We start from the raw sequence: 51,678 nt of genomic DNA on the forward strand, positions 1-51,678 counted from the left end.
GATAAGAAAAATTTTCGACTTTGAGAATTGTCCAGCTCCAGCGCCTAGCCCCTCGATGGTCTACAGCCAATCCGTCCAAAAGGTTAAAAAGCAACCTTTCGGCCGGCTCGTCTTATGCTTGTCGGGGCTGATCAAGGCGCTTACGCTTTTCGTTGATTACCCCAATTTCGGCCTAGCAGCCACAGGTTTCTCCTCAGAAGCATCCTTCTGAATGAGGAACGAAGTCAGTAGGGCTAAAATACTTCCAATAAATCCGTAAACGAACAAATGATGAATGCCCTGCATAAAGTCCGCTCCGCTTGTTAGTAAGGCTCCCATGATTGTTACACCAATCGCAGTACCCATATTCCGGCAGAACATAAAGAAGGAAGTAGAAATTCCTCGTTCATTCGCTCCTACTAATTGTTGAACACCAATCATGCCGACAGTTGTCAGCAAGCCAAAGGCCATTCCTTGTACAATCATAACAAAAAAGACAAACCAGAAGCCGTGACTTGGATTGAGCAAGGTTAACAATAGACCAGAACCGAATAATAACGCATTCCCAATAATCAGCAGGATGCGATAACCGTACTTTAGGATCCATTTACCTGCAGGGACAGCTGCTGCCATCCAGCCAATGGCTGTACCAAGCAAGGCAACCCCACTCATGAAGAGTGAAAGCCCAGCGATATTTTGTAAAAACAAGGGAACAAAACTAGAGGCACCAAATAAAGCAGTGGTTCCAATAAAGGCATTGATGTTCATTCGTGAAATCATCTTATTTTTAAACATCGATAACGGTACAAGCGGGGATGCCTGTTTTTTCTCGTAAAAATAAAAAACAACTAAAAAGACAAGTCCAATCAAAAAGTATAACACTCGATTTTCCTTCACAATTGTATCTAATAGAAGAGAGGTTACACCAACAGCAAACAAAATCGCACCCATGTAATCGACCTTTGCAGGCTTTGGCTGATAATTTTCTTTATAAGGCAGAAGGGTAATAAACGCTATTATACATACGGGAAGGTTGACAAAGAAAATCCATCTCCAAGTCATAAACTCCACGAAAAAAGAGCCAAGTAACGGTGCAAGAACAGCGGATAATCCCCACATGGCCGTAAATAAGGCCTGAATTCTGCCTCGTTTTTCAACGGAAAACAAGTCGCCGGCAATAATAGCAGGGAAGGGCATCATAAATCCTGCACCGATGCCCTGAACGGCTCGGAATAGGACTAATTGAATCATATTAGCGGACATACCGCAAAGGAAGGAACCTACTAGAAATAAAAGAATCCCTGTTCCAAAAACTTTTTTTCTGCCGAATAAATCGGATAATCTGCCAGCCACTGGCGAAAGTATTGTACTGGTAATCATATAGGATGCAAATGACCAGGCATACAGGTCAAATCGCCCTAATTCTTTTGCGATGATGGGCATCGTTGTATTCATAATAGTAGAATCAATCGATGCGACCAGCATGGCAAGAACAATACTAACCATAACAGTTGTTCTGCTCTTCATTCATATATCTCCTTTTTTAAAGGTCAATTAAAAGTACTTTCTTTGAGAACTTCCGGTACGGGTTTCTGTTTTTGAGTTAAAAAGAAGAATACACCCACTAACACGAGCAGACCGCCGACTATTTGCCAGCCTGCTAGATTTTCATGCAATAAGAAGAAAGCTAATAGGGTAGCACCGACGGGTTCTCCTAAAATACTCATGGAAATCGTTGTCGCATTTATATAGTTTAATAGCCAGTTGTTAATGACATGGCTTAGTGTTGGAACGGTTGCGAGCAAGAGAAAGATGCCCCATTCCTTTGCGGGATAACCAGTTACCGCCACACCTGCTGAAACATTATAAATGGTAAGTACAATCGCGGCAGATAAAAAGACGCAGAAACTATAAAGCCAATGAGACACCTTTTTAACTGTCGACTGACCAATCAAAAGGTAACCAACAACGGAAATGACACTTAAGAAGGAGAGGATATCTCCCATGATGGCACTTTTACTTAACCCAAAGTCCCCCCAGCCGATCATCATGGCGCCAATAATCGCAATCCCCATGGTCATTAAAGCTGACAGTGTTGTGCGTTCCTTATATAAAAAGAAACCGCCTACCAAAGAAACAATTGGCTGCAGCGCTAGAATAATCGTGGAGCTTGCCACTGTTGTCAGCTTTAACGAACCAAACCAGAGAACAAAGTGAAAGGCTAAAAAGACCCCTGAAAAAAATAAAAGGTACCAATCCCTTTTGACGATATTTTTAAATTCATGACGCTTTTTCCAAACAATCGGAAGCATCAGGATACTGGCAAGCCACATCCGATACATACTAAGAATAGAGGCTGGTGCGTCTGACCACTTCACAAAAATAGCCGAAAACGAAATCGCAATGATGGAAATCGTCAGCGGCAGGGCAAAAGATCTAGAACCGTCCTGTTTCATGTGTTCCTCCTATGATGAATAGCTACTGTATAAACTCCTTCTATTATACTCGTGTTTTTTCTACCTCTCAATGCTTTGGCAAAAATTTACCAAGCCGCGCGATTTAATGATCTGTACGCCTTATCTGCCGCAATTTTTCAAATGTACTCTTTATATATAGGAAGAACAATAGATAAACACATAATGTGAATAAGTATACGGGGTAGGAATAGGAGAATTTCCAACTATAATAGGTAAACATATGAAATTTTAGACTAATCAATTCCACAAGCATCGCAATGAATGACCAGCCTATAATATACCAAAATATACCTTTGCTGCGGATTGACCACTTATCAAAGAAGTAGATGAAAAAATATCCAAACGGCGGATAAATGAACCAGCCAATCAAATCAAATAACTCATAGGAGCCATAGTCATTGATATCATACGTATTATAGCTCGATCCGGCTAAAATATGGTCAGTGACTTGAACATATCCCATTCCGAAAAAAAGGAGGAGCAAGGTAATGGTGTGTGGAAATCTTTTAGGGAGTTTGATAATCAAGGAATAGGTCAGGATAAGGGATATGAGAATAAACCATTCGTTTTCGTCAAACTTATCGGGTAAAAGCATTAGTGAGTCAACTCCTTCAAGACTAATTTTCGAAAAAGAGAATGAAGGCAGCAGGTGATCAGATAAATACAGAGCCATTGAGCAAAATCATAAAGCCAGTTCCAGTTTCTATAGGTAAGAACATCTAAATTGGTTAATCCACGTTCCAAACACACAATGGCCATAACAGCAGCAAGGACTATTAAAACCTTTCCTAACTTAGCTTTGATTTTACGAATATGATCGATACTGCAGGCAATGATTAACGGATATAAAACAATAAACGAAAGGTAAAAGGTAAAGCGGGCAGAAGTCGCTTTAGCTAAGACAATACCATTTAAATTCAACATCACAAAATCCATGATATTACTATCCAAATACATAACGACAAGGAATATCATCGTTAATTCTAAAGTGTTGAGTACCTTTGGCCTTACCGTACAATAAATAACGGCAAATAAGCTTATAGTGGCATAAATGGCAAAAGCCATAACGTCCCCCTTCATCAACATTTTTATTTATTATGTCCCACAACTTTGAAAAAATTTCATTAAAAAAGAGACGGCTTTCCTTTACAGGATAGCTGCCTCTAGTTTTATTACGTTAATCCGTTTTTAGTATGGTAATATCTACTCTGCGGTTTGCCTGCCTGTGCTCTAATGTATCATTCGGATAAATGGGATTTTGTTCTCCAAACCCAGTAAATTGCAGTTTATTGGAGGGTATCCCTTTTTCCTCAAAAAAATAAAGAACAGAGAGCGCTCGGGCAGAGGATAATTCCCAATTTGATTTGAATCTTCCTCCAGTAATCGGGACATTATCTGTGTGACCCTCAATACTTATCGGATTTTTCACCTGCTTTATTAAGTCCAGGAGGTCGTTAAGGATCATAAGGGAATTTCCTTTTAAATCCGCACTTCCTGATTCAAATAAAATGATATCTTTTAACGAAAGCTTGATCCCCTTTGGTTCATCTTTGATGGATATGACCTTATTTAACCCCCGCCTATCAATGTAATCCTCGATTTGCCCCATCAGGTTCTGTAATTTTTCTTTTTCCTGTTGTTTCTCTTCCTCCCCCTTGCTATTTTGAAGCTGTTTAGTCACTCCGGCGTTTTCTTTCATGATGAGGCTGCTGCCTTGTCCTTTTAGGGCTGAATTCATTGAAATCATAATCTGCTGGAGCTTGTCATTGTTGATGCTCCCTGAAGCAAAAAGCACAATAAATAGGGCTAATAGTAAGGTTAACAGGTCTGAATAAGGAATTAACCAACTCTCGTCAATATGTTCGTCCTCATGGTTATGCAATCTCCGCTTCTTCACTGAACGTTTCCTCCTGCTTTAAACGTGCCTTTGAAGGTAAATAAACAGACAGTTTTCGTTCAATTAATTTCGGTGTTAATCCATCTTGAATGGCTAACAATCCATCAATCATCATGACTTTTATATCCTGTTCTTTTTTGGAAATTCGCTTTAATTTATTGGAAATAGGATGCCATAGGACGTATCCCGAAAAAATACCTAAAAGAGTAGCAATAAAGGCAGCTGCAATCGAGTGGCCTAAGACATCCATGTCATTTAGATTTCCTAATGCAGCTATTAAGCCGACCACCGCGCCGAGCACCCCTAACGTTGGTGCATACATGCCGGCTTGGCTGAAGATGAGACTGCCAGCCTTATGCCGTTCGGCCACTGCATCTAATTCATCAAGCAGAATTTCCTCCATTTGGTTCCGATCACTGCCATCAATAATCATTTCAAGTCCATTTTTTAAAAAAGGGTCTTCGACTGTCTCTGCCATCTCTTCTAAGGCCAATACACCTTCCCTTCTTGCAACCATCGACCATTCTACCATCATGTCGATCACTTCCGATGGTGTGGGAAGCTTTGGTTCTACAAAGGCTATTTTGAATAATTGCGGGAGTTTCTTTATTTCACTTAATGGAAAAGCAACGAGCAAGGAGGCAAGGGTACCGCCAAAAATAATTAAAAAAGCAGCTGGATTCCCAAGGGATTGAACAGATACCCCTTTTAATACCATTCCAATGCCAATAGAAATAATTGCTAAGATGAGACCGATAATGGTAGTCAATGAAATTCTCCTTTCTTTTTACATTCGGAAAAACTATAATCTCAATGTATTGAAGTTTTACAAAATTCGACAATATTGGTGGTGTCCACGTTTGAAAGTTAGTCAAGGATTCAATATCCCAAAAGAGATCTCCTTCTCCTCAAAAGAAACAAAACCTAGTGAATTAGCTGCTTTTCAAAACATCTTATCGGGTAAACAAATAAGTCTTGCGAAAGAACATTTCAACACCCTCTTAGAGGGGATTACTAAGCAAGGCGAACGGTTAGTCCGGTCACGCTCATTAAATGATTTGCATGAATACAAACGACTAATTAAATCCTTCTTACAGGAAGTCGTGAAGCATGGCCTTTCATTAGAAGAAACGGCATCTTTTTCGCATTCGTCTAGTAGGGAAAGAAAATTAAAGGTGATTAAAGAGATTGATAAAAAATTATTAGATCTTTCAGAAGAAATGATTAAACAAGAAGACCCAAATATCCGTTTATTAGATAATATAGGGGAAATAAAAGGACTATTGATTGACCTCTATTTGTAGTTCACTAGTGGAGCAGCGCAGGAGGGCAAAATGAAAAAATTTAAAAAGGTATTTTTTACGTGCATCATTATCATGGCAATCGCTGCAGGTAGTCTATATTACTATCAATACATAAAATCACCTGAAAATAAAGCAAAAGCAGCCACGATTGATCAGCTTGCAGACCAAACGATTGAAACCGACCAAATCAGTACCAATCTTAATTCAGATAACCTTATACAAGTTAAATTTTCCATTGAACTAGATTCAAAGGATACAAAGAAACAAGCGGAAAAAATTATCCCGATAATTGAAAGTGATATCATCAAGATTCTTTCTCAATCAAAAAAGGAAGATTTTAAGAATATTGGAGCGTTTGAGGAAAAAGTAAAATCCCGGTTGAATGAGCGATTCACCGAGGGAAAAATCACAAATGTTTTTACAACGGAATTACTCATTCAGTAAGGAGAGAGACTTAATGCTTCGAGGAATTGATACAGCTGCATCCGGCATGATTGCCTTACAAAGGCGGCAGGATGCATTAACGAATAATCTTGCCAACATAGATACACCGGGATACAAGAAAGTAGATACAGCGTTACGGGCGTTTCCGGAGGTTTTTCTCGAAAGAATGAATGATGCGAAGACAAATCCTGCAGGAAATGCAACGGGATTTTCATGGATCGGTTCGATGCAGCAGGGAGTCTATGCTCAAGAAAACATTTCAAGCTTCCTTCAGGGGGACCTTGTGGCTACTGATAATCCACTCGATGTGGCCATCGATGACCGTGCTCTTCCGCTTGTGAATGGTCAAAAGCCAAGTATCTTTTTTGCTGTCCAAAATGCAGACGGTGAAATTCGCTATACAAGAAACGGACGATTTACAGTAGATGAGACCGGACAGCTTACCACTCAAGAAGGGTATAAGGTGTTAAACAATCAGGGAAAACCGGTTCAGGCTCATCCGCTGCTTGCTTCAAACGAGGTATCTATTAACGCGAAGGGGGAAATCATCCTTAATCCGGATGACCCAGCTTCTAGCTCTACGTTAGATACGATCGGGTTAGTTCAGGTCAATAATCCAAATGCATTGATAAAGGAAGGGAATGGCTTGTTCAGACTAGACGGACAAAATCTGGCCCCTTTAGGCCAGCTGCCTGCAGGTGTCCAGCTTCATCAAAAAATGATCGAAACCTCCAATGTAGATCCAACGATGACGATGACCAATATGATGGAGAACGTAAAGCTTTATGAAGCCAATCAAAAAGTGTTACAGGCTTACGATCGTTCGCTTGAGCTTTTAAATTCTATCGGAAAAGTGTAGGAGAAAAACATGAATAGTTCGCTTTATATTGCCACGACGGGTTTAACCGCTTATCAAAAAAAATTAGATACGATTTCTAATAATATTGCTAATGCCGAAACAGTGGGTTTTAAACGACGGGAGGCCTCCTTCGAAGAAAATTTAGCCATCTCCATTGAAAATCAAAAGGCCGCCCAACGTGAAATAGGCCGATTGACACCTAATGGGATTCGGGCAGGTTTTGGTGTTCATATGGACGGCTCAAAAATGATTTTAGATCAGGGCATTCCGAAAGAAACCAATCATCCGCTCGACTTAATGATTGCTGGGGAGGGCTATTTTCAAGTAGGAAAACAGCAGGGAGGAACGACGGAAACCTTCTATACAAGAAATGGCTCGTTTCAAAAAAGTCCAACGAACAATGGGACCTATCGATTAGTGAATGAAGAGGGTTATTTTTTATTAGATAAAAATAACCGGCCAGTGGAGATTCCAAATGAAACCGAGCTTTCTGTCAATGAGGCGGGCAGGGTTGCTGCTACTACCCAGCAAATTGGATTGGTTAACTTTACGGATCCACAGAAATTAATCAATGAAGGGGACAATTTGTACCGCTTTACAGGGACAGGAAATCAGATTTTTGCCACTACCTCTTCATCTATCAAGCAAGGTTATGTGGAATCTTCAAATGTGGATTTGAGTAAAGAAATGTCGGATATGATTACGACTCAGCGTGGATTTCAATTTAATTCACGGTCGATTTCTTTTGCCGATCAGATGATGGGGATCTCGAACGGGATTATTAGGAGTTAAAGGACTAAAAAGGTACCAATTAAATGATCTTGGTACCTTTTTTGAGGTTTTTTTCGTGTGTCGGTCGCCAATAAGGTCAATAGGCTACCGAGGAGAATGATTTTTTCGTGTGTCGGTCGCCAATAAGGTCAATAGGCTACCGAGGAGAATGATTTTTTCGTGTGTCGGTCGTCAATAAGGTCAATAGGCTACCGAGGGAAATGGTTTTTTTTGTGTGTCGGTCGCCAATAAGGTCTATAGGCAACCCTGTCGAATCATTTTTTCGTTGTACAGTCGTTAACTCCTCGCAACGTTCCTTTTCATTTTCTAAATTACCTTTTTTATTACCTGATTTCACCTATATTTTTGTTATTTATTCCTGTTTTCATGCATAATAATCACATGGACACTTGAGGGAAGATGTGATTGCATGAAATTCAAATATTTTGTCATAGCGCTTTTCTTAATCGCACAAAGCTGTTCCATGAGCCCGAAAATTGGTGCAAGGAATACTGGCGCCGAGACCCAAAAGGAACAGCAAAGGATTCGTCAATACCTGCTTTCCAAACATGTCAATGGGAGCATTGCGGTCGTGAAGAAAGATAAGGTAATTTTTAACGAGGGAATTGGTTTAGCTAATCGAGCGAATGGAAGAGCGAACCTGCCTTCTACCACTTTTCCGATTGGATCCATCACTAAGATGATGGTTGCTACAAGTATTTTGCAGCTTCAGGAAAAAGGAAAGTTGAGCACAGAGGATTCGGTAGCAGCATTTATTCCTAACTTCCCAAATGGCCGCCGTATAAAACTAATCCATTTATTAAACCATACGTCGGGAATAGAAGAGAATCTATTCTTCCATGGAAAATCAAAAGATATGCTGAAAGGAATCAGTGTGAAATATCCCGCTGGTAAAAAGTGGGATTACAATGATATCAATTATTTCGTGTTAGGACTAGTCGTTGAAAAAGCATCAGGAGAACCATTACATACCTATATACAAAGAAATATTTTTGACAAAGCTTCGATGACACATTCCGGTTTTATGACGCAAAACAGGCCGGTGACTTATACTTCGAAGGGGTATCTAAAAACGGGAGATTATGTGCTGCCGGTCAATTTACTGAATCTGGCCAAGCTATTCGGCTGTGGGGATATCTATTCCACAGCGCTGGATCTCTGTTTGTTTGATGAGGCATTACTTAGCGGAAAGCTTCTTACTGAACGGAGTTTAAAGGAAATGCTGACACCTGGATCGCTATCTAAGTATGGAGAGGGTGTCTACATTAACGGCAATATGGTTTATAGCAGGGGCGTAGTTGGCGGCTGGGAAACGCTGCATGTATTTTTTAAGGACCATACCGTCATGGCGATTCTGCTGAATGTTCGGGATAAGAACAATAATATTCATCAGCTTGCAAGCGATATAAAGAATATCATCCAATAATAAACGTCGTGAAGAAACATTCTTCACGACGTTTTATCTGTTATAAAACTACTTTCTCTCTGCTTTTATCCCAAAGAATTTTAAATAGTTTTTGTTCGGTTTTTTCGTCTAAACGAACAAAGCGAATACCGAAATCATACAAACCGTTATCCATTTTTTTTCGTCTTTCGATTTTTCCTGGCAGGGAAAAATACTCTTCTAATTCAAAATGAACTCTAAGATCCTCCACTCCAGTTAAATCTTCATAGGAAATAAGTCTGACTCCGGAAATGCTGATATCACGAATGGTCCCATAGAAGACCTTGCCAGGGAAAGAGGGGGCCGTCAATGTGCATTCATGCTCCCATAAACTAAGACGAAAGGCGGTACGTCTATTATCTCTTGACGGTACGATAGTCTTCTTTTTCCTAGCCGTAAAACGGACAGCGCTAATGATCACAATAAACAGAATGACTGCAACGACTAAATATGTAGTAGCCAAAGTGAACTCTCCTAAATAATTGGTAATAAGACCAATTTAACACTATAATCCATATATGAAAAGACTTTTTGGATTAAACACTTCTTGGTAAAATGTCGATACTAACTAATAGATGGACATGTGAGTCGGAGATGGAGATGGAAATGGAAATGGAAAGGGGAAGTATGGATGAAAATTAATGATGTCAGCCGTCTGCAAGGGTTGCAATCGTATAAAAATAGTATTTCTAAAGTACAAAATCAAGAGATAAAAAAGGCGCAGGTTGATAAAGTCGAGTTCTCCCAGGCTGCACAAGAAAAAATCAGTGTGGACAAAGAAAAAAGAATTCAAGCATTGAAAGAACAAATTCAAAATGGCACCTACAAGGTAGATAGTGAGAAAATAGCTGACAAATTACTGTCCAATTGGAATAAAGGAATCGAAGAATGACAACCTATGAGCCTTTAAAATTCATTTTACAAGAGATGATTTTGGTTTATGAAAAGCTAGTACAGGTGGGCAAGGAAAAACAGGAGACGATTATAAGTGGGGATACCGAAAGGCTGCTTTCCATTTTTTCCAAAGAATCTGCTTTATTGAAGGAGATTGGGCGTCTAGAGGAAAAGAGGCAGGCAGAAACACAATCCTATCAATCCCTTTGTCTAAGCGAGCTGATTGAAAGCAGTTCATCTGCAAAAGAAAAGGAAGAACTGCTATTTTATCAAAATGAACTTAAAGCTAAATTAAAGGAATTAGTAGAGCAGCATAAGTTGAACCAGCAGCTGATTGAAAATTCGTTAGTCTATGTCAATCGTATGCTGGCGTTATTTACACAGCCTGGGGAATCTTCCCACACGTATTCGGCAGCGAAAAATTACCCAAGAGAGTCATCGGCTTCAAGGAGTTTCTTTGATGCCAAAGTATAGAAATTGGATTCAACAGCAAGGAGGACGAATACATGCTTTCTACATTCCATGGGCTTGAGATTGGAAAAAGAGCCATATTTGCGCAACAAACAGCCTTGAGTGTGACCGGACATAATATTGCAAATGCCAACACGGAGGGGTACACAAGGCAAAATGCCATTACACAAGCAACGAATCCACTATCTTACCCTGGTTTGAACGCAGGGAACGGCCCCTTGCAGATCGGAACAGGTGTAGAAACAAAGGAAATTAACCGAATTCGGGACTCCTTTTTAGATGGGCAGTTTCGCAGTCAAAATGAGCAGCAAGGGTTTTGGAATGTAAAGCACGACACTCTTTCCAAAATTGAAGAAACGCTAAATGAGCCAACGGATACTGGCCTGCAAGCAACAATGGATCGTTTTTGGCAATCATGGGAGGATTTAGCGAAAGAGCCTGATAGTTTAGCAGCCCGTGCTGCCGTATTATCCAATGCCAATGCTTTGGCAGGCCGCTTTAATCAAATCTCTGATTCTATCAATAATTTAAGTACGGATTTGCAAAATCAGCTTTCAACGAAAACACAGGAAATGAACAATCTAACGAAGCAGGTTAGTGAACTAAACCTGCAAATTGCCAAAATTACAGCGAGCGGTCAACAGCCCAATGATTTAATGGACCAGCGGGATTTGATGGTTGATAAACTCTCCAAGATGGCTGATATCCAGGTGAAACCAGCGGGCAATGGAATGGTTGATATCCTTGTTGGTCAAGCCTATGTCGTAGAAGGGGATCAAAATTTCTCTGTTTCCTTTGACAGTAAAACGAAACAGATATTATTAAATGGTCAAACGGCCACATTGAAATCAGGAGAAATCGCAGGAATGATGGAATCCTTAACGCGGGATATCTCCTCTTTTCTATCAAAAATCAATGAGTTAGTCACGACGTTTAGCAGAGAAGTTAATCAAATTCACACGGATGCCAGCGCGATGAATCTAGATGACATTCAGAGCCGGAAAACGGATTCTAACGCACCGCTTGACCGTCTTCCATTCTTTGTGGCCAAGGGAAGTTCGGATAACCCAGAAACTGCTGGAGACATAACGGTTAATCCTTTGATTGCTGCTTCATTAAATAAAATAGCTGCTGCCCGGGCTGCTAATGCCAGTGATGCAGGGAACGCCACTGAACTGAACAATTTGAAATTTAAAAATGTTTCTTTTTCCAATCAATCCACAACGCTGAATAATTTTTATCGGACCATCGTTGGAGATGTTGGAATTAAAGCGCAGGAAGCAGAACAAATGGAAAGCAATTCGGAAATTCTTCTGCAGCAGGCCGACAGCCGCAGACAATCGGTGTCAGGGGTTTCGATTGACGAAGAAATGACCAATATGGTGAAGTTTCAACAATCGTATAATGCGGCATCCAGATATATTTCCGTGATGGATGAAGTACTGGATAAGTTAATCAATGGAACAGGAAGAGTCGGTATTTAGGAGGTGAGTTAACATGCGGATTACTCAAAACATGTTAAGTACGCAGGCCGTCAGAAGTATTCAAACGAATTACCGTGCGATGAGCCGTTATCAGGAACAAATTTCTACTGGTAAAGCTATCAATAATGTTTCCGATGATCCGGTAAAGTCGGTACAAATTATGTCGTATCGATCCGTTCTAACGGAAACGGAACAATTCAAACGGAACGCCGAAGATGGTTTGAACTGGCTCGAAACAACAGATAATGCGCTCGATGATTTAACTCAGGTTGTCCAAAAAGCGAGGGAACTGACGGTCCAAGGCAGTAATGGGGTGAACAATCAAGATTCATTACAAACGATTGCGATGGAGTTAAGGTCGTTAAAAGGGAATATTGGTGATATCGCGAATGCCAGATTGGGCGACCGGTATTTGTTTGCCGGAACGGCTACGGATACGGCTCCGTTTGAGAATGGCGGTTTTGTCAATACAAATAATGATTCCCTTTCATGGAATGTCGGTCAGGGGATTTATATGAAGGTAAATGTGAATGGGGCTGACATCTTCCAATTTCAGTCGGGCGGTTTAAATTTATCTGAAACGATTGATAAAATCGCGAGTGAAATGGAAGCAGGAAAGGATCCCCAGCTGTATTTGGATCATTTAGATAAACAATTAAGCAATATTCTCGCCCACCGTTCGATTGTCGGCTCCAATGTGAATCAATTAGAAATGATCTCTAACCGTTTGGATGAAACGGAGCTTTCCACGAAAGGTCTGTTATCAAAGACGGAAGATGCGGATTTAGCCCAGGTGATCACGAATTTTACCACCCAGCAGACGATTCTTAATGCCGCGCTTTCTTCAGGCGCCAAGGTCATCCAGCAAACATTAGTTGATTTTTTACGATAGTACTCCGAATAGGATCTCGGGGTGCTTTTTTTATTTTGAAGGCGTTGGAAAATCAGTAATTTTATGAGAAAAAAGAGCCATTGCCCCTCTCCATTCTACTGAAACGGCCGTTAATAAATAGTAGAAAGACAAGGTAACAAACTACTACATAACCAAACTGGGAGGAATATTAAAAATGATAATCAATCACAACATTTCAGCATTAAATGCCTATAATCGATTATCTGCAAACTCAAATGCTGCATCCAAGAACTTAGAAAAGTTGTCATCCGGTCTACGTATTAACCGTGCGGCTGACGATGCAACTGGCTTAGCCATCTCTGAAAAAATGAGAGCACAAATCCGCGGATTGGATCAAGCATCCCGCAACGCTCAAGACGGTATTTCCTTAATCCAAACTGCTGAAGGTGCGATGAACGAAACACACAGCATCCTGCAGCGTGTTCGTGAACTAGCCAACCAAGCAGCAAACGGAACGTCTACCACTCAAGATAAAGAAAATATTCAAACAGAGGTAAACCAATTAATCGACGAAATCGATCGTGTAGCTGGTGATACGGAATTCAACAGCTTCAAAATTCTAAATGGTGATATCTCTAAAACAGCAAAATTTGCTCAATCCACTGGTGGTGCCGTTGATAATGTAGTAGCTTCTGCAACAGCTGCAGCTGGAACAACTACGGTTACTACTACGGGTCCATTAGCGGCGGCAACAGCCTCTATTTGGCAAACAGGTACATTAATGGATCACAACGGCACTACTCCTGCAGCAGTAAGTGGAACAACTAAATTGACTAACCTTGGCGATGGTACGAGCAACTATGGTCTCCAAGTTGGTGATGAAATTTCTCTTTCTGCTGTTGTTGGCGGAGAAGTGAAAAATTCCGTTTACGTTGTCACTGCAGATAGCACATTAGATGACTTTATGGCATCTGTTAAAAATACATTAGGTGCTGCGGATGTATCAATGGATACAACTGGTGGTGCCGCTACCGCAGACGTTGATGCAATGGGTCTTGACCAGCCTGCATCTGCTGCGAACTCATTGGTCATTACAGGTCAGTCAGGTGCTGCAAATGATATCAGTACCTTAACCATTACTGCCGCATCTTCAGATGGCATTGTTCGTTCTTCTTTTAATCAGGAAATGAACGGTGGAACCAATGGCGGACTGGAACAAATTCAAGTAGCAGGAAACAAGGATGACTTTATCGCTTCCGTTGATATTAATGGGGACGGCGCTGCAGGAGCGGGCGACGGAAAAATTGCTGTACGTTCAAACTCTGTGGTTAAGGTATCCAACCTACAATTATCCTTCAAGGACACAATTAATGCTGGTGATTCCTCTACAATTACGGTTGGATCAGCAAATAACACTGTTTCCATTCATGTAGGTGCAAACTCCGGCCAAACATTAGAAATCGGAATCAACGCGATGGATTCTGTGGCACTAGGTCTTAAAAAGGATGGAGTTAATATCTCCCTTATGAGTGAAGTTGGTGCAGAAAATGCATTGAAAGTATTAGATGGAGCGATTAGTACAGTTTCATCCGAACGTTCTAAATTAGGGGCAATCCAAAACCGTTTAGAGCACACCATCAACAGCCTTGGAACTTCATCGGAAAACTTAACCGCTGCTGAATCTCGTTTACGTGATGTGGATATGGCGAACGAAATGATGCAGTTTACTAAAAATAACATTCTTTCTCAAGCGGCTCAATCCATGCTTGCGCAAGCCAACCAACAGCCTCAGGGTGTATTACAACTTCTTCGTGGTTAATATTTAGTTTTCATAATTTAAAAGAAGTCTCTTGAATTAAGGGACTTCTTTTTAAACTGACAATATTTCTAATACAGTTGTGAAGGAGGTACAAATATGCAAAAAAACAAGAGGATACTCTCTTTCTTCGTTTTAGTTGTTCTATTATTTCAATTGATATCGCCCATTACTTCCGCATTAGCTGCCAGCACGTTACCGGCACCTGCAAATTTGCGGTACTCTCTTGATGGCGTGGATAACGTCATTTTAAGATGGGATGCGGTCACTGGTGCATCCGTTTATCGTGTGTATGAGATCAAAGGGGAAGAAAGGGTTCAAATCAGTCAAACGTCAAACCTCAATCGATATTTTCCTACGGTTTCAGCTGGAACTCATACTTATGCGGTGACAGCGGTGAATAGTGCAGGTGAATCGCCGTTATCCACATCCATAGATGTAGTGATTAAGTATCCTGACATGCAGCCGCCTAGCGGAGTCACCTCTACCATTTTTAATGGTAATGATGTTTCCTTAAAGTGGAATGCAGTAGAATTTGCTAATGGTTACAAAATTTACGAAGTAAAAGATGGCCAGCGGGAATTACTGGCTTCAGTAACGACATTAAGCAAATCATTTACGAATGTCTCGGAGGGGCAGCATACCTATGAGTTGACCTCGTACAATGATAAATATGGAGAGTCTCAAGCAAATTCTTTCATTGTGAATGTGGTCTACCCTGTTATGGCCGCTCCAGATGGTTTAACTTCCTATATATACGATATTAATAATACGACTTTAAGCTGGAAGGAAGTCGCTTTTGCTGATTCATATAATGTCTATCAATTGGTGGATGGCCAAAGAAAATTAATTGCAAATACGACTAATACAAGACAATATATAGCGGGTATGCCTGAAGGACAAAATGTTTATGAGGTTACATCCTATAGTTCACGGTTCGGCGAATCAAAAACAGGAAGCCAAATCAATGTAACCGTTGATTATCCTGACATGCTGCCGCCAGATCAAATTTCTTCTTATTTTTATAATGGAAACGATGTAATGCTAACTTGGACTTCGGCTAAGTATGCTACTAATTATCAAGTTTATAAGATTGTTGATGGTGATAAGGAACTAATCGCCACTACTACAAGCCGTTCCTACTACTTTAGCAATCTTCCAGAAGGTGATTATATCTTCGAAATCGTTTCGGTTAGTGACCGTTTTGGTGAATCTGCACCAAAGGCATATGATGTAACGGTTGATTTTCCAGAAATGCAGGCACCTAAGGCAGTATTAACCATGGATACGGCTAACAGTGCCATGATTAGCTGGTCTGCTATCCCTTATGCAACTGAATACGAGATTTATGAATTAGTAAATGGAGTGCCGACACTAATTGGTAACACAACAAAAACGGGTTACTCTGTTAAGGATCTGCCTCAAGGCAAACACGAATACATGGTTATCGCTAAATCCGACCGTTTCGGAAAATCAGCCTATTCAAACGTTGTTGTGGCTGAAGTAAATCCAGTCCTACCTGCACCAGAGGCGAGTAAACCAGAAGTCAACGGAGATACCACCAAACTCACCTGGCAGCCAGTAGAAGAAGCAGTCAAATACAACGTCTACGAAGTAGTAGATGGTGAACGTGTGTTAGTTGGGACCACAACAGATCCTACGATTACCGTAGATACTCCTAAAGAAGAAGGCACTCACGAGTATATCATCGTTCCGGTCGCTAGCGATGGTACAGAGTCCATTGATTACGCAACCGTTGAAGTGGAAGTCAACCAACCATCCGATGTCACAGCACCTGTTACAGTTGCCGATCCCGATGGACAATGGTCAAAGGACGACGTAACTGTCAAACTTACTGCAACCGACGATTTAAGTGGTGTAAAGAGTACCTATTACTCTATTAATCATTCAGAATTCGTTGAAGGAACAGAACTAACCATTCAGCAAGAAGGCATTAATACCGTTTCCTTCTACAGTGTGGATAACGCCGGGAACATCGAAGAAGTGAAAAGCGTAGACGTTAAAATCGATAAACAAGCACCGGAGTCCGTTATTAATGCAAGTGAGTATTGGTATAAAGATAAGGTTGATTTGGAATTAACAGCGGCGGATGACCTTTCTGGAGTTCAAGCCACCTACTATTCTGTAAATGGCTCAGACTTTAAAGAAGGTACAAGCTTTACGGTAGATCAAGAAGGCGTTAATACCGTTAGCTTCTATAGTATTGACAATGCTGGAAACTTTGAAATTCAGCAGAAAATTGAAGTAGTTGTAGATAAAACGGCCCCAGTCACAGTCAGCGATGTGAAGGATCAATGGTACACCGATTCTGTAAATGTAAAATTAACAGCAAGAGATGATTTAAGTGGCGTAAAAGCAACTTACTATTCTATTGATGGCGCTGATTTTAGCGAAGGCACAAACGCGGCTGTTGGAACAGAAGGCGTTCATCAGCTGGCATTTTACAGTGTCGATAACGCTGGAAATATAGAAGAACAGAAAACAGTAGAAGTAAAGATCGACAAAACCGCCCCTGTAATCAAAGCAGAATTCCCAGCGGAATATGCACTTGGTTCAAGCTTAGATCTTACGTATGAAGCAACAGACAATCTTTCTGGTATCAAAGAAAGCTATGTAGAAGTCAATGGCGTGAAAAACACAACTGGCCAAATTACCTTGGATCAACCTGGCGTGAATACGATAAAAATCACAGCAATCGACAACGCTGGATTAAAGACAGTAGTCGAAAAAACCATTACTGCCTATATTGAAGCAACCATTGAGGTGACTCCAAAGGTCATCAATTGCAACAATGGTGAATTTACAGTAAGAGCCACATTACCAAAGGGCTATAGCTTTAATAAAGTAGACCTCACTACAGTGACTATTAACCACGTCCATGCCCTGAGCGGCAGCAAAGGCTTAGAAAACCAAGCGAAAACCGGCCAATTTAAATTTGAACGGGACGACTTTGTTTGGGATGAAAGCAAAGAGCGATTAGTATTCCGGGCAGTCGTTGATGGTGTGCTTGTCATGGGAAGCACAACAGTTGATGTCATTAATAACCAAAAAAAGTAACGAAAAAAGAGGCTGTTCCAATACGTTTTGGAACAGCCTCTTCCTTTTTAAGAAAGTATACCGAAGAAATTATTTACCCCTTTTACCCAATGATTATTTAAACCGGTTGGATCATTAGAAGCCCCAACTGGTGCATATTTGGCCCCGATTTTAGCAACCGTGTCCAGGCCTTTATCTAAGTAATTCTTTTTTAAATTTCGTGCCATATCAAAAATACTTTCTTCAATCGAGTCATATTGCTTTAAGCCATTTTTCCCCATCATGCCGGCAATATTATTCTTGGCATATGCCGCCCGTGACGAACCATTACCAGATTCATGCATGGCTATTGAGGCCAACAGTTTCGGATTAATATTGTATTCTTTGCCAGCTGATATGAACTGCTCCCCAAGATTACTTAACTTCCCTTTCAGAGCTGAATTTAAATGATCTGAAGAGATCTCCGAAAAATCCAAACTCACCGGTCCTTTTAGTATATGTGAGTAATCTTTGATGTTATTCATCACTGGTGGAGAACTTGCTTGAAAACTTCCATTTGAAAGCTGGAATGATGGTAGATTCGATGATTCCTGCTGCTCAAGTAAGAAAGCTTGTAAAAGAGACTGGAATAAATCACCATTTGAAATTTGCTGATTTGCACTATTCATCCCCGGAAGATTCGTCGATATAGTAAGTAGTGCTAGATTTTTTAGCCAATCTGATGAAACGGGACCAATACTCATATTGTAAGACTCCTGTATTAAGATTTACTTTCTATTATTTTACTACAATTCAAAAATCAGGTAAATCCTATCGGAATACTTTTATTAATTTTTCTATAAAAATACCTATCCTCCATTGGAAGGGAGAATTCGTTGTGATCTCATCGGCATCCTTAAATCGTGTACAAAACAATATACCTCAATTAGACAACAGTAATAAACAAAGTGACCAAGCCGCGGGTGATTTTATGGAGTTATTGAATGCGTTACAACAAGAGCCGGTTTCTCCTCAAAAAAATCTACTAGCTATGCTGAGTTCCTTGTTTTCAAAGGATGGAGAGAACAGCGAACCCATGGATGAAATACTCAATCCGGATTCAAATCATCAAGAAAATGAGTTGCAAACTAGAAATGATTTAATTGATATGATCAGTTCCTTACTTCAAAAAAGTGATACCCCAAACCCGTTACTTGGGAAATTAGAAAAGACATTGCACAAGACAGCTGAACAAAAGGAACCCATCAGTTTTGAAAAAATAGTCAAGTTGATTGAAGAGGCTGAAGCGGCCAAACCAAAGGATGGGAAAACCACTTTCCAGCCTGTTCAAAAAGCAGGTGAGGATCTCCTTCGATCCACTCCTGTTTTTCACCGAGATAATAATAAGCCTCAGCTTGGTTTTGATCCTCCACATCAGTTTAAAGGAAAAGAGGTTGTATTTCAGTCGTTTTTACCTAACAAGACTGTCACACCAACTCTCAAAAGTGAAATACCGCAGTCATCTCAGGTTACCGTCCAACAGTTTTTTTCAGAGGTAAAAGAGTTAATCACGAATCAAAACCATTTCAAAAATGCCTCAGAGTTCATTGAAGCGAAATTTTCGCTGACACCTGAAAAACTCGGAGACATCGAAGTGAAACTATCAATCCATAAAGGGCAAGTAATGGCTCACTTTACGGCTGAAACCCTGGCAGGAAAAGAACAATTAGAATCGCAGCTATCCTTATTACGCTCCTCGTTACAGCAGCAAGGGTTTCAAGTGGATAGACTGGAAATTTCACTAGCTGGACAAGGACTACAGCATTCTTTTTCACAGCAGGAAGAAAGATCGAGACAGGATCAGTCTCAACAACGATTTTCAAAAAAGAAAATCAATTTGGATGAAATTTACCAAAGTCATGCTAGTCTCGAAGAATACAAGCGTGAAGCAATAGAAAACACCATAAATATTCTTGCGTAAAGAGGGGAAACCATGTTAAATACAGTGAATTCAGTGAAAACAACAACGAGCACGAAGCAACCACAGCAGCAGAGTCAATTAGACAAAGATATGTTTCTTAAAATCTTATCTGCTCAATTAAGCAATCAAGATCCCACTCAGCCTATGGAAGATCGTGAAATGATTGCGCAAATGGCTCAATTTAGTACGCTTGAACAAATTTCTAATTTAAATCAGGCTTTTAATCAATTTATGACTAGTCAACAAAATGATATTAGCCGTTATTCTAATATGATGAACAAAGAAGTATCCTGGATCAATGAAGAGACAGGCGGGCAAGAAAGTGGAGTGGTTAAAGGGATTATTAAAAAAGATAACCAATTCTACTATCAAATTAATGATCAAGAGATTCCTGTTGGAATTATTAACTCTGCTAAAGATGTAACAACACAAGGCTAATGAAAACCTGGAGGTAAAATCATGCTGCGTTCTTTAAATTCAAGTGTGTCCGGAATGAAGGCTTTCCAAAATAAATTAGATGTTATTGGTAACAATATTGCAAACGTTAATACAGTAGGATTCAAAAAGAGTCGGATTATGTTTCAGGATGTCCTAAGTCAAACCGTGCGCGGGAGTTCGACTCCTTCTGGCAATGCAGGGGGAACCAATCCAGTCCAAATCGGCCTGGGGGTGAAAACAGCCACAGTTGATACGATCCATACAGCTGGAAGTCCGACTACAACGAATCTTTCTTCTGATTTATATATTGACGGAAATGGTTTCTTTGCTGTGCAAAATGATAATGGCTCCAAGTATTTAACAAGAGCAGGGAACTTTACCCTCGATGCGAACGGCGACCTCGTCACTCCACAAGGCTATAAAGTGCTTCAGGCAGACGGGAAATCGGGTATAAAGATAAGTTCAGATTATGTTTCTTACTCTATTGATTTTAATGGCAATGTGACAGCGGTAAAGGCGGACGGAACGACGGATCCGAAGGGAACACTTGGCACCGTGGTGGTTTCAAATCCGGGCGGTTTAAAGAAAGTGGGCGGCTCGATGTATGAACTAACCGGGAATTCGGATATCAAGCAAAACATAGATGATTTAATCTCCGATCGGCAGACGAATCATGCGGGTCAAATTGTTTCTGGTCAATTAGAAATGTCAAACGTGGACCTTTCAGAAGAAATCACCGACATGATTATTGCCCAGCGCGGATTCCAGGCAAATGCCAAAGTAATCACTGTATCCGACTCTATTTTAGAAGAACTCGTAAACTTAAAACGATAACTTCATCCAAATAACGCTAGACCGTGATGAAATATAAGTGATAGTATTTAGAGGGAAAGTGACCTGCTTTCCCTTTAGAGCATTTTACGGCGGTGAGGAAAAACACGATGAAATTGTATGAAAACAGCAATGACGTAAAAGTATATGATTTTAAAAAGGCCCTGCGGCTGTCGATGGAACAAGTTCGTGTATTAACACGGATTCATGATAATTTTGCTTATCAGCTGGCATCCGCTATTTCTACACAACTTAGGACCATTGTTCAAGTGGAAGTGCTGTCCGTAAACCAAATGATTTATGAAGAGTTTATTAAGCAGCTTCCACCCTTCACCATTTTAAATATCTTTGAAACACCGGAAAAAGGCCGTATGATCATAGAGCTCAAATCAAAGATGGCTTTTGCGATTATGGAACGCTTGCTAGGCGGCCGAGAGTTCCCTCTTCAGCTTGAGGAAAAAACAACCTTAACACCCATTGAAAATAAAATACTCGATAACCTTTTTGAAGGATTCGTTGACCATCTGCAAAAATCTTGGAGAGATTTAATGAACGTCAATTTGAAGGTCGTTGAGATCGAAACCAATCCACAATTTTTGCAAGTGGCGATACCGAACGAAACGGTTATTGTCATTGCTTTTAATATCAAAATTGGTGAGCTAACGGAATTAATGCATATTTGCATTCCTTATATTATTTTAGAGCCATTCCTGCCAAAATTATCATCTTATCAATTGTTTTCAGCGCGTAATAAAACCAATAGTCCTAAGGAGTCCCATCTGTTGAAATCAAGAGTCCAAGAGTTGGAGATTCCTATTAGTGTCGAGTTGGGGCGCTCCAATGTGACGATTGAGGAATTTTTATCATTAAATGTGGGTGACATCGTTCAGCTTGATCAGCTTTATGAGGAGCCATTAAAAGCGATGGTTGGCAAAGAAGTAAAGTTTTTGGTGAAACCTGGAGTCAAAAAGACACGCTTGGCAGCAGAAATCGAAACTGTTTTTGAAAAAGAGGGTAAAAAAGATGAGTCATGACGGGAAACTTTCAAAAGAGGAATTAGAAGCATTGTTAGGGGAAGTCAAGGAAGAAACCAAGCCTTTTTTATTTAAGGATTTGGAAGAAAAACCTTTAAACGAGGAAGTGGTTGAGGAGTCTGTTAATTTAAATCTCCTCATGGATATAAATTTAGAAATTGTCGTGGAACTAGGGAGAACCAAAAAGAAGATAAACGAAATTCTCGAGCTTTCGCAAGGTTCCATCATTGAGCTGGACCGCGTATCAGGTGAACCGGTTGATTTATTAATCAACGGCAAGGTCGTAGCCAAAGGGGAAGTCGTCGTCATTGACGAATATTTTGGTATTCGTGTTACGGAAATTGTAAATAAGACCATCAACTAAGATGAAATGGGCTGATTCTGCGAGAATCGGCCCTTTGATTTTCTCCTGCTAACGGGCCTGTTGATTGCAGCGAAGGAAGCTCGCTTTCCGCGGGGAGGTTCTTGAGCCTCCTCGGCGTTTTGCGCCTGGAGCGCAAATCAACAGACAAGTTTAATGAATAAAGGACACCCTCTTCTTTTATATAACCCTCTACACCAGACCCTATTATGTCGTTAAAGATGATAGATACGATAAATAATGGTTCGGGGGATGGATGGATGATTACAAACAATCTTCGTGTTTCTGGTTTGGCATCAGGAATCGATACCGAAACAATGGTAAAAAAATTAATGGATGCAGAAAAAGCGCAATTAAATAAAATACTACAAAACAAGACGAAGACCGAATGGAAAGTGGATGCCTACCGCGATGTAAATACAAAATTTCTTGACCTCCGTACCTCAATGGAGAGCCTTAGATTAGAATCTACTTTTACCAAAAGCAAACTGACCTCATCCGATAGCAGTAAGGTAGATGTCACGCTATCGGGTATTCCGAGCAGAAGCGAGTATATCATTTCATCGGTGAAAACCTATCAGCCAGGAACACCCTCCTCCGTGAAATTTGCTTCGACTAGCCTTTCAAGTGAAACGACTGAACTTGGGACAGGGAATGGGTTCCAATTCACTTTAAATGGAGAAACGATTTCTCTTACGGCACAAGATACCATCCGGAGCTCTATAACAAAAATTAATGAATTAGCGGCAAAAACTGGGGTAACGGCTAGCTATTCCAGCGGCGATCAGGCAATCGTTTTTACGTCAAAAGACCCAGCGACAAGTATGACTATTAGCAATCTATCAAACAGTAATAATGTATTGAACCTGGCAGCCGGGTCTATCAGTGAAACTCAGAATGACTTTCCAGCTGGGAATACCAGCGGCGCAACAGGAGTCTCAGCGATACAAGCAGTTGGCGGTCAGGTAACCATTAACGGGACCACACTAACGTTGAAAAATAATGAACTGACCTATGACGGGGTTACCTTCACCTTCAAAAATGACATGCCAGCTGGAAGCAATGTCACCATAACGAAAAAGACAGATGTGGATGCGATCTATGACACTATCAAGGGATTTGTCGATAAATATAACGACACCATCAAAGCCTTGCACGATAAGGTTGAGGAAAAAAAGTATAAGGATTATGCACCGCTGTTAGACGACCAAAAGACAAATATGAAAGACAAAGAGATTGAATTATGGGAAGAAAAGGCCAAGAGCGGGTTATTACAAGACGATCAAATCATCTCCTCTGCCTTAGATAAGCTGAGGACGGCGCTTTATTCGAATGTAAGTGATGTGGATTCCACTAAAATGAATAAACAGTTTGATTCACTTGCAGACATCGGGATTACCACTAGTTCCAATTATAAGGATAATGGGAAGCTTGAGATCGACGAAACCAAGCTAAGAGAGGCACTTGAAAATCATATCAATGACGTTTCGTTATTGTTTTCAAAAAAATACGATACGAAAAGTTCCTTAAACAACACGGCTAACAATAAAGACGAATTTGCTAACAGCGGTGCCGGCTGGCGATTATATGATCAAATCAATGAAACGATGAAGAAAATTACGAAAACTGCTGGTACTTCAAGTGATTCGTATTTGTCGAAAGCGCTTAGCCAGTTTGATACACAAATTGATTCTTGGGAGAAAAGATTGCAAACAAAAGAAGATTACTATTGGAAACAGTTTAATGCGATGGAGCAGGCGATTCAAAAATCGAATAGCCAGAGCAGCTGGCTGACACAGCAAATGGGTGGGTGATGGAACTCTTGTTTAAAGAGAAAGACGCATTACTTCATCAGTATTACGAACTTACTAATAAACTAATAATGGAAATAAATCCTGAATCAATGGAAAATGTACAAATCGCTCTGGAGGAACGGCAAAAGTATATTGAGAAAATAAACTTTCTCGATCAAAAGGCAGAGCAGATTCTGATGAATCCAGAGATGAAAGAACTGCTTCTTCGTATTGAAGCTCTGGAGAAAATCCTTCAAGAAAGACTAAAAGAAGCGCAGCAAAAAGTTCTCTCACAAATCCATAGCCTGAAAAAAGAAAAACGGTTGAAGCATTACGGGGATATGGGGTTTGTTTCTAGCGGAATATTTTATGATAAACGAAAATAGGGTAAAGGTGGAAGATCATGTCTCTTAAAAATCCTTATCAAGCATATGAAAATAATCAAGTGTTATTTGCCAAAGGGGAAGAGCTGGTCCTGCTATTATATAAAGGGGCCATTAAATTTATTGAGCAGGCTAAACTGGCATTGGAGAAAAAGAATCTGCCTCGAACCAATGATCGAATTATTAAAGCACAGAATATTGTCACAGAATTAATGGTAACTCTGAATATGGATATAGAAGTCTCCAAATCCTTGCTCCCTCTTTATGACTATTTAAGAAGAAGATTAATTGAAGCAAATATAAAAAAAGAGACTGAAATATTAGATGAAGTTCAAGGAATGCTTGCAGAATTGCTAGGAACTTGGACGGAAGCCATGAAAGTCGTAAGACCTACTTAACGTGTTAATTTTTTGTTAAGTAGGTCTTTTTTCATTTTTTCCCCATTGTAATATTTGTAAGGGCATTGTAATATTATATTATTAGATTTTCGACCAAAATCATCACAATACGACAAACAATCCGATAATGGCAAACCTGGGGAAATCCAGGGACGCAAAGCTATAGGGGCTACCATCATTTTATGATCATGCCAGCCAGTTGCCGAAGAGTTATAGTTTATTTGCTATGCTATTCTTCGGAATAGCATTTTTTTTGTCTAAAAAATAATTGGATAATTTATCCAATTGGTAAAAGGAGGTTATTTATGCTACAAAACATTTCTATCCTCAATCAGGCATTGGATGTTTCTGTGTTAAGGCACAATACCATCTCAAATAATTTAGCCAATATGGATACGCCGAATTACAAGCCGCAAAAGGTAGTTTTTGAGGAAGTATTAAAAGGAGAACTAGCAAATTCTTCTTTTGAAGGGACACGGTCGAATACTAAGCATATTCCTATTGGGAATTCTCAAGCAAGACCCTTTATCACCGAAGAATCTGTTGTGACACAAAATAATGGGAATGGTGTAGATGTGGATAAGGAGATGTCTGATTTAACGGAGAACTCCATTTGGTATCAAACGTTAAGCTATCAGCTGAGTGAAGAATTTAACTTATTAAAAACAGCGATTAAATCAAGGTAGGGGATAAAAGATGTCAATGTTTCAGCCATTAAACATTAGTGCTTCCGCCTTAACAGCAGGGCGTATGAAAATGGATGTTATCTCATCCAATATTGCGAATGCTTCGACCACAAGAGGGAAATTAGTGAACGGTGAATGGACTCCTTACCGAAGAAAGATGGTCGAGGTAGAGCCACAGGGAAATGCCCCTTTCAGCCAATATTTAAACAATGAAAAGGGTGCTAATGGTGTAAAGGTGACAAAAATTGTCGAAGACCAAACGCCTTTTCAGCCTGTTTATGACCCGACGAATCCAGATGCGAACAAAGATGGGTACGTGATGATGCCAAACGTGGATATTACCAAGGAGATGGTCGACCTTATGAGTGCCTCTCGTGCCTATGAAGCCAACGTGACGGCTTTTAATGTTGGAAAAACGATGTCTTTAAAGGCATTAGATATTGGCAGATAAGGAGTTTTATAGGATGCAAATCAATTCATTGTTTACTAATTCAGTGACAGGTTTGGGACAAAGCCAATCAATCAAATCTATACCAACCCCAACAACGTCCTTTTCTTCCGCTTTGAGTGATGCACTAAAAAGTGCCAATAACACCATTGTTGAATCAGAGAACATGTCAGAAAAGTTAGCCACAGGCGAAATCAAAAATATCCATGACGTAACAATTGCTGCTCAAAAAGCGCAGATTGCCCTTCAATTAACAACGCAAGTAAGAGATAAAGTAGTGGAGTCTTATCAAGAAATCATGAGAATGCAAGTCTAGCACTTGGCTTTTTGAAAGGCGGAACCTATGAAAGAGAAAATCACAGATATGAAAGAGAGGATAGCGGGCTTTTGGAAAAATACCAGCAAGAAAAGCAAAACGTTCTACCTAGGTACCTTTATCGTACTGATTGCCATCTTTTGCTTTGTATTTTTCTTCTTGTTAAAGACCAATTATGTACCTCTTTATACCAATAGTTTAAGCCAAAAGGAAATCGGCGAAATCAAAGATGTATTAGAAAAACAGGGGTTCACCGACTATAAGATTGAAAATAATGGAACGCAAATTCTCGTCCCTAAAGAGTCTGCACAAGATTTAATCGTCAGTTTAGCTTCCCAGGGTCTTCCGAAAAGCGGTCCGATCAGTTTTTCCGAACAAACAAAGGATTTAAAATTTGGTGTAACCGAACAAGAATTAGATGTCATTGAACGAGAGACCATTCAGAAACAATTAGCGAATTTAATGACCAAGATTAGTGGTGTGAAAAGCGCCGAAGTCATGATTACCATGCCTAAAGACAGTGTCTTTGTGCGGCCGGAACAAGAGGACAAGGCCAGTGCCTCCATTATTGTTGACTTAGAGCCAGGAACTGAACTAGAGCAAGGTCAAATTAAGTCGCTTTATTTCTTAGCTTCCAAAAGTATTCCTAATCTACCAAAAGAAAACATCGTCATAACAGATCAGTACGGTCAACTTTTATCGCTAGATGATTCGAATGATGATTCCTCTTTTGTGGGGGTCGGAAGTTATGAAAGTCAAAGAAAAATTAAACAAAAAGTTGAAGCCGATATTCAGCGCAGTATTCAGCAGATGCTCGGAACGATGCTCGGTAAAGATAAAGTCTACGTTCAAACCTTTGCTAAGTTGAATTTTGATAAAGTCAAAACGCAGCAAAGCCTAGTAGAGCCACTTACCAAGGATAAAGATGGAAATCCGCTAGGAATCGCAGTTAGTGTGGAGAAAATCAGCAAAGAGTACAAGGGCAATGGAGCTGCAGCGGCGAGTGGGGTAAGCGGGACTGGTCAGGGAGATGTTCCGGCCTATGCCAGCAACAGTGATAGCGGAAATAATGATTATAAAGAAACACAGGACAGAGTCAACTACGAATTCAATCGAATCACAAAAGAGATTACCCAAAGTCCTTATACGATTGAAGACTTAACGATTAATGTCGGTGTCGAACCGCCGAATCCGAAAAATCCTGCTTCATTAACAGCCGATACCCAGGATAACATTCGAAATATCATTTCTAATGTGGTCCGTACGGCGATTGGAAACAACAGTTCAACGATAACGGACGCTGATATTAACAAGCGGATTACCGTTTTCCCTAAAGAATTTACCGGAAAGACCAATCTAGCGGCTGCCTCTGTAAGTGAGCCAGAAAAACGGTCTTATATAAATTATATCTGGATCGGAGCCGCTGCTTTCGTTTTATTACTAGGAGGAATCGTTGCAGCGAGATTCATTAGACGTAAGAGGGAAGACGATCTCGATCCATTCTCAGAGTTTTTAGAAGCGAAAACGATAAATGAATTCGAAGAAGATGTTAGAAATAAGCAAACCGTCCAAAATGAAATTAATCAATTAGCAGGTAAAAATACGGAGGAATTCGTTGAGCTGCTGCGTTACTGGTTAAAGGAAGAAAAGGAGGGATAAGATGCGCAAGCTAACGGGGCTTCAAAAAGTAGCCATCCTTTTGATTTCCCTTGGAAAAGAAGGGTCATCGACCATCTATAAACACTTGAAAGAAGATGAAGTGGAATTATTAACAAAGGAAATCGCCAATCTTCAGTGGATTGATTCAACAGTAAAAGAAGATGTTCTAGATGAATTTTACAAAATGGCAACGGAAAGAAACGTGGTATCAAAAGGAGGAGAACATTTTGCCAAGGACTTACTTGCTTTATCCTTTGGGGAAGAGAAAGCTAAGGAATTCCTCCACCGCTCCTCAGAAAAAAATAAAAAGAAGCCTTTTTATTTTGCTCATCGAGCCGAACCCGTTCAAATCCTGAATCTCTTGCAATATGAAAATGCACAAACCATTGCATTGGTTTTATCCTATTTGGATGCGCAAAAGGCATCGGCCATCCTATCCGCTTTTCCTGCCGAGAAGCAAACCGATATCGCCACGAAGATTGCGTTAATGGATACTGTTTCACCGGAAGTCATCCGCCAGGTTGAGGAGGTCCTGAAAGAAAAACTTGCTACGACCTCCTCACAGGACTATACCGTAAACAACGGCATTGATAATATCGTCAATATTTTAACAAGCGTTGATCGTGGGACGGAAAAAAATATTTTAGAATCCTTGTCAGAAAAAAGTCCAAGTCTTGCGGAAGAAATTAAAGGGAAGATGTTTATCTTTGAAGATATTGCTTTCTTAGATCATCATTCGATCCAGCGAATTCTTCGTGATGTGGATAGTGAAGACTTATATTTAGCCTTAAAAATTGCCAGCGATGATTTAAAAGAAGTGATTTATAAAAATATCTCGAAAAGACGGGCTGAATTGCTTGAGGAACAAGGGACATATGATAAGCCTGTACGCCTGAAAGAGGCAGAAGAGGCACAGGGGCGCATCGTAAGAATTGTACGAAAGCTCGAAGAAGAAGGCTCCATTATCATTGAGAGAAAAGGCGGCGAGGCTGTTGTCGTCTAAGATTGTTAAATCAACTTATGTTCCTTCAGTTATTGAAGCCACGTTGTTATTGTCTAAAAGGAAGGGAAGCTCTCACCCTGCACATCCTATGGAATTAGGACTTTCTCCCGAGGAACGTCTTCAAAATGCAGAACAACAAGCGGCTGCCATGTTAAAAAAGGCCCATGATGATCTTCTGCTTGATAGAGAAAAAGCGGCGGCAGAGCTGGAAGATTGGAAACGTCTGGAGAGGGATCAAGTTAACCTTGAGCTTGAGACAATCAGACAGCAGGGCTGGAGTGAGGGATATGATCAAGGAAGGCAAACAGCCGAGACGGACTATTCCTCGAAGGTTCAGTTAGCCAAAGAGATTCTAGCAAAGGCCTATAAGGAAAAAGAGGAAATAATTCATGAGGCAGAACCGTTTGTGATTGAATTATCGGTACAAATTGCTTCAAAGATTATTCAAAAAGAATTAGAAACCAAACCAGAAGTACTCATCGAGATGATCAAACAAAACCTTGTTTATTCCAATGAACGCTCGATGATATCGATTTGTGTGAGTCCAGAGGATTTTAGCTTCGTCCAGGCTCAGAGAAATCAATTACTTGAAATGCTGGAGGGGCAAATTGAGGTGAAAATATTACCTGAACATTCGATTGAAAAGGGCGGCTGTGTGATCCGCACCTCCTATGGAAGTATTGATGCCCGACTGGATGTACAACTGAAAGAAATCAAGCAAGCATTACTTAAAACGGTACAGGATGAAAAGTATGAAGAAACGGCTGGAGATTGAGAAATATCTACAAACTTTACAGACGATTAACCCGATAAAAATGAATGGAAAGGTCACACAGGTCATCGGACTGACGATTGAATCACAAGGCCCGGATGTAAAGATGGGCGATGTGTGCCAGATCTATCCCTCTAGTAATGAACCGCCGTTAGAGGCAGAGGTGGTAGGGTTCAGAGGAAATCGGGTCCTGTTAATGCCTTTAGGAGAGATTGTATCCATTGGCCCTGGCTGTGAGGTGGTCGCCACCGGTAAGCCGCTTACCGTGAAGGTAGGAATGGAGCTTTTAGGAAAGGTATTAGATGGCTTGGGCAAGCCGATGGATGAAAGTCCACTGCCTTCGGGATTAGTAGAAGTGGTCACGAATAACAATCCGCCTAATCCATTGAAACGGCCAAGAATTCATCATCCATTAAATGTGGGTGTCCGCTCGATTGATGGTCTGCTAACGATTGGCAGAGGACAACGGGTCGGAATTTTTGCCGGCAGCGGTGTAGGGAAAAGTACGCTCTTGGGCATGATTGCCAGAAACACGAGTGCAGATGTTAATGTGATTGGACTGATTGGGGAACGTGGCCGAGAGGTGCTTGATTTTATCGAGAGAGATTTGGGTGAAGAGGGCCTAAAGAAATCGGTGGTGGTGGTTGCCACCAGTGATCAGCCTGCCTTAGTCCGAATTAAGGGGGCCGTTATCGCCACAACGATTGCTGAATTTTTCAGGGACCAAGGGTTGAGTGTGAATCTAATGCTTGATTCTGTTACGAGATATGCCATGGCACAAAGGGAAATTGGGCTGGCAATCGGTGAGCCGCCGACAACAAAAGGATATACCCCTTCCGTTTTCGCGATGCTGCCTAAGCTGTTAGAGCGGGCAGGAACAGGACCTAAAGGGGAAATTACAGCCTTTTATACGGTCTTAGTGGATGGCGATGACATGAATGAACCGATTGCTGATACAGCCAGGGGGATATTGGATGGACATATTGTGTTAGATCGAAAACTAGCCCAGCAAGGTCATTTCCCGTCCATTAATGTTTTAAATAGCGTCAGCCGCGTGATGAAGGACATTGCCGGCCCGGAACATATTCATGCAGCAGAGAAAATGAAACAATTGATGGCCATCTACCAAGAGGCCGAGGACCTAATTAAAATTGGTGCCTATAAACAAGGGACCAACCAAGAGATTGATTTATCTATTAAGTATAAGGGCTGGATCGATCACTTCTTAAAGCAAGGAGTCAATGAACCTTCCCATTTGGAGCTTTCCATTCAAACAATGATTCAACAATTTGGGGAGATGGTTAGATGAGTTTTCAATTTCGCTATGAAAAAATCCTGACAATGAAAGAAAAAGAAAAAGATTCTGCCTTTCATGAAATGAATGTATTTAAACAAATGAAAGAAACGGCAGAGCATCAATTACTTGAGTTGATTCAAAAAAAGGATCACTACATCCGGGACTCCCAAAACATGATGAGAAATTCTCTCAGGGTTACGGACATCCAGGAACGGGAGAAATATATTGACTTTCTGAATCGGCAAATTGAGAGAGTCAAAAAAAAGGTTAGTGAGCTGACAAGAGAGTTAACAATAAAAAACAATGTATTGCTGACTAAAAATCAGGAAGAAAAGATTTGGAGTTCCTGGCGGGAAAAATCATTGGAAGAGTACACCGTAAAAACAAATAGAGAAGAACAAAATAGGCTCGATGAAATGGCGGTCCTCCGCTATTTTTACCATAAAAACTAGCAATCAGACTAGCAATGAAAAGAGGGCAAACGAAAGATGATTGAAAAACAAACGAAAAGGATCCAAACCGTTCAATTTGCCCCGTTAACAGATGGGGTAAAAACGGGATCGGGCGGAAAAGAATTAAACTCTATCGAAGATGTGAACCTCCAATTAATCGTTGAATTAGGAAAAACCAGCATGAAAGTCAGGGATATATTAAAGATTCAACCAGGTGTGGTCATTCCAGTCGATAAATTAGCTGGGGAACATGTAGATGTGGTCATCAACGGTTCGGCAGTTGCGGAAGCAGAAGTAGTGGTGGTAGATGAAAAATTTGCGATTCGTATCACGGATATTGTCTCGAAACAAGAACGCGAAGAAAGAATGCACGATTAGAGGTGGCGGTGTTGAAACAGTTAAGAAAAAAAACAGCCGTGACTTTGCTTTTCGTGTTCCTTTTCAACTTCTTTGTATTTCATCAGCCAGCCTGGGCAAAGGCGGAAACGACGGTTTATGATGCCTTTCAACAGGATAAGGGCGCAGCGAACAAAAATACAGACCAAGGAACGATATCTAATGAAGAAACTCGGTCCATCGTTCCTTCCTTTATTAAATTTATTTTCAGTTTTGCAGTCATTATTATACTACTACTCTTATGTTTAAAATTTTTGAAGGCGAATCAAAAGCAAATTCATTCCCAAGGTCCATTTTATGCGATGGGCGGTCATGCTTTAGGCGGCAATCGTTCCCTGCAATTAGTGATGATTGGTCAGACCTTGTACATCCTGGGAATCGGAAATGAAGTACAGCTGCTTCGGATGATTGAACCAGGAGAGGAACAAGATTCCATTTTACAATCCCTTGCAGATGATACGGAAAGAAAACAAAAGCCCAAGCTTTTTTCCTATAAAAAGAAACAAACCGAGAGCTGGGATCAAACTTTTTTGTCTCAATTGAATCACTTGCAGCAATCTAGTATCCCAATCAACAAGCTAAAGGACTAACAAAAATGGCGGAGATGTCGTTGCTTAAAAAAATAACTTTATTATTACCTATCCTTCTTTTCAGTTTTCATGAAGTGAGTTATGCCGCCTTTGATGCTTCGATTCCTGGGGTGAATTTAAACTCTGAGCCAGGGGGCGTCTCTACTTCTATCAAAATTATCCTTCTCTTAACGATTCTTTCTGTTGCACCTGCTATTTTGCTTCTGATGACTTCGTTTACGAGAATTGTGATTGTGTTATCGTTTGTTCGGACGTCGCTCGGGACACAGCAAATGCCGCCTAACCAAGTCATTATTGGTTTGTCCTTGTTCCTCACCATGTTTATTATGGGACCAGTTTTTTCAGATATTAACAAGGACGCCTACCAGCCGTTTATGGAAGGGAAGCTCTCTCAGGAACAAGCCTTTGATCAGGCTTCAAAGCCCATCAAGGAATTTATGGCGAAGCATACAAGAGAAAAAGACTTAAATTTATTCCTTGATTATTCCAAGCAGAAAAAGCCAAAAACCATCGATGATATCCCGCTCCACGTTTTAGTTCCTGCCTACTCGATCAGCGAGCTCAAAACGGCTTTTCAAATGGGCTTTATGATTTTTCTCCCTTTTTTAATCATCGATATGATTGTATCAAGTATTTTGATGGCGATGGGCATGATGATGCTGCCGCCAGCATTGATCAGTCTTCCATTTAAAATATTGTTATTTATTTTAGTCGATGGCTGGCACTTAATTGTAAAATCGTTACTCACCAGCTTTTAAAAAAGAGAGGTACCCTTATGACACCAGAAATGGTTATGGAAATATCCAAGCAGGCGATCTATATTACAGGGATGGTCGCTGCCCCTATTTTAATGATTGCTTTAGTGGTAGGACTCATCATTAGTATTTTTCAAGCTGTTACGCAAATTCAGGAGCAAACACTCGTGTTTGTTCCAAAGATCATTGCTGTTTTTATTGCTCTTTTAGTGTTTGGTCCGTGGATGTTAAGACAAATCGTCAACTTTACTGAAAATATTTTTGGCAACTTATCTCATTTTACAGGATAACGAATCGTGATGAATTGGTTAAATGAATTACCCATATTACTGTTAGTGCTGGTTCGGATTTCGTGTTTTTTTATCACGGTTCCGGTCTTCATGTCACGTTCCATCCCAGCCACTTTTAAAATAGGACTCTCTTTTTTTCTGGCAATGATTGTCACGATTTCGACTGCTGGGCCGCATGAAATTCCTGCTTTTTCGGCTGAATACGTCCTTCTTATTATGAAGGAGGCAATCGTTGGATTAGGTTTAGGTTTTATTGCTTCCATCCTTTTTTATAGCATCCAGCTCGCCGGAACCTTGATTGACTTACAAAGCGGTTTTGCCATGGGAGCGATGTACGACCCGCAATCCGGAACCAATGCGAATCTTACGGGAAGGTTAAAGAACGTGTTAGCCACATTGTTTCTGCTATCTGTTGATGGTCATCATTTGCTTATTCAAGGAATACTAGAAAGCTATCAATGGATTCCTGTTGACGCATTTGTCCCTGCATTAATGGACGGCAGAATCTCAACGCTTATTCTTGAAACGTTCAAAAACTCTTTGATCATTGCCTTTTTATTAGCGGCACCGGTTGTTTTTACGTTATTTATCGTAGATTTAGTTCTTGGAATTATCGGAAAAACGTCTCCGCAGATTAATCTAATGGTCTTAGGATTCTCATTAAAAATTGGTGTCTATTATCTAGTTTTATTTATGGCACTGCCGGGATTTTTTCTGTTACTGCAACGGATTTTTACAGAAATGTTTGATAGTTTAAGCGAGATGATGCGAATTATGGGTGCCTCCATATGAAGGGAAACAATTATTTACTTCAAGTAGATCTACAATGGTTTGCCGAGGAAAAAACGGAAAAAGCCACTCCTCAGAAGCGGAGGGAGGCTAGGAAAAAAGGGCAGGTAGCCAAAAGTCCGGAAGTTTCTTCTTCCTTGATGTTATTATCCTTTTTTCTCTTTCTGCTTTTTTATGGGAGCTATTTCGGGACGAATATTCTTGTCTTGTTCCAAGACCTATTTTCTTCTTATTTATTACTAGATTTAACGGAATCCAGTACTCACAAGCTTTTCGTTGATATCACGATTCTTACCGAAAAAATCGTACTGCCTATTCTAGCACTCTTGTTTGTCATGGGTTTATTGGCGAATTATTTTCAAATTGGATTTTTATTTACAACAGAAAATCTGAAATTTGATTTTAAAAAAATCAATCCCGTTGAAGGGGCAAAGCGCATTTTATCGATGAGGTCGATCGTAGACCTGTTAAAGAATGTTTTGAAAATGGTCCTGATCTCTTGGACGGCCTATGTTCTTTTAAAAAAAGAAATTGCGGCCTTTTTACATCTTTCACAATTGGGAATTACCCAAATGATTGAGTATCTCTTTACGGTCATTGTCAAAATTGGCGTCTCTGCCTCTGCCGTTTACGTGGTATTAGGGGCAGCTGATTTTCTCTATCAAAAATATGACCATGAAAAGAAATTAAAGATGTCGTTAAAAGAAGTAAAGGATGAGCACAAAAAGAGTGAAGGGGACCCGTTAGTGAAAGGGAAAATCAAGGAAATGCAGCGAGCGATGTCGCTTAATCGAATGATGTCTGATGTGCCAAAGGCAGATGTCGTCATTACCAATCCCACTCACTATGCCATTGCCATCGTTTATGATGCCAATGATTCGAAAGCGCCTGTCGTGATTGCAAAGGGTGTGGATTTTATGGCACAGAAGATCAAAGAAATCGCAAGAGAACATGACATCATTTTATCTGAAAATAAACCTCTTGCCAGAGCATTGTATGCAAATGTAGAGGTTGGTCAAGAGATTCCAGAGGAACTGTTTAAAGCCGTTGCCGAGATCCTCGCCTATGTTTATCGCTTAAAGGGAAAATTCTAAGTTACTAGAAAAGGTGCGAAAAATGAAGTTAAAAGAAATTTCCGTCTTACTAGCCGTATTACTCATTGTTGTTATGATGGTTATTCCATTGCCTACGATTCTATTAGATATATTACTCATTATAAATATCTCGCTCTCCATCACGATTTTGTTAGTCGGCATGAATACAAAGGAGCCTTTAGATTTTTCCATCTTTCCTTCTTTATTGCTGTTAACGACTCTATTTCGTCTAGCGTTAAATGTGTCGACTACCCGTTCCATTCTTTCGCATGGAAATGCCGGCCATGTGGTGGCCACCTTTGGAGAGTTCGTTATTGGCGGGAATCCGGTGATTGGTTTTATCATCTTTTTAATCCTTGTGATCATTCAATTCCTTGTGATTACAAAGGGCTCAGAGCGGGTGGCCGAAGTCGCTGCCCGGTTTACCCTTGATGCCATGCCAGGTAAGCAGATGAGTATTGATGCCGATTTAAATGCAGGAATGATCAGCGAACAAGAAGCCCGGATGAGACGAGAAAAAGTAGGACACGAAGCGGACTTTTACGGAGCAATGGATGGTGCAAGTAAGTTTGTAAAAGGGGACGCCATTGCCGGGATTATTATCTTGTTCATCAATGTCATCGGTGGTTTTGTGATTGGGATGACCATGATGGGGATGGATTTTGCCCAGGCAGCCAGTACCTTTACCTTGCTATCTGTCGGTGATGGTTTGGTCAGTCAACTCCCTGCTTTGTTAATATCTACAGCAACAGGAATTATCGTGACAAGAGCAGCATCGGATGGAAACCTGGGAGATGACCTGACACGCCAACTATTTGCTTATCCTAAGCTGATCTATGTGGTAGCCGGTTGTATTGCCTTATTCGGTTTAGTCACACCCATTGGCATTTTATTAACGTGGAGTATTGCCGGTCTATTAGTATTTGCGGCCTATCGAATGCAAAAAGCCAAAGAAAAAGAAGCAGAGGAAATGCTCGAAATCCCAGATGTACCGAGCGGAGAAGATCATAGTCCAGAAAACGTGCTGAACCTCTTGCAAATGGATTCATTGGAATTTGAATTTGGTTTAGGACTCATTCCATTAGCAGATGCCTCGCAGGGCGGAGATATATTAGACCGGGTCATCGCGATCAGGAAACAGATCGCTTTAGAATTAGGGCTAGTGATTCCGATTATAAGGATTCGCGATAATGTGAATTTAGATTCTAATGAGTACGTCATTAAATTAAAAGGAAACGAGATTGCTAAAGGGGAGATTTTCCTCAATCACTATCTGATGCTGGTGCCGGAGGATGAGGATCATGGAATCATCGGAATTGAAACGGTTGAACCAACCTTTGGTCTTCCTGCTTTATGGATTAACGAAGAGATGAGAAGGAAGGCAGAGATCTTTGGTTATACCGTCGTAGATGCTTCATCGGTTATCACTACCCACCTGTCTGAAACCATTAAACGTTATGCGCATGAGATTTTAGGCAGAGAGGAAACGAAGCAGCTCATCGATAAGGCAAAGGAAACCTCCCCTTCGATTGTAGAAGAATTAGTTCCGTCCCTGCTGTCGGTTGGCCAAGTGCAGAAGGTATTGCAGAAGCTTTTAAAAGAAAAGATCTCCATTCGCAATTTGTCTGTCATTCTTGAAACCTTGGCTGATTGGGCTGTTTTTACAAAAAATACTGATTACTTAACGGAATATGTAAGACAAGGTTTATCCAGACAAATTACGAAACAATGGACCGTTGGTAAAATGATTCAAGTCATTACCGTGAATGCTCAGGTGGAGAAAGCCATCAGTGAAAATCTTCAAGAAACGGAGCAAGGGATTTATCTTACGATGGATCCACAGACGATTCAGCAATTGGTTCAATCCTTAAACGAGACCATCCAACAGGTGGTTAGAGTGGGAATTCAACCCATTATTATGACCTCGCCAGCCATTCGGATGTATCTCAAGCAAATTGTGGAACGCATTAATGAAGATATCCCTGTCATTTCCTTTAACGAGCTGGAATCTGATGTTGAGGTTCAGAATATCGGCGTTGTCCATTTTCAAGATGTTGGAGTGGTTACCTCATGAAAATAAAAAGATATATGGCAGATACCTTACCACAGGCCATTAGCCTGATTCGTATGGAGTTAGGAGAGAATGCCGTCATCCTCAATAAAAAGGTCGTAACAACAGGAGGCTTCCTGGGCCTGTTTAAAAGAAAACAGATTGAAGTGATAGCTGCTTCGGAGGCATCCGAACGTACAACTGTGAAAAAAGCACCAATCGAAGAGAGGCCTACGGCATCAGCTGAAACGGAAGTCCTTCAGCGGTTAAACCAGATGGAGCAGCTGCTTGGAAATTTACTGAAAAATCAACAGCCTTTCCAGCTGCAAAAGACCTCGGTTTTAACCAAATGGCTGGAGCTGCTCGAGGAACAAGAGGTGGATCAAGAGGTTATCGATTATATTGTAAAAAAAATTATGTCTCAGCATCCTTTGATTGAGAGACTTACGGAACAGGAAGCAGGGCAGATTGTTTTATCAACGATCACCAAGCTGTTTCAGGATGCTGCTCTACAAGAGGGCTTGGATCCTCATGCGACATTGATTACACTCCTTGGCCCTACTGGAGTGGGAAAAACGACAACCATTGCGAAGCTTGCCTCAAGGCAGGTATTATTTCAGCGGAAGAAGGTTGGTTTTTTAACGGCTGATACGTTTCGGATGGCTGCGATTGAGCAGTTAAAAACGTATGCCAACATTTTAAATATCCCGATTGGCGTAGTCGAAAGCTCTGAACAGCTGCCTCAGTCTCTGATGGATTTAAAAAACTGCCAAATGATCTTTATGGACAGTACCGGCAGAAATTACCTAGAGGAACAATATATTGAGGAAATTCAAGCCTTCCTCGAACAGGACTTCAAGCAAGAGAATCACTTGGTCCTCAGTATAACCTCAAGATGGAAAGATATGAAGCAAATTGTAGAGAAGATGAAGTCCGTACAGGTGGACCGGGTGATTCTTACAAAATGGGATGAAAGTACCTGTTTCGGAGCCGCGCTCAATCTCGTCTATCATTATCCGTACCCGTTATCGTTTATTAGTTTGGGACAAGGTGTTCCTGAAGATATTATGCTGGCAGAACCGGAATATATGGCTAAAAAGATATTGGGAGTAGATGAAGATGAAGAAGGATCAGGCACAAAGATTGAGAGAATTGTATCAGCACTTTAAGACCGTCACAGAAGAAAAAACAACAAAGGTTGTCTCCGTTACCAGCGGCAAAGGCGGTGTCGGCAAATCGAACTTTGCACTAAACTTTGCTCTAGGCTTAAGTGAAGAAGGCCAAAAGGTCGTTTTAATTGATTTGGATATTGGGATGGCCAACCTTGAAATTCTGCTGGGAATGAACCCAAAACATCATCTCATGGAAATGGTCTATGAGCGGAAAACGATCTGGGACGTGATGGAAAAAGGACCTGCGGGATTAGAACTCATTTCCGGCGGGAGCAGTTTTAATGAAATCCTAGATTTAAGTGATCAGGATACGGATTATTTATTTTCAGAGCTTAGTAAACTCCAGGGTTATGCAGATTTGATTTTGTTTGATACAGGGGCAGGTCTTTCAAAGGAATCCCAGCGCTGCCACTTAGCTGCAGATGAAATTATTCTGGTCACCACACCTGAACCAACAGCCATGACCGATGCTTATTCTGTTATTAAAATATTACATCATCAAGATGTTAATCTTTCTATTCGGCTGGTTGTGAATAGGGTGGCTAACTCGAAGGACGGGGCTGCAGTGGCGAATCGGATACGAATGGTTACGGAAAAATTCTTAGGGAAAGAGCTAGAGATTCTTGGATTCATTCCTAATGATTCGTTTGTCGTCCAATCCGTACTGGAACAAACGCCTTTCTTATTAAACTATCCCAAGTCACAGGCAGCAAAATGGATAAGGGATATCGTCAGTATTTACTTACATGTGGATGGAAAAAATGAAAAAAACACGGGAATCAAGGGGTTTATCCAAAGGATTTCTCATCTGGTAAAAAAATAGAATGACCTAGTTGAAGGAGGGGGATCATGTGAGTCAGCAGCTTGAAGAGACTTTATTCCATGAATATTTGCCGTTAGTTCATAAGATCGTAAAAAAAACGAAGAGGACCCTTCCCCATCATGTGGAGGAAGACGAACTTTTGTCCTTTGGAATGATGGGGTTGTTAGATGCTTTTCGTAAATTTGACCAACGTGAAAATGTAAAATTTGAAACCTATGCTACTCAACGGATACGCGGAGAAATTTATGATGGGTTACGCCGGATCGATCCCCTTTCGCGAACATTAAGAAAAAAGGAAAAAGAAGTAAGGAATGCTTATCAGTTATTAGAACAACAGCTGTTCAGACGACCTACGGAGAGAGAAGTAAGTGAACACCTGCAAATCAGTGAAACGGAATATAAAGACATCGTACTCCAAGCCTCATTTGAGAAACAAGAGTCCTTATATGAACCGGTTGAAAACGGAGGAGAGAGTCAGTTAAAGATCGATTTACTTTCAGACCCTCTTTTAAACGAACAATCCATCATTGTTGAAGAAAAAGAGCGTAAGGAATTTTTGGCTTCGTTAATTGACCAGTTACCGGAACGAGAAAAAATCATCCTTTCATTACTATATTATGAGAATTTAAGTATGAGTGAAGTCGGAGAGATTTTAGGCCTCCATAAGTCAAGAATTTCTCAGCTGCATGCGAAGGTTATAAAAAAATTAAAAAAAGAATTTGATAAGGAATTATTTTAGTAGGAACGGAGGAATCTCATCAAGAAGATATCCTCCTTTTTAGTTGGAACTAGCTTACATTCTATCGACGATTTGAGGAAGAATGCCGTTATTAATAAAGTAGAATCCGATCTTTCGAGTTAATAAGGGGTATAGGCGAATGACACTAAAATTACCGAATGTAAAATTCTTATTAAAGGAAACGGGAAATCCTATCCATCAAACTTCGCTCCGATACCATATTAAGTATCCATTTGAGTCAGAGATCCTGTTGATCAATCCAAAAGACACAGAAGCAATGGCAGAGAGCGCGTTTATTTTTATTGAAAACATTGGACCTGGGGGATTGAGGATTTTATCTAATTTACCTTTAGTGGAAGGGCAAGAAATGATTTATATCATGGAAACAACTATTCTCGAAGATAAAATTCATATCCCAAGTGAAATTATTTGGAGTGAAACCTTGTCCGATGGTCTTTATCAATATGGAGTTCATTTTCAAGTCGCTGACGAGATGCGAACATTCGTACATAATCTCCTTATTGACTATTCGGAAAAGTATTTTAGTCAGGTAGAGTGATAATTTTGAAGAAAAGGGGCAAAGATGCTCCTATTTTTTTTACCCTTTTGTATTTTTTTGACAAAATATTTGGTAATATAGAGTTAGTTTGCAATAAAGCCTACAAAAGGAGAGATTCTATGGCCATCTTAGTAACGGGCGGAGCCGGGTATATTGGAAGTCATACCTGTATTGAACTATTAAATGCCGGCCACGAAGTTATTGTCGTGGATAACTATTCAAACAGTAAACCGGAATCCTTACAAAGAGTAAAAGAGCTTACGGGTAAGGATTTTGCTTTCTATGAAGTGGACCTATTAGACCGGATTGGCCTTCAGAAAGTTTTTGCGGAAAATCAAATTGAAGCGGTTATTCACTTTGCCGGTTTAAAGGCAGTCGGTGAATCAGTTTCGATTCCCATTCATTATTATCACAATAACATCACTGGAACATTGATTCTTTGTGAAGTGATGAATCAATACGGTGTCAAAAATCTTGTCTTTAGTTCCTCAGCCACTGTGTATGGAATGCCAGAGCGGGTGCCGATTTCTGAGGATTTCCCACTTAGTGCGACCAATCCATATGGGCGGACGAAGCTGATGATTGAGGAGATTTTGCGGGATTTATATGTTTCCGACCAAGAGTGGAGCATTGCCTTATTACGTTACTTTAATCCAATCGGAGCCCATAAGAGCGGCCGGATTGGCGAGGATCCAAATGGAATTCCGAATAATTTAATGCCGTACATCACTCAGGTGGCGGTTGGCAAATTGAAGGAATTGCAAGTGTTTGGGAATGATTACCCAACGGATGATGGAACAGGTGTCCGCGATTATATTCATGTCGTAGATTTGGCGCTTGGCCACCTAAAGGCGCTTGAAAAAGTTTTGCCTTCCAAAGGGGTGGAGGCCTACAATCTTGGAACGGGTACTGGCTATAGTGTGCTAGGGCTTGTTTCTGCCTTTGAAAAAGCTTCTGACGTTTCGATTCCCTATAAGATTGTGGACCGAAGACCTGGAGATATTGCGGTTTGTTACGCGGATCCTTCCAAAGCAAAAGAGGAGCTTGGCTGGACGGCTACTAGAGGAATCGAAGAAATGTGCGAAGATTCTTGGAGATGGCAGAAAAATAATCCGAATGGGTATGATAATTAAACCTAGTAAGACGAGAGCCACTGGCTTTCGTCTTTTTTCTAATAAAAGATGACAATGTAGGAGGATGGTGTTTTATGGAGATCAAAATTGATGATTTAACCGGTCCTGAAGTGGCAGAGCTGATTAGGGAGCATTTACATAGTATGACCTTGAATTCCCCGCCGGAAAGTATTCATGCATTGGGGCTGGAGAAGCTGCGAAAACCAGAAATTACTTTTTGGAGTGCATGGGATGGACAGGAATTGCTTGGATGCGGGGCATTAAAAGAATTGGACCTTGAGCATGGTGAGGTCAAATCGATGCGCACGTCTTCTTCGCATTTAAGAAAAGGTGTAGCTAGAAGAATGCTTCAGCATATGATTGATGAAGCCAAGCGGCGCGGTTATCGGCGGTTGAGTTTGGAGACGGGTTCGATGGAGGCATTTGCACCAGCGCGAAGACTGTATGCGAGCGTGGGCTTTCAATACTGCGAACCGTTTGCGGATTATCTAGAGGATCCCAATAGTGTTTTTATGACGTTGGAAATATAGAATAGAGACTGCTGGCAGTATATACCGGCAGTCTCTTTTTTGGAGGCTAGGCTTTGGATATTCTGTCATACAGGTTCAATATGGTTTGCCCGTAAGTTGTGCCAGGGACGGCCCATTTTCCATTCAGGGCAGTCCAGGTCGGGGCGCTTCCTCTTTGAACGAGATGAAAACGGGGGTCAACTAATGGATAATCGCTAGGTAAATGCTCGGTGGCAGCATAGGCAAACAAATGCTGCAGGTGAGCCAGTACGCCTTCTTCGGCTGTTTGAAAAAAGGCACCTGGATTTCCAGGACCTGTTGCCCCAATTCCTGCATAATTGTTTTGCTCAGGCTGGACGATTCCTGTGAAACGGAAATAGTTGGTCTCTAGTAAGGCCTGCGCAAAGGCGATGTCTCCCCGGATCCCATAATATTGTCCAAAGGCTACATAATGAGTGGCTAGTTCAATGGCATGGGGATTGACGGATTGGACAAAGAGATTCATTTGCTCAGGTGACAAACGGGTCGGTCCCAGGATTGACGGGTTAGTTAGTTCTAAATTCATTGAATCGTCCTCCCTTTTTTCCTATTTTACTAAAACTAATATGCTAAAAGGCATCCGAATAGGTTTATTCGAATGCCTTTTTTGTTAAATTGGCTGTTGATTTCCGCTCCAGGCGCTCGCTTTCCGCGGGCGTGCCGGGGAGCCTCCTCGGCGCTGAAAGCGCCTGCGGGGTCTCCCCAGCCCCGTACTCCCGCAGGAGTCGAGCGCCCTCCGCTCCAATCAACAGGTGTAATAAACAACCATATCGTTTATCAGAGCCTATAAATGAGCCCCATTAGCAGTAAGGCTTTATTCTACTTCTACTTTTTGTGGTTGGGGTTTAGCCTGAACACCTTTTGACTCAATAAAGCGCTGAATTCGTTTTAATGCTTCCTGCAGCTGAGACATGGAAGTGGCATAAGAGCAGCGGATATAACCCTCGCCGCTTTCACCAAACACATGGCCTGGGACGACGGCTACTTTTTCCTGCATTAATAATTCTTCGGCAAATTGTTCGGAGCTTAGGCCGGTTGCACGAATGGATGGGAAGACATAAAAGGCTCCTCCCGGCATATGGCAATCGAGACCCATTTGGTTTAGAGTCTGCACCACATAATTTCGTCTCCGTCGATAGCTGTTGCGCATGGCTATCACTTCATCGTAGGTATTGCGAAGAGCCTCGATGGCGCCATGCTGCAGCATATGCGGAGCACACATGGTGGTGTATTGGTGGATTTTTAACATGACGCTTACTAATTCTTCCGGCCCTGCAAGAAAACCTAATCGCCAGCCGGTCATGGCAAACCCTTTGGAAAAACCGTTAATCAGAATGGTACGCTCGTACATGCCTTCAAGCGCTGGAACACTGCAAAATTCTTCATCATAAGAAAGCTCTGCATAAATCTCATCAGAAACCACGAGCAGGTCGTGCTTACGGATGACTTTAGCGATTTCAATCAAGTCTTTTTTAGTCAGCATACTGCCAGTCGGATTGTTTGGCGAGCACAAAAGAATCGCTTTTGTTTTTGGTGTAATCGCCGCCTCGATTTGCTCCGGTGTTACTTTAAAGCCGTTTTCCGGAGAAGTTGAAACTGGAACGGGTGTCCCGCCGGCAATTGCCACTAATGGACCGTAGGAGACGAAGGCTGGTTCGACAATTAAGACTTCATCGCCTTGGTTTAATATGGCGCGGAAGGCGAGGTCGATTCCCTGGCTTGCTCCAATGGTGACAATGACTTGATTTTTCGGATTATACTGTACACCAAATCGTGTATTTAAATAGTTTGTGATTTCTTCCCGCAATTCGAGCAGACCAGCATTTGCTGTGTAAGAGGTGTAGCCTTGCTCGAGGGATAAAATGGTCGCTTCACGGATGCTCCATGGTGTGGTGAAATCCGGTTCCCCCACCCCTAGTGAAATAACCCCTTCCATGCTGGCGGCAAGGTCGAAAAACTTTCTAATCCCCGAAGGCTGTAGTTCTTTGGCTGTTTGGGATAGATAGTGGCCGAGCTCGTGCTTCATGGTGAAACCACCATCCTGCGGTCTTTATCATCCGTACCATCATTAAAAATAACTCCATCATGTTTGTATTTTTTCAACATGAAATGGGTGGTCGTTGAGATGACGTTTTCAATGGTAGATAGTTTTTCTGATACAAACTTAGAGATTTGGATCATGGATTGGCCTTCAACGGTGATCGAGAGGTCGTAGGCACCTGACATGAGGTAAAGGGATGATACCTCAGGGAATCGGCTGATTCGCTGTGCTACTTCATCAAAACCTACGCCGCGTTTTGGCGTCACTTTTACATCAATCATAGCGATGACGTTATCCTGGCCTTCTACTTTGCTCCAGTCGATTAACGTCTGATAGCTCATGATGATTTGTGATTGCTCTAATTTTTCAATAGAGGCTCTTACTTTTTCTTCACTGCACATCACCATTAAGGCAATGGATTCTACAGGTATTTTAGGATTTTCTTCAATGATTTTTAAAATTTCAATTTCCTCACTGCTAAGGTGCATGTGGATATCCTCCTCAACTTCTTTTGCTTAATGATGATTTTAATCCTAATTCCGGTGTCTGTCACGTGAAGTTGAAAAATATTTTGTATTTTTCTGAAAGCGAAGGGAGATAGAAGGCCAGTTTTGGACAAAATGAGGCTAATTCATTATTTTTTAAATGAAAACGCCACCATCCTAAATTAGTAAAATCTTATTAAAAAATTGGAGTATAATAGGAAATAGATTAAAGCAACAGGAGTAGTGAAGAGTGGAAAAACAAACTAGCAAGTATAGATGGGTCGTTTTTGTCTCGATCTTGTTCGCCTATTTTTTAATAGTCAGCCAAAGGACAGCACCGGGGTTAATTTCTGACCAATTGATGAAGGACTTTCATTTAACAGCCGCGACGATTGGTTTGCTGACAAGCATTCAATTCTTAGCCTATGCAGGTTTTCAAGTTCCTATCGGTATTTTGTCCGACCGGTTTGGACCTAATTACTTCCTTATTATTGGTGCCTTACTGAACGGAATCGGTACCCTTATTTACAGTCTTGCCCCGAACGAATACTTTCTCCTCTTTGCGAGATTATTGGCCGGATTAGGGGATGCCACCATTTGGGTCAACCTCGTATTAATTTTAAGCCAATGGTTTAGAGTCAAGGAATTTGTGGGATTACTCGGAATCGCGGGCATGTCCGGAAGCTTTGGGTTTCTGCTCGCTACGGTTCCTTTTTCAGCGTGGATCTCTTTATCTGGCTGGAGGACGCCATTTTTTATCACGGGAATCATACTCGTATTAAGCGCCATTTTGCTTTATTATGTTCTCGAAAAAAAAGCAAAGCAGTTATTTAAAAATGATTCGGTGAAAGCGAAACAAAAGAAGCCGCGCGAAAAAACAATCGTAGTATTACGGAGGATTTTTTCGAGCCGCCAGGCCTGGGCAGCCTTCTTCAGTCATTTTGGCCTTGTTGGAACGTATGTAGGATTTATCGGTTCGTGGGCAGTCCCATATGGGATGCATGTGTATGATATGTCACGTTCGCAGTCCAGTCAGCTGATAATGATCGGTTTAATTGGTGCTTTAGTGGGGGCGCCGCTGACAAGCTGGATTTCGAGCAAGTTTGATTCCATTAAGCGTCCATATGTTGTTGTGCATACCATTGCAGTGATCAGCTGGCTTGTCCTATTTTATAGTGGAAAGCCTCCATACTATATGCTGGTCATTATTTTCTTATTGATTGGCTATGGTAACGGCTCTAGCTCGTTAACCTTTGCCGTGGTTCGAAAATCCTTTGATATAAAAGAAGTCGGAGTGGTATCCGGCTTTGCCAATACAGGGGGCTTTTTAAGTGCAGTGCTCCTGCCAAGTATTTTTGGAAAGGTATTAGACCATTTTCATACTTCTTCGGCAAGTGTTGGTTATCATTATGGGTTCATCATTCCTGTGATCTTTTCAATGGTCGGATTATTGGGTGGAATATTAATAAAAGAAAAGCGCCAGGAAGCCAAGCAGCCTAGTGAAATAACAGCATAAAAAAAGAGGACGGATTTCTATTTTGAAATCCGTCCTCTTTTTTTTATCTAGCTCCAGCGCCTAGCCCCTCGATGGTCTACAGCCAATCCGTCCAAAAGGTTAAAAAGCAACCTTTCGGCCGGCTCGTCTTATGCTTGTCGGGGCTGATCAAGGCGCTTCCGCTTTTAGTTATGGGTGCTGTAAAAACGCTAATTGGATAAAGAATAATACCGCAAATACATAAAGTAATGGATGAACCTCACGCCATCTTCCTTTAACTAATTTCAAAAGAGGGAAACTGATAAAGCCAAGAGCAATACCGGTTGCGATGCTTGAGGTTAGCGGCATACTTAACACTGTTAAGAAAGCCGGAAAGGCTTCGTCTAGTTCATTCCAATTGATTTTAGCGATACTTCCCATCATCAAGCTTCCGACAATAATTAGTGCAGGAGCGGTAATTGCAGCAATTCCCGATACGGCGCTAACCAGCGGTCCGAAGAAGGCTGAAACCACAAACAAAACAGCCACCGTTACAGACGTTAGACCCGTTCGTCCGCCAGCTGCCACGCCGGAAGTGGATTCAATAAAAGCGGTTGTCGGGCTTGTCCCAAAAATCGATCCGACCATTGTGGCGACCGAATCAGAAAGCAGGGCCTGTCTAGCACGCGGCAGCTTGTCGCCCTTCATTAAACCAGCCTGATTCGCAACCCCGATCATCGTTCCGGTTGTATCGAAAATCGTCACTAGTATAAATGAAAAGACTACAGCATAAAGACCATGTTGAATCACATCACCAAAAGCTGTGAATGGATTTCCGATCATCAGCCCGTCTGGAAGGGAAGGAAGCGACATAAATCCTTTATCAAAGGAAAGCTGTCCCGTAAAGTAAGCGATCACCCCGGTAACAATCATTCCAAAAAACAAAGCCCCATTGACTCGAAGTACCATCAAAATTAACGTTACCGCAAGTCCAATGATCGCTAAAATAGCGGAAGGAGAATGAAGATCCCCCAAGCCAACAAGATTGGATGGATGAGCTGTGATGATTTTGGTTTGACGAAGACCAATAAAGGCGATAAACAATCCGATTCCTGCGGTGATTCCGTGCTTTAGATTGTCCGGAATCGCCTCAATCAATTTTTCGCGAAACGGTGTTAACGATAAGATGACAAAAATAAGTCCAGCTACAAAGACAGCAGCAAAGGCTGTTTGATAGGTAATTCCCTGGTGGCCGCCGACGACCGAATAAGCAAAGTAGGCGTTCAAGCCCATTCCCGGTGCAATGGCGATTGGATAATTAGCGAATAGCCCCATCCAAAGGGTTCCGATTAGTGCGGCAATGATAGTGGCGGTAAAGACCTGTTCAAAGGGAACGCCTGCATCCGCAAGAATGACAGGATTAACGACTACGATATAGACCATGGTAAAGAAGGTAGTTATACCAGCCATCATTTCCGTTTTGGTATTTGTATTGTTTTCTTTTAACCTAAACATATGTGTTCCTCCAAAATACGAACAATTTTAAAACGACTTTTCTATATTATTCGTTTTTAGCGTAACTTTCAATAGCTAACTATTAGTTTCCCCTATTTTCCCTCCATCTACGCAGGGAGGATGTCATAAAAAGTTCATTATTAAAAAATAGAAAAGTCCTTCATCGTTTGATGAAGGACTTTTAACATTATTCAGCAATAATAAAGGCATCAGTAATGCCTGCCTGTTTAAGCTCGTCTACCCTATTTTCGGCATTTTCCCGGTTTGAATAAGCCCCAGCTTGTACCCGGTACCAAGTTTGTCCGGAAATCGTAACCGTATCCATAAATGAATCAATCCCTTTTGAGGCAAGATAGGTTACCCGATCATCGGCATTTTGTCTTGATTGAAACGAGCCGGCAATCACTTTATAGAGTGTGCCTGTCCCAGGATCGGACGTTTTTCTTTTTAAATTAAAAGCACTGGCAATCCCATTCGCATGGCCTTGGGCAACGTTTTGACGCCAAGAAGATTGTTTCATGAGAGCGGCATCATGAGAACTATCTATAAATCCATTCTCTGTTAGCAGGGCAGGCATTGCGGATTCACGTAACACGTGGAAATTGGCCTTTTTCTGACCGCGGTCTTGAAGGCTATTTAGTTTCATCACTTCAGCATGAATAATATCTTGATCACGTGCGGTCGTAGAAGAGTCTGATAGGCCGCTATAAATATAGTCTTCATATCCCTGGCCGCCGCCTGAATTGATGTGAATGGCCAAATAATAGTCAGCGCCCCAGCTGTTAGCCTCATTGGTACGCGCATCTAAGCTTTTTGTCCTATCAGTCGTCCGGCTCATCTTGATTTCAATACCTTCATACTGATTGAGCAGGAATGTTCGTAATTTTAATGCAATATCTAATGTCAGATCTTTTTCGTTTAAACCATTCCCTTGAGCTCCAGGGTCCGTACCGCCGTGTCCTGGGTCCAAATAAAGCATCAATTATATCGCCTCCTTATATAAGAATGGTTTTACTACTATTATATGGGATAAGCTCATAACAAGTGTGTATTTACCGCTCATAAAAAGAAAACATGCTGCATTAGAGGAACGGGCTCCAGTGTATCCAGCAAAATACACAACAGTTTTACTTACAAGATATTGTTTTTTAAAAATTTAAGGTTAGGCACTGCTATAACTGAATGTTGAGTCCACTGTGTATAAAAAAATAAACGGTAAAATTTCGGCTAAATTGGGAAATACCCATATTTCCTTAAAAATAAGGGGAGTTTTTCCGTTTAGATGATCCAAATCTTTGGAATTTGTCTTATTTAGAGCGTTCAATCGGAATATCTCCGCTTATCTCCGCTTCTTAAGCTTTCCCTATATCATTAGCAGGAAATTCTCCGCCTATGAATTCTCGTACCTACACGAAATCGATACGGGGAAGGCGGAAATGGTTTGCAAACTTCGTAATTCGCAATCCGAAGAATTAGCAATGAAAAACAAAAATAGCAAGGGTATAAATCCTTGCTTATTCCAACAGAAGTCTTAGTTTTTTTATATTGGGAGAATACTATTGTAGAAACTCGGATACAACCAAATATTTACCAAACATTCAGAATTTAAAAATTGGTTTAAAATATTAATTGACGCAGAGGAGAGAAATGTTATATATTTTATCATATTGATGTTAGGAAATATAACATGGGGGTGCATCCATGAAAAAAATAGAGGCGATCATCAGACCTGAAAGACTCACGGAGACGATTAAGGGGTTAAAAAGAATTGGAATAACAGGCTTTACCGTTTCACAGGTTGTGGGACGCGGGAAACAAAAGGATACAAAGGGTGTTTATCGCGGAAAAAATTATCAGGTGACGCTGCACCCTAAAGTGAAACTTGAAATTGTTCTTTCTGATTATTTAGTAGATACAACGATTAAGACAGTGGTACAGGCAGCTCAGACAGGAGAGGAAGGCGACGGTAAAATCTATGTCTATCCTATCCTCGAAGCCTATAACATTCGGACAGGTACCTTTGATTATGATATTGACGACTTAGCAAACCGGGAGGAGGGAATCTAATGGAACTTACGTATATCAATACAGTTTGGGTGGTTCTGGCAGCGGCGATGGTATTGTTTATGGAGGGTGGATTCAGCCTGCTTGAAGCTGGTTTTGTCCGTACGAAAAACGCAGTAAATGTAACGATGAAAATTTTCGTTGATTTAACCATTGGAGCCTTGGCGTTTTGGATGGTTGGATTTGGGGTTATGTTTGGGAAAGATGCCTTCGGGTTCATTGGAACAAATTTATTTGGAAGCCCTGAAAAAATTCACCTTGCGATTCATTTGCCTAGTACGGCCTTTATTCTATTTCAAATGGGATTTGCGGTTGCAAGTATTTCGATTATTTCAGGTGCAGTGGCAGAACGCATGAATTTCAAAGCATATGTGGTAACGGCTGCACTTATCTGTATTGTGATCTATCCTATGAGCGGACATTGGATTTGGAATAGTGACGGCTGGTTAGCGAAGCTCGGCTTTAAAGATTTTTCCGGATCGGCAGCTATTCATGCAGTTGGCGGCTGTGCAGCATTGGCGATGGCCAAATGGCTCGGACCAAGGAAGGGCCGATTTAATTCGGATGGCAGCGTGAATGTTTTTGCGCCAAGTAACATCCCGTTAGCTTCGGCAGGAGCCTTTATTCTTTGGTTTGGCTGGTTTGCTTTTAATGCCGGCAGTACATTGGATGCATCGAGTCCTGCACTTGCACCGGTTGCGATTAATACCATGCTTGCTGGAGCGAGCGGCGGTTCAGCTGCCTTATTTTTAACAATGAAAAAATTCGGTAAAGCGGACCCGAGTATGACGATTAATGGTGTGTTGGCTGGATTAGTGGCGATTACGGCTGGGTGTGCGTATGTTTCGGAATGGTCTTCTATTTTAATTGGTGTGATTAGTGGCTTATTGGTGATTTATGCTACGCTTTTAGTTGATTACCTAAAGGTGGATGATCCGGTCGGCGCTGTGGCTGTCCATGGTTTTGGCGGTGTATTTGGAACGATTGCTGTTGGGTTATTCGATAAGACGGATGGTTTGTTGACCACTGGTCATGTTCACCTTATTCTGGTTCAGCTGTTAGGGGCCGTTGTTGTTATTGTTTGGGGATTGCTTGGCGGGACGTTTATGGCGAAGGTTTGTGAAAAGACGGTTGGATTCCGTGCTTCTGAGCGTGAAGAAGAAGAGGGCTTGGATATGTCGTACCACGGTATTCCGGCTTATAACGAACTAGAGCGTTTTACGGATTTACCTACGAGCTTGTTTAATTTTGAAGAAACGACAGGGATTACGGTGGCTCCGCCAGCTAGCAGCAAAGTTAAAACAGGTAATTCCTTTTGATAAAGTATGTGTTAATACTTGGCTGTTGATTTTGCTCCAATCAATAGGAGAAACCAATGATATTTAACACACTCTTGACAAAAAAGGCCGGATTCGTTGTGAATCCGGCCTTTTTTCTATACATGCATTTTTGCTTTTTTATGAGATAAGACAGTATAAAAATTTCGACTGTGAGAATTGTCCAGCTCCAGCGTCTAGCCCCTCGATGGTCTACAGCCAATCCGTCCAAAAGGTTAAAAA

Annotated in this window: 56 protein-coding genes, 1 pseudogene and 1 riboswitch; of the genes and pseudogenes, 43 read left to right on the forward strand and 14 right to left on the reverse strand. The window is 41.1% G+C overall.

The genetic code is table 11. The features are described from left to right. Positions 1 to 156: 156 nt before the first annotated feature. From CVD27_RS24960 to motA, 6 genes are all read right to left on the reverse strand, one after another. Positions 157 to 1,506: an MFS transporter gene (locus tag CVD27_RS24960; RefSeq protein ID WP_101651544.1), complete on the reverse strand. Its 1,350-nt coding sequence runs from the start codon at positions 1,504 to 1,506 to the stop codon at positions 157 to 159. A gap of 23 nt (positions 1,507 to 1,529) precedes the next feature. Then, positions 1,530 to 2,435, reverse strand: a complete 906-nt coding sequence (locus CVD27_RS24965) for a DMT family transporter (protein ID WP_101651549.1) — start codon at positions 2,433 to 2,435, stop codon at positions 1,530 to 1,532. A gap of 103 nt (positions 2,436 to 2,538) precedes the next feature. Then, a complete protein-coding gene (locus CVD27_RS24970) occupies positions 2,539 to 3,051 on the reverse strand; it encodes a hypothetical protein (RefSeq protein WP_101651553.1) in 513 nt (170 codons plus the stop codon). Beyond that, the gene (locus CVD27_RS24975; protein ID WP_101651555.1) at positions 3,051 to 3,521 is read right to left on the reverse strand and encodes a hypothetical protein; all 471 of its coding nucleotides are present in this window, start codon (positions 3,519 to 3,521) and stop codon (positions 3,051 to 3,053) included. The genes CVD27_RS24970 and CVD27_RS24975 overlap by 1 nt, the downstream gene beginning before the upstream one ends. A gap of 112 nt (positions 3,522 to 3,633) precedes the next feature. Then, complete coding sequence (locus CVD27_RS24980; protein WP_101651557.1) at positions 3,634 to 4,353, reverse strand: OmpA/MotB family protein; 720 nt, start codon at positions 4,351 to 4,353, stop codon at positions 3,634 to 3,636. Then, entirely contained in the window at positions 4,331 to 5,128 is a 798-nt protein-coding gene (gene motA, locus CVD27_RS24985; protein WP_101651559.1) for a flagellar motor stator protein MotA, read from the reverse strand. Before motA ends, CVD27_RS24980 begins: the two co-directional genes overlap by 23 nt. 85 nt (positions 5,129 to 5,213) lie before the next feature. Between motA and CVD27_RS24990 the strand changes: the two genes are divergently transcribed. The 5 genes from CVD27_RS24990 (at position 5,214) to CVD27_RS25010 (ending at position 9,178) form a co-directional block, all read left to right on the forward strand. Further along, entirely contained in the window at positions 5,214 to 5,657 is a 444-nt protein-coding gene (locus CVD27_RS24990) for a YaaR family protein (RefSeq protein ID WP_180960440.1), read from the forward strand. A gap of 30 nt (positions 5,658 to 5,687) precedes the next feature. After that, positions 5,688 to 6,101: a flagellar basal body-associated FliL family protein gene (locus tag CVD27_RS24995; protein WP_101651563.1), complete on the forward strand. Its 414-nt coding sequence runs from the start codon at positions 5,688 to 5,690 to the stop codon at positions 6,099 to 6,101. 13 nt (positions 6,102 to 6,114) lie between these two features. Beyond that, positions 6,115 to 6,960 (forward strand): flagellar hook-basal body protein, encoded by an 846-nt coding sequence (locus tag CVD27_RS25000; RefSeq protein WP_180960441.1) that lies wholly within the window; start codon positions 6,115 to 6,117, stop codon positions 6,958 to 6,960. A gap of 9 nt (positions 6,961 to 6,969) precedes the next feature. After that, on the forward strand, positions 6,970 to 7,752 hold the full coding sequence (locus tag CVD27_RS25005; RefSeq protein ID WP_101651567.1) for a flagellar hook-basal body protein: 783 nt from the start codon (positions 6,970 to 6,972) through the stop codon (positions 7,750 to 7,752). A gap of 409 nt (positions 7,753 to 8,161) precedes the next feature. Continuing rightward, positions 8,162 to 9,178, forward strand: coding sequence for a serine hydrolase domain-containing protein (locus tag CVD27_RS25010; RefSeq protein ID WP_101651569.1), 1,017 nt, complete (start codon positions 8,162 to 8,164; stop codon positions 9,176 to 9,178). 40 nt (positions 9,179 to 9,218) lie between these two features. On the opposite strand, the gene CVD27_RS25015 is transcribed toward CVD27_RS25010, so the two are convergent. Continuing rightward, positions 9,219 to 9,659 carry a PilZ domain-containing protein gene (locus CVD27_RS25015; protein ID WP_180960442.1) on the reverse strand — a complete coding sequence of 147 codons (441 nt, stop codon included), beginning with the start codon at positions 9,657 to 9,659 and terminating at the stop codon, positions 9,219 to 9,221. Positions 9,660 to 9,827: 168 nt separating this feature from the next. Between CVD27_RS25015 and flgM the strand changes: the two genes are divergently transcribed. The 6 genes from flgM to CVD27_RS25045 all read left to right on the forward strand — a co-directional run bounded on the left by flgM (position 9,828) and on the right by CVD27_RS25045 (position 17,792). Further along, positions 9,828 to 10,088 carry a flagellar biosynthesis anti-sigma factor FlgM gene (flgM, locus tag CVD27_RS25020; RefSeq protein WP_101651573.1) on the forward strand — a complete coding sequence of 87 codons (261 nt, stop codon included), beginning with the start codon at positions 9,828 to 9,830 and terminating at the stop codon, positions 10,086 to 10,088. Continuing rightward, positions 10,085 to 10,564, forward strand: a complete 480-nt coding sequence (locus tag CVD27_RS25025) for a flagellar protein FlgN (RefSeq protein WP_101651575.1) — start codon at positions 10,085 to 10,087, stop codon at positions 10,562 to 10,564. Before flgM ends, CVD27_RS25025 begins: the two co-directional genes overlap by 4 nt. A gap of 32 nt (positions 10,565 to 10,596) precedes the next feature. After that, positions 10,597 to 12,045 carry a flagellar hook-associated protein FlgK gene (gene flgK, locus CVD27_RS25030; RefSeq protein WP_101651577.1) on the forward strand — a complete coding sequence of 483 codons (1,449 nt, stop codon included), beginning with the start codon at positions 10,597 to 10,599 and terminating at the stop codon, positions 12,043 to 12,045. 13 nt (positions 12,046 to 12,058) lie between these two features. Beyond that, positions 12,059 to 12,937, forward strand: a complete 879-nt coding sequence (gene flgL, locus CVD27_RS25035; protein WP_101651579.1) for a flagellar hook-associated protein FlgL — start codon at positions 12,059 to 12,061, stop codon at positions 12,935 to 12,937. A 175-nt stretch (positions 12,938 to 13,112) separates the two neighbouring features. Further along, the gene (locus CVD27_RS29005) at positions 13,113 to 14,717 is read left to right on the forward strand and encodes a flagellin N-terminal helical domain-containing protein (protein ID WP_101651581.1); all 1,605 of its coding nucleotides are present in this window, start codon (positions 13,113 to 13,115) and stop codon (positions 14,715 to 14,717) included. A gap of 96 nt (positions 14,718 to 14,813) precedes the next feature. After that, positions 14,814 to 17,792 carry an OmpL47-type beta-barrel domain-containing protein gene (locus CVD27_RS25045; RefSeq protein ID WP_101651583.1) on the forward strand — a complete coding sequence of 993 codons (2,979 nt, stop codon included), beginning with the start codon at positions 14,814 to 14,816 and terminating at the stop codon, positions 17,790 to 17,792. 47 nt (positions 17,793 to 17,839) lie between these two features. On the opposite strand, the gene CVD27_RS25050 is transcribed toward CVD27_RS25045, so the two are convergent. Then, entirely contained in the window at positions 17,840 to 18,514 is a 675-nt protein-coding gene (locus CVD27_RS25050; RefSeq protein ID WP_101651584.1) for a glucosaminidase domain-containing protein, read from the reverse strand. 134 nt (positions 18,515 to 18,648) lie between these two features. On the opposite strand from CVD27_RS25050, the gene CVD27_RS25055 reads away from it, so the two are divergent. The 29 genes and pseudogenes from CVD27_RS25055 to CVD27_RS25195 all read left to right on the forward strand — a co-directional run bounded on the left by CVD27_RS25055 (position 18,649) and on the right by CVD27_RS25195 (position 42,522). Next, positions 18,649 to 19,731, forward strand: a complete 1,083-nt coding sequence (locus tag CVD27_RS25055; protein WP_180960443.1) for a flagellar hook-length control protein FliK — start codon at positions 18,649 to 18,651, stop codon at positions 19,729 to 19,731. Between the two features lie 12 nt (positions 19,732 to 19,743). Further along, positions 19,744 to 20,169 carry a flagellar hook capping FlgD N-terminal domain-containing protein gene (locus tag CVD27_RS25060; RefSeq protein ID WP_101651586.1) on the forward strand — a complete coding sequence of 142 codons (426 nt, stop codon included), beginning with the start codon at positions 19,744 to 19,746 and terminating at the stop codon, positions 20,167 to 20,169. A 21-nt stretch (positions 20,170 to 20,190) separates the two neighbouring features. Next, positions 20,191 to 21,003 (forward strand): flagellar hook-basal body complex protein, encoded by an 813-nt coding sequence (locus CVD27_RS25065; protein WP_101651588.1) that lies wholly within the window; start codon positions 20,191 to 20,193, stop codon positions 21,001 to 21,003. A gap of 107 nt (positions 21,004 to 21,110) precedes the next feature. Further along, a complete protein-coding gene (gene fliM / locus CVD27_RS25070; protein WP_101651590.1) occupies positions 21,111 to 22,034 on the forward strand; it encodes a flagellar motor switch protein FliM in 924 nt (307 codons plus the stop codon). A 121-nt stretch (positions 22,035 to 22,155) separates the two neighbouring features. Next, positions 22,156 to 22,398, forward strand: a pseudogene (gene fliN, locus CVD27_RS25075) (flagellar motor switch protein FliN); the annotation flags it as partial. 257 nt (positions 22,399 to 22,655) lie between these two features. Next, the gene (fliD, locus tag CVD27_RS25080) at positions 22,656 to 24,209 is read left to right on the forward strand and encodes a flagellar filament capping protein FliD (protein WP_180960444.1); all 1,554 of its coding nucleotides are present in this window, start codon (positions 22,656 to 22,658) and stop codon (positions 24,207 to 24,209) included. An 8-nt stretch (positions 24,210 to 24,217) separates the two neighbouring features. Further along, the gene (locus tag CVD27_RS25085; RefSeq protein WP_142384144.1) at positions 24,218 to 24,574 is read left to right on the forward strand and encodes a hypothetical protein; all 357 of its coding nucleotides are present in this window, start codon (positions 24,218 to 24,220) and stop codon (positions 24,572 to 24,574) included. A 17-nt stretch (positions 24,575 to 24,591) separates the two neighbouring features. Then, positions 24,592 to 24,969 carry a flagellar export chaperone FliS gene (fliS, locus tag CVD27_RS25090; RefSeq protein WP_101651597.1) on the forward strand — a complete coding sequence of 126 codons (378 nt, stop codon included), beginning with the start codon at positions 24,592 to 24,594 and terminating at the stop codon, positions 24,967 to 24,969. 119 nt (positions 24,970 to 25,088) lie between these two features. Next, positions 25,089 to 25,176, forward strand: a riboswitch (cyclic di-GMP riboswitch). Between the two features lie 98 nt (positions 25,177 to 25,274). Continuing rightward, the gene (gene flgB / locus CVD27_RS25095; protein ID WP_101651599.1) at positions 25,275 to 25,655 is read left to right on the forward strand and encodes a flagellar basal body rod protein FlgB; all 381 of its coding nucleotides are present in this window, start codon (positions 25,275 to 25,277) and stop codon (positions 25,653 to 25,655) included. 10 nt (positions 25,656 to 25,665) lie between these two features. Beyond that, the gene (flgC, locus tag CVD27_RS25100) at positions 25,666 to 26,106 is read left to right on the forward strand and encodes a flagellar basal body rod protein FlgC (protein WP_101651601.1); all 441 of its coding nucleotides are present in this window, start codon (positions 25,666 to 25,668) and stop codon (positions 26,104 to 26,106) included. Between the two features lie 43 nt (positions 26,107 to 26,149). Beyond that, positions 26,150 to 26,419, forward strand: a complete 270-nt coding sequence (fliE, locus tag CVD27_RS25105; RefSeq protein ID WP_257984487.1) for a flagellar hook-basal body complex protein FliE — start codon at positions 26,150 to 26,152, stop codon at positions 26,417 to 26,419. A gap of 27 nt (positions 26,420 to 26,446) precedes the next feature. Continuing rightward, positions 26,447 to 28,078, forward strand: a complete 1,632-nt coding sequence (gene fliF / locus CVD27_RS25110; protein ID WP_101651605.1) for a flagellar basal-body MS-ring/collar protein FliF — start codon at positions 26,447 to 26,449, stop codon at positions 28,076 to 28,078. A gap of 1 nt (position 28,079) precedes the next feature. Then, a complete protein-coding gene (gene fliG / locus CVD27_RS25115) occupies positions 28,080 to 29,081 on the forward strand; it encodes a flagellar motor switch protein FliG (RefSeq protein ID WP_101651607.1) in 1,002 nt (333 codons plus the stop codon). Further along, on the forward strand, positions 29,071 to 29,856 hold the full coding sequence (locus tag CVD27_RS25120; protein ID WP_101651609.1) for a FliH/SctL family protein: 786 nt from the start codon (positions 29,071 to 29,073) through the stop codon (positions 29,854 to 29,856). Before fliG ends, CVD27_RS25120 begins: the two co-directional genes overlap by 11 nt. Beyond that, a complete protein-coding gene (gene fliI / locus CVD27_RS25125; protein ID WP_101651611.1) occupies positions 29,834 to 31,162 on the forward strand; it encodes a flagellar protein export ATPase FliI in 1,329 nt (442 codons plus the stop codon). Before CVD27_RS25120 ends, fliI begins: the two co-directional genes overlap by 23 nt. Next, positions 31,159 to 31,602, forward strand: a complete 444-nt coding sequence (fliJ, locus tag CVD27_RS25130; protein ID WP_101651613.1) for a flagellar export protein FliJ — start codon at positions 31,159 to 31,161, stop codon at positions 31,600 to 31,602. The genes fliI and fliJ overlap by 4 nt, the downstream gene beginning before the upstream one ends. A gap of 36 nt (positions 31,603 to 31,638) precedes the next feature. After that, complete coding sequence (gene fliN / locus CVD27_RS25135) at positions 31,639 to 31,980, forward strand: flagellar motor switch protein FliN (RefSeq protein ID WP_101651615.1); 342 nt, start codon at positions 31,639 to 31,641, stop codon at positions 31,978 to 31,980. Between the two features lie 11 nt (positions 31,981 to 31,991). Then, positions 31,992 to 32,588 (forward strand): flagellar biosynthetic protein FliO, encoded by a 597-nt coding sequence (locus CVD27_RS25140; protein WP_101651617.1) that lies wholly within the window; start codon positions 31,992 to 31,994, stop codon positions 32,586 to 32,588. 20 nt (positions 32,589 to 32,608) lie between these two features. Next, complete coding sequence (fliP, locus tag CVD27_RS25145) at positions 32,609 to 33,346, forward strand: flagellar type III secretion system pore protein FliP (RefSeq protein WP_257984488.1); 738 nt, start codon at positions 32,609 to 32,611, stop codon at positions 33,344 to 33,346. A 17-nt stretch (positions 33,347 to 33,363) separates the two neighbouring features. Further along, the gene (gene fliQ / locus CVD27_RS25150; RefSeq protein ID WP_101651619.1) at positions 33,364 to 33,633 is read left to right on the forward strand and encodes a flagellar biosynthesis protein FliQ; all 270 of its coding nucleotides are present in this window, start codon (positions 33,364 to 33,366) and stop codon (positions 33,631 to 33,633) included. Positions 33,634 to 33,642: 9 nt separating this feature from the next. Continuing rightward, positions 33,643 to 34,425, forward strand: coding sequence for a flagellar biosynthetic protein FliR (gene fliR, locus CVD27_RS25155; RefSeq protein ID WP_257984489.1), 783 nt, complete (start codon positions 33,643 to 33,645; stop codon positions 34,423 to 34,425). Beyond that, positions 34,422 to 35,516: a flagellar biosynthesis protein FlhB gene (flhB, locus tag CVD27_RS25160; protein ID WP_101651623.1), complete on the forward strand. Its 1,095-nt coding sequence runs from the start codon at positions 34,422 to 34,424 to the stop codon at positions 35,514 to 35,516. The genes fliR and flhB overlap by 4 nt, the downstream gene beginning before the upstream one ends. A gap of 22 nt (positions 35,517 to 35,538) precedes the next feature. Then, on the forward strand, positions 35,539 to 37,590 hold the full coding sequence (flhA, locus tag CVD27_RS25165; protein WP_101651625.1) for a flagellar biosynthesis protein FlhA: 2,052 nt from the start codon (positions 35,539 to 35,541) through the stop codon (positions 37,588 to 37,590). After that, positions 37,587 to 38,735, forward strand: a complete 1,149-nt coding sequence (gene flhF, locus CVD27_RS25170) for a flagellar biosynthesis protein FlhF (RefSeq protein ID WP_101651627.1) — start codon at positions 37,587 to 37,589, stop codon at positions 38,733 to 38,735. Before flhA ends, flhF begins: the two co-directional genes overlap by 4 nt. Further along, complete coding sequence (locus CVD27_RS25175; RefSeq protein WP_101651629.1) at positions 38,686 to 39,561, forward strand: MinD/ParA family protein; 876 nt, start codon at positions 38,686 to 38,688, stop codon at positions 39,559 to 39,561. Before flhF ends, CVD27_RS25175 begins: the two co-directional genes overlap by 50 nt. Positions 39,562 to 39,589: 28 nt before the next feature. Next, positions 39,590 to 40,300 carry a FliA/WhiG family RNA polymerase sigma factor gene (locus CVD27_RS25180; RefSeq protein ID WP_180960446.1) on the forward strand — a complete coding sequence of 237 codons (711 nt, stop codon included), beginning with the start codon at positions 39,590 to 39,592 and terminating at the stop codon, positions 40,298 to 40,300. 139 nt (positions 40,301 to 40,439) lie between these two features. Beyond that, positions 40,440 to 40,859: a PilZ domain-containing protein gene (locus CVD27_RS25185; RefSeq protein ID WP_101651633.1), complete on the forward strand. Its 420-nt coding sequence runs from the start codon at positions 40,440 to 40,442 to the stop codon at positions 40,857 to 40,859. A gap of 119 nt (positions 40,860 to 40,978) precedes the next feature. Then, positions 40,979 to 41,992 carry a UDP-glucose 4-epimerase GalE gene (gene galE / locus CVD27_RS25190; RefSeq protein ID WP_101651635.1) on the forward strand — a complete coding sequence of 338 codons (1,014 nt, stop codon included), beginning with the start codon at positions 40,979 to 40,981 and terminating at the stop codon, positions 41,990 to 41,992. Positions 41,993 to 42,066: 74 nt separating this feature from the next. Next, positions 42,067 to 42,522, forward strand: coding sequence for a GNAT family N-acetyltransferase (locus CVD27_RS25195; RefSeq protein ID WP_101651637.1), 456 nt, complete (start codon positions 42,067 to 42,069; stop codon positions 42,520 to 42,522). Between the two features lie 46 nt (positions 42,523 to 42,568). Here CVD27_RS25195 and CVD27_RS25200 read toward each other — a convergent pair whose 3' ends face one another. The 3 genes from CVD27_RS25200 to CVD27_RS25210 form a co-directional block, all read right to left on the reverse strand. Further along, complete coding sequence (locus CVD27_RS25200) at positions 42,569 to 43,066, reverse strand: glucosaminidase domain-containing protein (RefSeq protein WP_101651639.1); 498 nt, start codon at positions 43,064 to 43,066, stop codon at positions 42,569 to 42,571. Between the two features lie 288 nt (positions 43,067 to 43,354). Beyond that, positions 43,355 to 44,566 carry an aminotransferase gene (locus tag CVD27_RS25205; protein WP_101651641.1) on the reverse strand — a complete coding sequence of 404 codons (1,212 nt, stop codon included), beginning with the start codon at positions 44,564 to 44,566 and terminating at the stop codon, positions 43,355 to 43,357. Continuing rightward, the gene (locus CVD27_RS25210) at positions 44,563 to 45,069 is read right to left on the reverse strand and encodes an Lrp/AsnC family transcriptional regulator (RefSeq protein WP_101651643.1); all 507 of its coding nucleotides are present in this window, start codon (positions 45,067 to 45,069) and stop codon (positions 44,563 to 44,565) included. The genes CVD27_RS25205 and CVD27_RS25210 overlap by 4 nt, the downstream gene beginning before the upstream one ends. 247 nt (positions 45,070 to 45,316) lie before the next feature. Between CVD27_RS25210 and CVD27_RS25215 the strand changes: the two genes are divergently transcribed. Then, complete coding sequence (locus CVD27_RS25215) at positions 45,317 to 46,582, forward strand: MFS transporter (protein WP_101651645.1); 1,266 nt, start codon at positions 45,317 to 45,319, stop codon at positions 46,580 to 46,582. A gap of 168 nt (positions 46,583 to 46,750) precedes the next feature. Here CVD27_RS25215 and CVD27_RS25220 read toward each other — a convergent pair whose 3' ends face one another. Together CVD27_RS25220 and CVD27_RS25225 are read right to left on the reverse strand one after the other, a co-directional pair. Then, on the reverse strand, positions 46,751 to 48,055 hold the full coding sequence (locus CVD27_RS25220) for an NCS2 family permease (RefSeq protein WP_101651647.1): 1,305 nt from the start codon (positions 48,053 to 48,055) through the stop codon (positions 46,751 to 46,753). Positions 48,056 to 48,242: 187 nt separating this feature from the next. Then, positions 48,243 to 49,034, reverse strand: a complete 792-nt coding sequence (locus CVD27_RS25225) for an N-acetylmuramoyl-L-alanine amidase (protein ID WP_180960447.1) — start codon at positions 49,032 to 49,034, stop codon at positions 48,243 to 48,245. Positions 49,035 to 49,756: 722 nt separating this feature from the next. Here CVD27_RS25225 and CVD27_RS25230 point away from each other — a divergent pair. Both CVD27_RS25230 and CVD27_RS25235 read left to right on the forward strand, forming a co-directional pair. Continuing rightward, positions 49,757 to 50,122, forward strand: coding sequence for a P-II family nitrogen regulator (locus tag CVD27_RS25230; RefSeq protein WP_101651649.1), 366 nt, complete (start codon positions 49,757 to 49,759; stop codon positions 50,120 to 50,122). Continuing rightward, positions 50,122 to 51,438: an ammonium transporter gene (locus tag CVD27_RS25235; protein WP_101651651.1), complete on the forward strand. Its 1,317-nt coding sequence runs from the start codon at positions 50,122 to 50,124 to the stop codon at positions 51,436 to 51,438. The genes CVD27_RS25230 and CVD27_RS25235 overlap by 1 nt, the downstream gene beginning before the upstream one ends. A 40-nt stretch (positions 51,439 to 51,478) precedes the next feature. On the opposite strand, the gene CVD27_RS28540 is transcribed toward CVD27_RS25235, so the two are convergent. Beyond that, on the reverse strand, positions 51,479 to 51,678 hold a 200-nt coding region (locus tag CVD27_RS28540; protein ID WP_219621335.1), incomplete at its 5' end, for a hypothetical protein.

This window comes from Neobacillus cucumis (assembly GCF_002860255.1).
GTDB classification, from domain to species: Bacteria; Bacillota; Bacilli; order Bacillales; family Cytobacillaceae; genus Neobacillus; species Neobacillus cucumis_A.

What these genes read in the sequence shown, in the direction of transcription:
- CVD27_RS25230 (WP_101651649.1), top strand. Translation starts at nt 49,757, where the DNA reads ATGAAAAAAATAGAGGCGATCATCAGACCTGAAAGACTCACGGAGACG.
- CVD27_RS25045 (WP_101651583.1), top strand. Translation starts at nt 14,814, where the DNA reads ATGCAAAAAAACAAGAGGATACTCTCTTTCTTCGTTTTAGTTGTTCTA.
- CVD27_RS24995 (WP_101651563.1), top strand. Translation starts at nt 5,688, where the DNA reads ATGAAAAAATTTAAAAAGGTATTTTTTACGTGCATCATTATCATGGCA.
- fliS (WP_101651597.1), top strand. Translation starts at nt 24,592, where the DNA reads ATGTCTCTTAAAAATCCTTATCAAGCATATGAAAATAATCAAGTGTTA.
- flhB (WP_101651623.1), top strand. Translation starts at nt 34,422, where the DNA reads ATGAAGGGAAACAATTATTTACTTCAAGTAGATCTACAATGGTTTGCC.
- fliN (WP_101651615.1), top strand. Translation starts at nt 31,639, where the DNA reads ATGATTGAAAAACAAACGAAAAGGATCCAAACCGTTCAATTTGCCCCG.
- CVD27_RS25185 (WP_101651633.1), top strand. Translation starts at nt 40,440, where the DNA reads ATGACACTAAAATTACCGAATGTAAAATTCTTATTAAAGGAAACGGGA.
- CVD27_RS24975 (WP_101651555.1), bottom strand. Translation starts at nt 3,521, where the DNA reads ATGGCTTTTGCCATTTATGCCACTATAAGCTTATTTGCCGTTATTTAT.
- flgK (WP_101651577.1), top strand. Translation starts at nt 10,597, where the DNA reads ATGCTTTCTACATTCCATGGGCTTGAGATTGGAAAAAGAGCCATATTT.
- CVD27_RS25225 (WP_180960447.1), bottom strand. Translation starts at nt 49,034, where the DNA reads ATGCTTTATTTGGACCCAGGACACGGCGGTACGGACCCTGGAGCTCAA.
- flgB (WP_101651599.1), top strand. Translation starts at nt 25,275, where the DNA reads ATGCTACAAAACATTTCTATCCTCAATCAGGCATTGGATGTTTCTGTG.
- CVD27_RS25205 (WP_101651641.1), bottom strand. Translation starts at nt 44,566, where the DNA reads ATGAAGCACGAGCTCGGCCACTATCTATCCCAAACAGCCAAAGAACTA.
- CVD27_RS25200 (WP_101651639.1), bottom strand. Translation starts at nt 43,066, where the DNA reads ATGAATTTAGAACTAACTAACCCGTCAATCCTGGGACCGACCCGTTTG.
- CVD27_RS25195 (WP_101651637.1), top strand. Translation starts at nt 42,067, where the DNA reads ATGGAGATCAAAATTGATGATTTAACCGGTCCTGAAGTGGCAGAGCTG.
- fliG (WP_101651607.1), top strand. Translation starts at nt 28,080, where the DNA reads ATGCGCAAGCTAACGGGGCTTCAAAAAGTAGCCATCCTTTTGATTTCC.
- fliI (WP_101651611.1), top strand. Translation starts at nt 29,834, where the DNA reads ATGAAGAAACGGCTGGAGATTGAGAAATATCTACAAACTTTACAGACG.
- CVD27_RS25175 (WP_101651629.1), top strand. Translation starts at nt 38,686, where the DNA reads ATGAAGAAGGATCAGGCACAAAGATTGAGAGAATTGTATCAGCACTTT.
- flhF (WP_101651627.1), top strand. Translation starts at nt 37,587, where the DNA reads ATGAAAATAAAAAGATATATGGCAGATACCTTACCACAGGCCATTAGC.
- fliF (WP_101651605.1), top strand. Translation starts at nt 26,447, where the DNA reads ATGAAAGAGAAAATCACAGATATGAAAGAGAGGATAGCGGGCTTTTGG.
- CVD27_RS24970 (WP_101651553.1), bottom strand. Translation starts at nt 3,051, where the DNA reads ATGCTTTTACCCGATAAGTTTGACGAAAACGAATGGTTTATTCTCATA.
- CVD27_RS29005 (WP_101651581.1), top strand. Translation starts at nt 13,113, where the DNA reads ATGATAATCAATCACAACATTTCAGCATTAAATGCCTATAATCGATTA.
- CVD27_RS25060 (WP_101651586.1), top strand. Translation starts at nt 19,744, where the DNA reads ATGTTAAATACAGTGAATTCAGTGAAAACAACAACGAGCACGAAGCAA.
- CVD27_RS24965 (WP_101651549.1), bottom strand. Translation starts at nt 2,435, where the DNA reads ATGAAACAGGACGGTTCTAGATCTTTTGCCCTGCCGCTGACGATTTCC.
- flhA (WP_101651625.1), top strand. Translation starts at nt 35,539, where the DNA reads ATGAAGTTAAAAGAAATTTCCGTCTTACTAGCCGTATTACTCATTGTT.
- CVD27_RS25220 (WP_101651647.1), bottom strand. Translation starts at nt 48,055, where the DNA reads ATGTTTAGGTTAAAAGAAAACAATACAAATACCAAAACGGAAATGATG.
- CVD27_RS24960 (WP_101651544.1), bottom strand. Translation starts at nt 1,506, where the DNA reads ATGAAGAGCAGAACAACTGTTATGGTTAGTATTGTTCTTGCCATGCTG.
- galE (WP_101651635.1), top strand. Translation starts at nt 40,979, where the DNA reads ATGGCCATCTTAGTAACGGGCGGAGCCGGGTATATTGGAAGTCATACC.
- fliR (WP_257984489.1), top strand. Translation starts at nt 33,643, where the DNA reads ATGAATTGGTTAAATGAATTACCCATATTACTGTTAGTGCTGGTTCGG.
- flgL (WP_101651579.1), top strand. Translation starts at nt 12,059, where the DNA reads ATGCGGATTACTCAAAACATGTTAAGTACGCAGGCCGTCAGAAGTATT.
- flgM (WP_101651573.1), top strand. Translation starts at nt 9,828, where the DNA reads ATGAAAATTAATGATGTCAGCCGTCTGCAAGGGTTGCAATCGTATAAA.
- CVD27_RS25010 (WP_101651569.1), top strand. Translation starts at nt 8,162, where the DNA reads ATGAAATTCAAATATTTTGTCATAGCGCTTTTCTTAATCGCACAAAGC.
- CVD27_RS25235 (WP_101651651.1), top strand. Translation starts at nt 50,122, where the DNA reads ATGGAACTTACGTATATCAATACAGTTTGGGTGGTTCTGGCAGCGGCG.
- CVD27_RS25005 (WP_101651567.1), top strand. Translation starts at nt 6,970, where the DNA reads ATGAATAGTTCGCTTTATATTGCCACGACGGGTTTAACCGCTTATCAA.
- flgC (WP_101651601.1), top strand. Translation starts at nt 25,666, where the DNA reads ATGTCAATGTTTCAGCCATTAAACATTAGTGCTTCCGCCTTAACAGCA.
- fliM (WP_101651590.1), top strand. Translation starts at nt 21,111, where the DNA reads ATGAAATTGTATGAAAACAGCAATGACGTAAAAGTATATGATTTTAAA.
- CVD27_RS25210 (WP_101651643.1), bottom strand. Translation starts at nt 45,069, where the DNA reads ATGCACCTTAGCAGTGAGGAAATTGAAATTTTAAAAATCATTGAAGAA.
- CVD27_RS25000 (WP_180960441.1), top strand. Translation starts at nt 6,115, where the DNA reads ATGCTTCGAGGAATTGATACAGCTGCATCCGGCATGATTGCCTTACAA.
- CVD27_RS25065 (WP_101651588.1), top strand. Translation starts at nt 20,191, where the DNA reads ATGCTGCGTTCTTTAAATTCAAGTGTGTCCGGAATGAAGGCTTTCCAA.
- fliJ (WP_101651613.1), top strand. Translation starts at nt 31,159, where the DNA reads ATGAGTTTTCAATTTCGCTATGAAAAAATCCTGACAATGAAAGAAAAA.
- CVD27_RS25050 (WP_101651584.1), bottom strand. Translation starts at nt 18,514, where the DNA reads ATGAGTATTGGTCCCGTTTCATCAGATTGGCTAAAAAATCTAGCACTA.
- fliD (WP_180960444.1), top strand. Translation starts at nt 22,656, where the DNA reads ATGATTACAAACAATCTTCGTGTTTCTGGTTTGGCATCAGGAATCGAT.
- CVD27_RS25025 (WP_101651575.1), top strand. Translation starts at nt 10,085, where the DNA reads ATGACAACCTATGAGCCTTTAAAATTCATTTTACAAGAGATGATTTTG.
- fliQ (WP_101651619.1), top strand. Translation starts at nt 33,364, where the DNA reads ATGACACCAGAAATGGTTATGGAAATATCCAAGCAGGCGATCTATATT.